Source organism: Pseudomonas sp. GL-RE-26 (assembly GCF_019956275.1).
GTDB lineage: Bacteria > Pseudomonadota > Gammaproteobacteria > Pseudomonadales > Pseudomonadaceae > Aquipseudomonas > Aquipseudomonas grandcourensis.
In genome coordinates, this window is record NZ_JAHBDI010000010.1 from 56,624 (window position 1) to 114,079 (window position 57,456).

General features: G+C 60.9%; 50 protein-coding genes and 1 pseudogene (1 of these 51 running past the window's edge). 24 read left to right on the top strand and 27 right to left on the bottom strand.

From position 1 onward, the window contains the following. The first annotated feature begins 346 nt into the window (after positions 1-346). Entirely contained in the window at positions 347-2,470 is a 2,124-nt protein-coding gene (locus KGB07_RS07175) for a TonB-dependent receptor (protein WP_223465043.1), read from the top strand. A gap of 40 nt (positions 2,471-2,510) precedes the next feature. Here KGB07_RS07175 and KGB07_RS07180 read toward each other — a convergent pair whose 3' ends face one another. The 6 genes from KGB07_RS07180 to KGB07_RS07205 form a co-directional block, all read right to left on the bottom strand. Next, positions 2,511-2,963: a thiol-disulfide oxidoreductase DCC family protein gene (locus KGB07_RS07180; RefSeq protein WP_223465118.1), complete on the bottom strand. Its 453-nt coding sequence runs from the start codon at positions 2,961-2,963 to the stop codon at positions 2,511-2,513. A 51-nt stretch (positions 2,964-3,014) separates the two neighbouring features. Continuing rightward, positions 3,015-3,221, bottom strand: coding sequence for a co-regulatory protein PtrA N-terminal domain-containing protein (locus KGB07_RS07185; protein WP_223465044.1), 207 nt, complete (start codon positions 3,219-3,221; stop codon positions 3,015-3,017). Between the two features lie 83 nt (positions 3,222-3,304). Further along, complete coding sequence (locus KGB07_RS07190; protein WP_223465045.1) at positions 3,305-3,958, bottom strand: hypothetical protein; 654 nt, start codon at positions 3,956-3,958, stop codon at positions 3,305-3,307. A 276-nt stretch (positions 3,959-4,234) separates the two neighbouring features. After that, positions 4,235-4,513 (bottom strand): DUF2790 domain-containing protein, encoded by a 279-nt coding sequence (locus tag KGB07_RS07195; protein WP_046038262.1) that lies wholly within the window; start codon positions 4,511-4,513, stop codon positions 4,235-4,237. Positions 4,514-4,771: 258 nt separating this feature from the next. Then, the gene (locus tag KGB07_RS07200) at positions 4,772-5,905 is read right to left on the bottom strand and encodes a response regulator (protein WP_046038261.1); all 1,134 of its coding nucleotides are present in this window, start codon (positions 5,903-5,905) and stop codon (positions 4,772-4,774) included. Positions 5,906-6,022: 117 nt separating this feature from the next. Further along, complete coding sequence (locus KGB07_RS07205) at positions 6,023-10,885, bottom strand: HAMP domain-containing protein (RefSeq protein WP_223465048.1); 4,863 nt, start codon at positions 10,883-10,885, stop codon at positions 6,023-6,025. 297 nt (positions 10,886-11,182) lie between these two features. Here KGB07_RS07205 and KGB07_RS07210 point away from each other — a divergent pair, with 297 nt between their 5' ends. Both KGB07_RS07210 and KGB07_RS07215 read left to right on the top strand, forming a co-directional pair. Next, positions 11,183-11,824, top strand: coding sequence for a response regulator transcription factor (locus tag KGB07_RS07210; protein WP_223465049.1), 642 nt, complete (start codon positions 11,183-11,185; stop codon positions 11,822-11,824). Between the two features lie 348 nt (positions 11,825-12,172). Beyond that, entirely contained in the window at positions 12,173-12,472 is a 300-nt protein-coding gene (locus KGB07_RS07215) for a hypothetical protein (protein WP_046038256.1), read from the top strand. Between the two features lie 281 nt (positions 12,473-12,753). Here the strand turns inward: KGB07_RS07215 and KGB07_RS07220 are convergent, their stop codons facing one another. Continuing rightward, the gene (locus tag KGB07_RS07220) at positions 12,754-13,407 is read right to left on the bottom strand and encodes a hypothetical protein (protein ID WP_046038255.1); all 654 of its coding nucleotides are present in this window, start codon (positions 13,405-13,407) and stop codon (positions 12,754-12,756) included. Between the two features lie 276 nt (positions 13,408-13,683). Further along, the gene (locus KGB07_RS07225) at positions 13,684-13,962 is read right to left on the bottom strand and encodes a DUF2790 domain-containing protein (RefSeq protein ID WP_008001371.1); all 279 of its coding nucleotides are present in this window, start codon (positions 13,960-13,962) and stop codon (positions 13,684-13,686) included. 816 nt (positions 13,963-14,778) lie between these two features. Here KGB07_RS07225 and KGB07_RS07230 point away from each other — a divergent pair. The 5 genes from KGB07_RS07230 to KGB07_RS07250 all read left to right on the top strand — a co-directional run bounded on the left by KGB07_RS07230 (position 14,779) and on the right by KGB07_RS07250 (position 20,812). Further along, entirely contained in the window at positions 14,779-16,029 is a 1,251-nt protein-coding gene (locus KGB07_RS07230) for an OprD family outer membrane porin (RefSeq protein WP_223465050.1), read from the top strand. 160 nt (positions 16,030-16,189) lie between these two features. Further along, positions 16,190-17,551 carry a spinster family MFS transporter gene (locus KGB07_RS07235; RefSeq protein ID WP_046038251.1) on the top strand — a complete coding sequence of 454 codons (1,362 nt, stop codon included), beginning with the start codon at positions 16,190-16,192 and terminating at the stop codon, positions 17,549-17,551. Between the two features lie 85 nt (positions 17,552-17,636). Continuing rightward, positions 17,637-18,611, top strand: a complete 975-nt coding sequence (locus KGB07_RS07240) for an AraC family transcriptional regulator (RefSeq protein WP_223465051.1) — start codon at positions 17,637-17,639, stop codon at positions 18,609-18,611. A gap of 96 nt (positions 18,612-18,707) precedes the next feature. Then, positions 18,708-19,814, top strand: coding sequence for an NAD/NADP-dependent octopine/nopaline dehydrogenase family protein (locus KGB07_RS07245; RefSeq protein ID WP_223465052.1), 1,107 nt, complete (start codon positions 18,708-18,710; stop codon positions 19,812-19,814). Beyond that, positions 19,814-20,812, top strand: coding sequence for a 3-hydroxybutyryl-CoA dehydrogenase (locus KGB07_RS07250; protein ID WP_046038247.1), 999 nt, complete (start codon positions 19,814-19,816; stop codon positions 20,810-20,812). The genes KGB07_RS07245 and KGB07_RS07250 overlap by 1 nt, the downstream gene beginning before the upstream one ends. Before the next feature lie 57 nt (positions 20,813-20,869). Here KGB07_RS07250 and KGB07_RS07255 read toward each other — a convergent pair whose 3' ends face one another. After that, positions 20,870-21,571: an EthD domain-containing protein gene (locus tag KGB07_RS07255; protein WP_046038246.1), complete on the bottom strand. Its 702-nt coding sequence runs from the start codon at positions 21,569-21,571 to the stop codon at positions 20,870-20,872. Positions 21,572-22,086: 515 nt separating this feature from the next. On the opposite strand from KGB07_RS07255, the gene crcB reads away from it, so the two are divergent. Together crcB and KGB07_RS07265 are read left to right on the top strand one after the other, a co-directional pair. Next, positions 22,087-22,467 carry a fluoride efflux transporter CrcB gene (crcB, locus tag KGB07_RS07260; protein ID WP_046038245.1) on the top strand — a complete coding sequence of 127 codons (381 nt, stop codon included), beginning with the start codon at positions 22,087-22,089 and terminating at the stop codon, positions 22,465-22,467. A gap of 14 nt (positions 22,468-22,481) precedes the next feature. Beyond that, complete coding sequence (locus tag KGB07_RS07265) at positions 22,482-22,823, top strand: DUF190 domain-containing protein (RefSeq protein ID WP_223465053.1); 342 nt, start codon at positions 22,482-22,484, stop codon at positions 22,821-22,823. A gap of 110 nt (positions 22,824-22,933) precedes the next feature. On the opposite strand, the pseudogene KGB07_RS29660 reads toward KGB07_RS07265, so the two are convergent. Next, positions 22,934-23,029: pseudogene (locus KGB07_RS29660) on the bottom strand (GNAT family N-acetyltransferase); the annotation flags it as partial. A 124-nt stretch (positions 23,030-23,153) separates the two neighbouring features. Between KGB07_RS29660 and KGB07_RS07270 the strand changes: the two are divergent. Continuing rightward, positions 23,154-23,519 (top strand): NIPSNAP family protein, encoded by a 366-nt coding sequence (locus KGB07_RS07270; protein WP_223465054.1) that lies wholly within the window; start codon positions 23,154-23,156, stop codon positions 23,517-23,519. 216 nt (positions 23,520-23,735) lie between these two features. Here KGB07_RS07270 and KGB07_RS07275 read toward each other — a convergent pair whose 3' ends face one another. From KGB07_RS07275 to KGB07_RS07290, 4 genes are all read right to left on the bottom strand, one after another. Next, positions 23,736-24,767 carry a flavin reductase gene (locus KGB07_RS07275; RefSeq protein WP_223465055.1) on the bottom strand — a complete coding sequence of 344 codons (1,032 nt, stop codon included), beginning with the start codon at positions 24,765-24,767 and terminating at the stop codon, positions 23,736-23,738. 292 nt (positions 24,768-25,059) lie between these two features. Further along, positions 25,060-26,094, bottom strand: a complete 1,035-nt coding sequence (dmpG, locus tag KGB07_RS07280) for a 4-hydroxy-2-oxovalerate aldolase (RefSeq protein ID WP_046038239.1) — start codon at positions 26,092-26,094, stop codon at positions 25,060-25,062. 22 nt (positions 26,095-26,116) lie between these two features. Next, entirely contained in the window at positions 26,117-27,004 is an 888-nt protein-coding gene (locus tag KGB07_RS07285; RefSeq protein ID WP_046038238.1) for an acetaldehyde dehydrogenase (acetylating), read from the bottom strand. 32 nt (positions 27,005-27,036) lie between these two features. Beyond that, the gene (locus tag KGB07_RS07290) at positions 27,037-27,864 is read right to left on the bottom strand and encodes a fumarylacetoacetate hydrolase family protein (protein ID WP_223465058.1); all 828 of its coding nucleotides are present in this window, start codon (positions 27,862-27,864) and stop codon (positions 27,037-27,039) included. 283 nt (positions 27,865-28,147) lie between these two features. Here KGB07_RS07290 and KGB07_RS07295 point away from each other — a divergent pair, with 283 nt between their 5' ends. Beyond that, positions 28,148-28,945 (top strand): DODA-type extradiol aromatic ring-opening family dioxygenase, encoded by a 798-nt coding sequence (locus KGB07_RS07295; RefSeq protein ID WP_046038236.1) that lies wholly within the window; start codon positions 28,148-28,150, stop codon positions 28,943-28,945. On the opposite strand, the gene KGB07_RS07300 is transcribed toward KGB07_RS07295, so the two are convergent. From KGB07_RS07300 to KGB07_RS07360, 13 genes are all read right to left on the bottom strand, one after another. Next, complete coding sequence (locus KGB07_RS07300) at positions 28,942-29,325, bottom strand: nuclear transport factor 2 family protein (RefSeq protein WP_223465059.1); 384 nt, start codon at positions 29,323-29,325, stop codon at positions 28,942-28,944. The genes KGB07_RS07295 and KGB07_RS07300 overlap by 4 nt on opposite strands. A 196-nt stretch (positions 29,326-29,521) precedes the next feature. After that, on the bottom strand, positions 29,522-30,730 hold the full coding sequence (locus tag KGB07_RS07305) for an MFS transporter (protein ID WP_223465060.1): 1,209 nt from the start codon (positions 30,728-30,730) through the stop codon (positions 29,522-29,524). A gap of 7 nt (positions 30,731-30,737) precedes the next feature. Beyond that, a complete protein-coding gene (locus tag KGB07_RS07310) occupies positions 30,738-31,547 on the bottom strand; it encodes an enoyl-CoA hydratase/isomerase family protein (RefSeq protein ID WP_223465062.1) in 810 nt (269 codons plus the stop codon). Positions 31,548-31,569: 22 nt separating this feature from the next. Continuing rightward, a complete protein-coding gene (locus tag KGB07_RS07315; RefSeq protein WP_223465064.1) occupies positions 31,570-32,337 on the bottom strand; it encodes an enoyl-CoA hydratase/isomerase family protein in 768 nt (255 codons plus the stop codon). Next, on the bottom strand, positions 32,334-33,506 hold the full coding sequence (locus KGB07_RS07320; protein ID WP_223465065.1) for an acetyl-CoA acetyltransferase: 1,173 nt from the start codon (positions 33,504-33,506) through the stop codon (positions 32,334-32,336). Before KGB07_RS07320 ends, KGB07_RS07315 begins: the two co-directional genes overlap by 4 nt. Then, on the bottom strand, positions 33,503-33,883 hold the full coding sequence (locus tag KGB07_RS07325) for a Zn-ribbon domain-containing OB-fold protein (RefSeq protein WP_046038227.1): 381 nt from the start codon (positions 33,881-33,883) through the stop codon (positions 33,503-33,505). Before KGB07_RS07325 ends, KGB07_RS07320 begins: the two co-directional genes overlap by 4 nt. After that, complete coding sequence (locus tag KGB07_RS07330; protein WP_046038225.1) at positions 33,876-34,343, bottom strand: MaoC/PaaZ C-terminal domain-containing protein; 468 nt, start codon at positions 34,341-34,343, stop codon at positions 33,876-33,878. The genes KGB07_RS07325 and KGB07_RS07330 overlap by 8 nt, the downstream gene beginning before the upstream one ends. Then, positions 34,340-34,819, bottom strand: a complete 480-nt coding sequence (locus KGB07_RS07335; protein ID WP_223465066.1) for a MaoC family dehydratase N-terminal domain-containing protein — start codon at positions 34,817-34,819, stop codon at positions 34,340-34,342. Before KGB07_RS07335 ends, KGB07_RS07330 begins: the two co-directional genes overlap by 4 nt. Before the next feature lie 13 nt (positions 34,820-34,832). Beyond that, the gene (locus tag KGB07_RS07340) at positions 34,833-36,950 is read right to left on the bottom strand and encodes an acetate--CoA ligase family protein (RefSeq protein WP_223465067.1); all 2,118 of its coding nucleotides are present in this window, start codon (positions 36,948-36,950) and stop codon (positions 34,833-34,835) included. 33 nt (positions 36,951-36,983) lie between these two features. Next, a complete protein-coding gene (locus KGB07_RS07345; RefSeq protein WP_223444049.1) occupies positions 36,984-37,742 on the bottom strand; it encodes an SDR family NAD(P)-dependent oxidoreductase in 759 nt (252 codons plus the stop codon). Positions 37,743-37,759: 17 nt separating this feature from the next. Beyond that, entirely contained in the window at positions 37,760-38,890 is a 1,131-nt protein-coding gene (locus KGB07_RS07350) for an acyl-CoA dehydrogenase family protein (protein WP_223465068.1), read from the bottom strand. Beyond that, positions 38,891-39,919: an acyl-CoA dehydrogenase family protein gene (locus KGB07_RS07355; protein ID WP_223465069.1), complete on the bottom strand. Its 1,029-nt coding sequence runs from the start codon at positions 39,917-39,919 to the stop codon at positions 38,891-38,893. It abuts the gene before it with no gap. A 118-nt stretch (positions 39,920-40,037) separates the two neighbouring features. Further along, complete coding sequence (locus KGB07_RS07360) at positions 40,038-41,783, bottom strand: FAD-dependent oxidoreductase (protein WP_223465070.1); 1,746 nt, start codon at positions 41,781-41,783, stop codon at positions 40,038-40,040. Between the two features lie 340 nt (positions 41,784-42,123). Here KGB07_RS07360 and KGB07_RS07365 point away from each other — a divergent pair, with 340 nt between their 5' ends. The 12 genes from KGB07_RS07365 to KGB07_RS07420 form a co-directional block, all read left to right on the top strand. Continuing rightward, a complete protein-coding gene (locus tag KGB07_RS07365; protein ID WP_223465071.1) occupies positions 42,124-43,767 on the top strand; it encodes a DUF1302 domain-containing protein in 1,644 nt (547 codons plus the stop codon). A 70-nt stretch (positions 43,768-43,837) separates the two neighbouring features. Next, positions 43,838-45,187, top strand: a complete 1,350-nt coding sequence (locus tag KGB07_RS07370) for a DUF1329 domain-containing protein (protein ID WP_046038214.1) — start codon at positions 43,838-43,840, stop codon at positions 45,185-45,187. 323 nt (positions 45,188-45,510) lie between these two features. After that, complete coding sequence (locus KGB07_RS07375) at positions 45,511-46,623, top strand: WD40/YVTN/BNR-like repeat-containing protein (RefSeq protein WP_223465072.1); 1,113 nt, start codon at positions 45,511-45,513, stop codon at positions 46,621-46,623. Positions 46,624-46,680: 57 nt separating this feature from the next. Next, positions 46,681-49,206 carry an efflux RND transporter permease subunit gene (locus KGB07_RS07380; protein WP_223465073.1) on the top strand — a complete coding sequence of 842 codons (2,526 nt, stop codon included), beginning with the start codon at positions 46,681-46,683 and terminating at the stop codon, positions 49,204-49,206. A gap of 71 nt (positions 49,207-49,277) precedes the next feature. Continuing rightward, positions 49,278-50,051: an SDR family NAD(P)-dependent oxidoreductase gene (locus tag KGB07_RS07385; RefSeq protein ID WP_223465075.1), complete on the top strand. Its 774-nt coding sequence runs from the start codon at positions 49,278-49,280 to the stop codon at positions 50,049-50,051. Between the two features lie 4 nt (positions 50,052-50,055). Further along, positions 50,056-51,300 carry an NADH:flavin oxidoreductase gene (locus tag KGB07_RS07390; RefSeq protein WP_185754741.1) on the top strand — a complete coding sequence of 415 codons (1,245 nt, stop codon included), beginning with the start codon at positions 50,056-50,058 and terminating at the stop codon, positions 51,298-51,300. Positions 51,301-51,469: 169 nt separating this feature from the next. Continuing rightward, entirely contained in the window at positions 51,470-52,612 is a 1,143-nt protein-coding gene (locus tag KGB07_RS07395) for a helix-turn-helix transcriptional regulator (protein WP_223465077.1), read from the top strand. A 330-nt stretch (positions 52,613-52,942) separates the two neighbouring features. After that, a complete protein-coding gene (locus KGB07_RS07400) occupies positions 52,943-53,794 on the top strand; it encodes an alpha/beta fold hydrolase (RefSeq protein WP_223465079.1) in 852 nt (283 codons plus the stop codon). Positions 53,795-53,865: 71 nt separating this feature from the next. Beyond that, complete coding sequence (locus KGB07_RS07405) at positions 53,866-54,897, top strand: ferredoxin--NADP reductase (RefSeq protein ID WP_317850407.1); 1,032 nt, start codon at positions 53,866-53,868, stop codon at positions 54,895-54,897. Positions 54,898-54,938: 41 nt separating this feature from the next. After that, positions 54,939-55,826 (top strand): VOC family protein, encoded by an 888-nt coding sequence (locus KGB07_RS07410; protein ID WP_223465081.1) that lies wholly within the window; start codon positions 54,939-54,941, stop codon positions 55,824-55,826. 113 nt (positions 55,827-55,939) lie between these two features. Beyond that, positions 55,940-57,142 (top strand): flavin-dependent monooxygenase, encoded by a 1,203-nt coding sequence (locus KGB07_RS07415; RefSeq protein ID WP_223465083.1) that lies wholly within the window; start codon positions 55,940-55,942, stop codon positions 57,140-57,142. Between the two features lie 124 nt (positions 57,143-57,266). Beyond that, positions 57,267-57,456, top strand: the start of a protein-coding gene (locus KGB07_RS07420) for a Rieske 2Fe-2S domain-containing protein (protein ID WP_223465085.1). Its footprint extends 1,001 nt past the window's final position; only the first 190 of its 1,191 coding nucleotides appear in the window; it begins with the start codon at positions 57,267-57,269; its stop codon lies beyond the right edge, outside the window.

Below are 57,456 nucleotides of genomic sequence, written 5' to 3' on the forward strand. Positions count from 1 at the left end.
GTGAATGGCCGATCACTGCCCGTCACCTTAAGTGATGCCTCTCATTTGCCATCACTGTGTCCACTGTCTGCCCCGATGACGTTTTCTGTCGAAGACGACTCTCCGGCAGATCGTCGATGGCACATTGCCGGCTGTGAGAGGCTGAGCTGTATCCGCCTAACCTGAGCGCCAGATATCGAACTGTAACGGCCCGAGGCTTGACGTCGGGACGGAGCGTTGATGTCGACCATCTATTGAATTGAGACGATCGTCCTGAGTGACGTCAATCATTTGTATCGGAATGATATGTATTTACTTACAAAAGATAATCGTTATTATTCGCGCCATAATTCACACAAGGGTGTCCATGGTGGCTCGATCGCGCATTTACCCAGCCTCTCTGTCGTTGCTGGGCGTTCTGGTTGTACCTGATTTACAGGCAGAAACGGGGTCTGCTCTGACTCTACCGGCAACCGCTGTGAACAGTGAGTACAACGAGCAGAGCTACATGTCGACCGAGAGCAGGAGCGCGCTGAAGATCGATGCTCCGCTACGGGATATCCCGCAAACCGTCAACGTGGTTCCCCAGAGCGTCATCAAGGATCAGGGGGCTCAGTCGATGGAAGACGTGCTGAAGAATGTCCCCGGTATCGGCCTGTCCAATGGGGACGGCCAGCGCGACCAGGTGACCATCCGTGGTTTCAGTGCCATTGGCGACATGTACATCGACGGCATTCGCGACGATGCGCTGTACTTCCGGGATCTGTCCAACGTCGAGCGGGTGGAAGTGATCAAGGGGCCGGCCGCAGTGCTCTATGGCCGAGGCTCTTCGGGGGGGCTGATCAACAGCATCAGCAAGACCCCCAACTTTGCACCCAGGCAGGAGGTCGGCGTCAGTGTCGACAGCGAGGGCAAAAAACGCACTCAGTTCGATGCCGGTTGGGCCGATCAGCAGCACGGCGATAAAGCCTTTCGTGTGACAGGTGCGCTGGAGAACAGCGACACCTTCCGGGACGACGGCTACATCGACCGCAAGGCCATCGCGCCTTCGGCCTACTTCAAGCTCTCGGATGATCTGGAACTGAACCTGGGCGCTAATTATCTGTATGACAAGCGCCTGATCGACTTCGGCATCCCGGCACGAGGCGACCGACCGGTCGATGTGGACCGTGACAAACGCTTTGGCGCCGCCGACCCGGATGATGACTACACCCGCAGCGAAGTGTTCTCGTTCACGGCAGGTGTCGACTACCGGATCAACGACGATTTCAGCCTGAGCAATACCAGTCGCTACTACCACTACGACCTGGATCGCAACAACACACTCGCTGACACCAGCCCGACACGTTTCGTCACCGCCCCCAATGGTGAACTGCTGGTAAAACTCAACCGCGGCAACGTGCAGCGCAAGGAAGACGGCTGGTTCAACCAGACCGAACTCAACCAGCGCGTCGTGCTTGCCGGGATGAACCATAACCTGCTCTATGGTGTGGAGCTGGGGCGCCAGGTGAAGGACCAGTCAAGTTTCAGCCAATCCAATGTGGCCAGGGTGCCGGTGTACCGCGATGCCCTGGTCGACGTGCCGTTCCAGGCCAACCGGCAAACCGCCAAGGGTACCAACACCCAGGACACCGCCGGCTTCTACATACAGGACCTGATCGAACTGGCGCCACAGTGGAAGGCACTAGTGGGAGTGCGTTACGACGTGTTCGACCAGGAGTACGCCGATGACCTGACGCATAGCGAGCTGTCGCGCACCGATACAACCTGGAGCCCGCGAGTCGGTCTGGTCTACCAGCCTGATCAAGTGCAGTCCTATTACGTCTCGGTGAGCCGTTCCTACCAACCTTCCGCCGAGATGTTCGCCCTGAGTACGACCAACCAGGATCTTGAACCAGAGGAGACCACCAACTTCGAGATCGGCGGCAAGTGGGACCTGCTCGACAATCGCCTGGCGTTGACGGCGGCGCTGTTCCGCCTGGAACGCACCAATATGAAAACCAGCGATCCGGCGAACCCGACCAAACTGGTGCTTGCCGGTGAGCAGCGCACCGATGGCCTTGAGCTGACCGCCAGCGGGCAGTTGAGTGACAAATGGCAGGTCTATGCCGGATACGCCTTTCTGGATGCCGAGATCACCAAGTCCAACAGCTTTACCAACGGTGTCGCCAACGAAGGCCAGGTACCCACCTTGACGCCGCGCCACAGCGCCAACCTGTGGTTGGTGCGTTCGCTGACGCAAACCTGGCGAGTGGGCATGGGGGCCAACTATGTCGATGATCGCTATACCGCGCTGGATAACAATGTGGTCATGCCGGCTTATACAACCGTGGACGCCGCGCTGCTGTACAACGAGCCGAAATGGGACATGGCCCTGCGTCTGCGCAACGTTTTCGACAAGGACTATTACGCTTCGGCGCATGGTTCGGTGGATCTGATCACGCCCGGTGCCCCACGGACGCTGGAGCTGAGCACCAACTATCGCTTCTGAGTACAGACCTGAAGAACAGGCGCCCGGCATAGTCGGGCGTTCATAGGAGCGCTTTCAAAAAGCGCTGTTCATGATCAGGATCCGGCAACAGGCAGGTGTCGTACTTCCCGAAGAGCCGATAACGATTAAGCGCAATGCGGTCGTATGCCCAATCTCGAAGTTTGCGAGGGAAGATGCGCAGCAGATTCACCGGGCGCCAGCGTGCGGGAAACTGGGCGATGACTTCGAAAAAAGCTTGCGAACGCTCCCAGTAGTGTCGGTCGCGGATCACCGCCATGGTGTGGAATTGATCCATGGGCAAACCTGCCCACGCGAGTAGAGCCTGCCCCTCGGGTGACTGAACCGCCGCCAGCCGCAGGCGCCGCTGGCGGTCATGGCGAATCAGGAACCTCACCCAGCCATTGCACAGCTTGCAGACACCGTCGAACAAGACCACCGTCTCTCCTGGTTTGAGCAGGGGCGCGGGTGAGGGGCGGATTTGCGAGGCTGGCATTCGAGGCTTGAGGCCGAACATTTCAGTTAGCCGAGGGGCGCGCTAAACAGATCAGCTTTTGGCGCGATCGGTCGCCTTGGCTTTGCTTTGAGCGACAGTGGCTTCAGCCTTCTGCTTCTGGGCTACCTGGTAGGTTTCCATCGAGACTTTGCGGGCCGCCTCCATGCGTGCGAGGGTCCGGTCACCGCCACCTGTGGCCATCGCCAGGGAAGAGGCGGTCAGAGTGGCGATTACGAAGAGGGCTTTCATGGATTTCATTTGGGTATCCTCAAGTGACATTTTGTAAACAGCTAACAGCGGGTTTGATTGGCTAAAGCTGAACGTCCTTGTTCATCCTGGACTCACCATCCAGCCAGGGCGGCGTTTCCTGTTGACCAGGTGCCTTGCTCCTTACGCGCTTCGGCGTCTCTGTTCTTTGCAAAGGCAGTGAGCAGTACCATCGCCGCGAATCCACCGACGATGAGTACCGGATAGGCTGCCAGCAACTCCACCAGCGAGTACTTCCAGGCCAGCGGACGACCAACCCCCAGCATGGCGGCATAGAACCACGACACGCCAGAGAGGGCGCCGGAGAACAGCGCCAGCATGCGCAGGTTGAAGGAAAGCTTGAGTAACGAACCGGCTTTTTTCAGCGCCGGCAATACAGCGCTATGCAACAGGAAGCCGTTAAAGGTCAACAGCACAACGATGCCGATTTTGGCTTGCAATTTTGGATTGAGGAAATACTCCATCCCCTTGCCGGCATAATCGATCCCGACAATGCCAATGCCCGTAATCCAAAGCGCTACCAGTGCAAGCGATACGGTTTTTTGAAGGCTTTCCATGTGCGCGTCATCTTGGTGACTTGACGCATCCCCCTTCAGGAGTTGCTTGACCATTGCAACGTCACTGGTCAAGACCAGCCCGATTGCCACACAGCAGGCGATAAGATGAAAATATACAACGCCCAAACGAACATATTCCACGGTGGACGAAGAGAACATACTAAGTTCCATGGTTACCTCTTGGATTCAGTGAATCAATAGTGCTCTCGGCACGGCTTAATTGGAGTTTGCCGTTGCTGGTTGCAATCAAGATTCAGCAATTATTATCAATTAATCTAGCGACAGTACGCCGCCAAGATAACGGTGAGTTTCTCGAATGAGCTTTTAGTCATTCGATAATGTCCATTTTCAGGTAACAAAAAACATCATCGGCACTGGGTGCATATGAGGTTTAACTTCCGCTTCTGGGGTGGGCAGACAAGGCCCGGAACTCTATCGGCGAGTGGATCAGACAATACTGGCGGGATTGGCCGAGCTTCCGCCCCATTCGAGGAAACGGATCTTGTGAACCTCGCCCTCGCTGTCCAGGTAGACCACAGTCACCGGTACTACGCCGGTCTTGTCGGATGTATCGGTGCGCTGCAGTACTTGTTTCACATCGATTTCCATTCCGTAGTGGTAATCGACGGCCGAGACATGCGCACCGGGCTCTTGCAGGCCGTTCTGGTCGAAGACGCTTGGTGCGAGACTGGAAATCACGGCACTTACTACTGTGGCCATGTTCATTAGGCTGTACCTCTGCTGAAGTTCGCTTGACGGGGACCTAATGTGACATGTCTTGGAAGTGAAGTTCACTTTACCGCGACGAACGTGCCCGTTTGAAAAGCCTGTAGTGGCTGCAAACTCCCGGCAATTCCCCGCGCTTGACGCCTTTTGACCATTCGTCCTTTAAACCCCGTATTTGTTGGCAAAAGTCCGTTTTTTTAGGGAGGTCATGACATGTCATGACGGATTTTCACGCAAGGTGAAGCAGTGCCATCCGGGTCAGTCGAGTGGCAGCGATATCATTAATTTCGTTCCTTTGTCCGGTGCGCTGTCGATCGTGAATTCCCCTCCCAGCATGCTGATGCGTTCCTTCATTCCCACCAGCCCGAACGAGTTCAATTTTTTGCGATCCGTCATGCCTACGCCGTTGTCTTTGATCTGCAGGTAAAGCCGGCGACTCTCCCTGGAAAGTTCGATATGCACCTGTGTCGCTTGCGCGTGCCGGGCAATATTCGACAGCGATTCCTGCACGATGCGGAATAGAGTCGTGGCGGATTTTTCATTCAGATCGCAACGGAAATTTTCGTCTTTCGCCGACATCGTGCAATCGATCGCGTTGCGCTGCCGGAACTCTTCAAGTTGCCACTCGATCGCTGCCTGCAATCCCAGATCGAGTACGGGTGGCCGGAGATCATTGATGATACTGCGGACACTGCGGATGGCTGTATCGAGTTGATTCAGAGCATCGCTGACCTTTTCGTTGAGCTTGGGGTGCAGGGTACTGGTGCGCGTCTGCAACATGGAGACATCGATTCGCAACGCCAGCAGACTCTGTCCCAGCTCGTCATGGATGTCGCGAGCGATCCGCTTTCGCTCTTCTTCCTTTATGTGCTCTTGATAGGAGGCCAGTTCACGCAACTGCAGCTTCGATTGCAGCAATTCTTCGGCCTGCATCGTCAGTTTGCGCTGCAAGTAGAACAGGTCGACAAAGACCCGGATCTTGGCGTGAAGAACCTCGGCCACAATCGGCGAGAAGATGTAATCCACTGCGCCGGACGTATAACCGCGGAAACGCTCGGAATCCGTGTCGGCCTCCGCTGTGACGAAGATAATGGGCGTGTGGGCCGACTTCGGGCGGCCGTGAATGAGTGCAGCGGTTTCAAAACCGTCCATCACCGGCATTTTTACGTCGAGCAGAATGACGGCGAAGTCGCGCTGCAATAGCAGGCGCAGCGCCTCGCGCCCGGACGTCGCCGTGGCAATATCGAGGCCCATGTCGGCAATCACCGCAGCGAGCGCCGTAAGCTTGGCGGGATTGTCATCCACCAGCAGCACGGATGCCGGCACGCCATCAGGCGGGAGCGGGTGCCGCACCTGGGCGCTCTCATTGAATACCGGAGGTTCCTGCTGCATGTTTATGCCACTTCTGTTTGCGCTAGCGCCTCTTGGCGTTACGGCAACACCGGTAACATCGAGCCGGCCTTGCGCACCTTGCCACCTTTGCTGTCGCGCAATGAGCGCGATACAGCGTCATCGATAGAGCCATTTGCGCATCAGTGACAGCAGTTGGTCGGTATCCACCGGCTTGCTGACATAATCCGAGGCTCCTGCCTCGATGCACTTTTCACGGTCACCCATCATCGCCTTGGCCGTCAGCGCAATCATGGGCAGGGTTTCAAATCTCTTGAATGTACGGATCTGGCGCATGGTTTCAAAGCCATCCATCTCGGGCATCATGATGTCCATCAGCACGATGTCGGTATCGGGCTGCTGCTGCAGCAGTTCTATGGCGGTTCGGCCGTTTTCGGCTGTGGCCACCAGCATTTTGTTGCACTCAAGCACGCTGGTCAGGGCAAAGATATTGCGCACGTCATCGTCGACCACCAGGGCCTTTTTACCCTCCAGACTATCCGAACCCTCATAGAGTTTTTCCAGCATTCTGCGCTGGGTCTGCGGCAGCCTGGCTACGACACGGTGTAGAAACAGCGCGGTTTCGTCGAGTATGCGCTCGGGGGACTCAACGGCCTTGATGACGCCCTTGCCGAGCAGTGTCCTGAAACGCTCGTGTTCCGGCTTGCTCAGTGTCTCTGCACCATAGGCGACGATCGGCAATTCACGCAGAGCATGGTCTTCCTGCAGTGCCTCGAGAAAGCTGATGCCGGATGCGTCGGGCAGGTTGAGATTGATTGCCATGCAGTCGTAGCGTTTCTTTGCCAGTTTCTTCAAGGCTTCCACGTCGCTGGCGGTCGTTTCGATCTTCACGTCGGTGTTGCCGAGCAGATCGAGGATGCGGGCGCGGCTCCCATCGTTGCCGTCGACGAGCAGCAGGCTTCTGGTCTTGCGCCGAGCGAATGCCACGATGCCGACCAGCGCATTTTGAATCTCCTCGGCTGTGACCGGCTTGAGCAGATAGTCGAAAGCACCATAGCGCAGCCCGCGTGTGTGGTCGTCAGCGGTCGAGATGATCTGGACCGGGATGTGACGCGTGGCGAAATTGCGCTTCAACTGTTCGAGCAGTGACCAGCCATCGATGTCCGTCAGGCCCGGGTCCAGGGTGATCGCGGCGGGTTTGAAGCGCTCGACCAGCTCCAGTGCATCCGCGCCACGGGTCGTGACGATAGCCCTGAACCCCTTCTGGTGCGCGGCCTCGAGCAGAATGCTGGCGAATCGGGCGTCGCCCTCGAGCATCAGCAGCACTTGGTCCCCGGGTTGGACAGACTCGCGGTCGTCCGGTATCTGAACAGACGGGCTCGACATGAGATCGCGCCTGACTTGCCCTGGCACTGCCTCTGTCGTTGATTCGTCTAGCGTCTGACGCTGGGTATCCTGTGTACGCAAGGGCACGTACAGCGCGAAAGTACTGCCCTTGCCGATCTCACCGGGGATCAGCCGCAGCTCACCGCCCAACCGGTGTGCGAGCTCGCGGCTGATCGACAGGCCTAGGCCGGTGCCGCCGTATTTTCGTGAGGTTCCGGTGTCTCCTTGCTGGAACGCTTCGAAGATGAGCTTCTGCTTGCCGGCAGATACGCCAATGCCGGTGTCGGTGACCACGAAGGCGACCACCGCATCGGCACGATTGAGTTCGCTGTTATCCACGCTCCACCCGGACACAGCGGGTTCGATGCTGATCTTGACGCTGCCTTGCTCAGTGAACTTGAAGGCGTTGGACAGCAGGTTCTTGACCACCTGCAGCAGGCGCTTTTCGTCGGTCCGGATGACGGGGGGCAGGGCAGGCGCCAGTTCAATCGTGAAGGTGAGGCCCCGGCTTTCGGCGACCGGCCGGAAGGTGCGTTCGATCTGGTCGTGCAGATCGGCGAACAGTGCTTCATTCAGATCCAGTGTGACCGTGCCCGACTCGATCTTGGACAGATAGAGAATCTCGTCGATCAGCTCCAGCAGGTCTTTGCCCGCGCTACGGATGGTCTTGGCATATTCGACCTGCCTGGGCGTGAGATTGTGTTCCGCGTTGTCGCTGAGCTGCCGGGCCAGGATCAGCAAGCTGTTCAATGGCGTTCTGAGCTCATGGGACATGCTGGAGAGGAATTCGGACTTGTACTTCGAGGTCAGCATCAGCTGCTCCGCCTTCTCCTCCAGCGACAGCTTGGTGATTTCGACTTCGCGGTTCTTGCGCTCGACTTCGGCTTTCTGCTCCGCCAGCAGTCCAGCCTTGTCCCCCAGTTCCTCGTTGGTCTGTCTCAATTCTTCTTGTTGCTTTTGCAACTCCTGCGCCAGGGATTGCGACTGCTTGAGCAGTTCTTCGGTACGCATATTGGCTTCGATTGTGTTGAGCACGATACCAATCGATTCAGCAAGCTGATCAAGGAAGGTTTGATGAATGATGCTGTAGCGCGTGAACGACGCCATTTCGACGACGGCCTTGACCTTGTTCTCGAACAGGATCGGCAACACGATGATATTCAGCGGGGCGGCCGCACCCAGTCCCGATGAAATCGCGACGTAATTGGCGGGTACATCGGTCAGCAGGATGCGCCGCTTCTCGTAGGCGCATTGCCCGACCAGGCCCTCGCCGAGCCGCCACTCATCGTTCACATTGATGTTGCCCTTGTACGCATAAGCGGACAGCAGTTTGAGTTTCGCAGGATCGGGCGGGTTCTCGTTCATCATGTAGAACACACCGTGCTGGGCGTTGATCAGCGGAGCCAGTTCAGACAGCACCATCTTGGAGACTGCCGCCAGATCGCGCTGGCCCTGCAGCAGACGGTTGAATTTCGCGAGATTGCTCTTGAGCCAGTCCTGCTCCGCGTTTTGCCGCGTGGTTTCCCGCAGGTTGCGGATCATCTCGTTGACGTTGTCCTTCAACTCCGCCACTTCACCCTTTGCTTCCACCTCCACGTAACGGGTCAGATCGCCCTTGGTCACGGCAGTCGCCACGTCGGCAATTGCGCGCACCTGATTGGTCAGGTTGGCCGCCAGACCGTTCACGTTGTCGGTCAGATCGCGCCAGGTGCCGGCCGCACCCGGCACGTTGGCCTGGCCCCCCAGCTTGCCCTCGACGCCCACTTCACGCGCCACCGAGGTCACCTGATCGGAGAACAGCGCCAGCGTATCGGTCATACCGTTGATGGTGTCGGCCAGTTCGGCGATCTCGCCCTTGGCTTCCAGTGTCAGTTTCTTCTTCATGTCGCCGTTGGCTACTGCGGTCACCACTTTGGCGATGCCTCGCACCTGGCTGGTCAGGTTGGCCGCCATGAAGTTCACGTTTTCGGTCAAATCCCTCCAGGTGCCGGACACGCCTTGTACCTGTGCCTGTCCCCCGAGCTTGCCTTCGGTGCCGACTTCGCGCGCCACCCGCGTCACTTCGGCGGCAAAGCTATTGAGCTGGTCCAACATGGTGTTGATGGTGTTTTTCAGCTCCATGATTTCGCCCTTGGCTTCCACGGTAATCTTGCGCCCCAGGTCGCCTTTGGCCACCGCCGTCGTCACGTCGGCGATGTTGCGCACCTGATTGGTCAGGTTGGCCGCCATGCTGTTGACCGAGTCGGTCAAGTCTTTCCAGGTTCCACCGACGCCCGTCACCCTGGCCTGGCCACCGAGCTTGCCGTCAGTCCCCACTTCGCGAGCCATGCGCGTCACTTCGTCGGCAAAGGTCGAGAGCTGGTCCACCATTGTGTTGATGGTTTCCTTGAGCTGGAGAATTTCACCTTTCGCTTCGGCTGTGATCTTGCGTGACAGGTCGCCGTTGGCCACTGCCGTCGTCACGTCGGCAATGTTGCGCACCTGGGTGGTCAGGTTGGCCGCCATGCCGTTGACCGAATTGGTCAAGTCCTTCCAGGTACCGGACACGCCGGTCACTTCGGCCTGTCCGCCCAGTTTGCCTTCGGTACCGACTTCCAGCGCGACGCGTGTCACCTCCGAGGCGAAGCTGGAGAGCTGGTCCACCATCGTGTTGATAGTGTTTTTCAGTTCCAGAATTTCGCCCTTGGCTTCAACGGTAATTTTCTTGCCGAGGTCGCCGCGCGCCACCGCCGTCGTCACCTGTGCGAGGTTGCGCACCTGGGTGGTCAGGTTGGCCGCCATGCCGTTGACCGATTCGGTCAGGTCGCGCCAGGTGCCTGATACGCCGCGCACTTCCGCCTGACCGCCCAACTTGCCTTCGGTACCGACTTCCAGCGCCACGCGGGTCACCTCCGCAGCGAAGCTCGAGAGCTGGCCGACCATCGTGTTGATGGTGTTTTTCAACTCGAGAATCTCACCCCGGACTTCGACGGTAATCGTCTTGCCCAGATCGCCTTTGGCCACCGCGGTCGTCACGTAAGCGATGTTGCGCATCTGGGTGGTCAGATTGGCGGCCATGTCGTTGACGGAGTCGGTCAGGTCTTTCCAGGTGCCGGACACCCCTTTGACATTGGCCTGCCCACCGAGAATCCCTTCAGTGCCGACTTCACGCGCCACACGGGTGACCTCGGAAGCGAAGGAGCCCAGTCGAGTCACCATGGTATTCACGATACTGGCGGATTTGAGGAACTGGCCCCGCAGTTTCAGGCCGTCGAGTACCGGTGGTACCTGCTGGCTCAGATTACCGTCGGCAACCGAGCCGATAACGCGAATCATCTCGTTCATCGGGCTGATGAGGTCGCTGGTGAGCGCATTGCTCGAGTTGACGATCTTTTGCCATGAGCCTTTCATCATCGGCAATTGGATACGCTCATCGACCTTGCCCTGCTTGCCGATCAGTCGCGCCACCCGTTCGAATTCGGTGGCGGTGTCGGCCGCCATGTCGATGATCTCGTTGAGCGTGTCGGCGATCTTGCCCGGCATGCCGGTCCAGTCTTCCGGCATCCGCGTGGTGAAGTCACCATTGCGCAACGCCTTCAGCGCTGTGAGCAACGTCTTCATGTCGAAAACTTCGATCGGTGTCGTCACTGTGGCCATGTCTATGTCCAGTCAAGATGGATGCCACGCGCAAGGCGTCATGCAGGAGCCGGCATTGCAGTATTGACCATGCTGAAAACCGAGCGTTGGCTTACGAAATATTAGCAAGGTTGGCGCAATGCCCCGGATTCTGGGGAAATTGACCGGGAACAGGCCGTTCCAACCGATTGCACCCGCTGTCCGGAGAAGTGAGCACTAACGCCTGAGGCAAAAGTGCAAGTGTGCTCTGTGCCTGCTAACGTCAAACGCTGCAGCAGATTCCATGGCTTGCTGGCCACTGGTGAATGGAAAATACAGATGGTTGACCACAAAATCAGAGTCTTGCTGGTGGATGATCACAGCATCGTGCGTAATGGCGTGCGACGCATGCTGGAGACTGCCGGCGAGATCGACGTTACGGGTGAAGCAGAGACGGCACAAGAGGCAATGCTCCTGGTCCGGGAGCAGGATTTCGACGTGGCGCTGGTAGATATTCAGCTGCCCGACAAGACCGGCCTCCAGCTCCTCAAGCTCATGCGTGCAGAGAAACCCAAGCTCGCCGTTCTGATGCTGAGCATGCATTCGGTCGAGGCCTATGCGTTACGCGCGATCAAGCTCGGCGCAGCGGGATACCTCACCAAGGATATTTCCGCAGCCACCCTGGTTACGGCAGTTCGCAAGGTGGCCTCAGGCGGCAAGCACGTCAGTCCTGAGCTGGCAGAAAAACTGGTCAACGCTATCGGCAGAGGCGACGGGGCACCCCACGAAGCGCTATCCGACCGGGAGCTTGAAGTACTGAAGCTCCTCGCTTCAGGCGAGAGGATTGTGCGCATCGCTCAGATATTGCACTTGAGCCCGAGTACCGTCACGACGTACCGGGCACGTATCCTGGAAAAAACCGGGATGGACAGCAACGCGAAACTCGCCCGCTATGCACTCGAAAACGGCCTGTTGACTTAGAACACCCAGCCATCGACGCAGCCGGGCCACTCAACCGTTCTCGGCATCCTCCACACTCTGCGGCACATGCCCAGCTTCGCCGGATCCAGCCCGCTTGTAGTGGAATCACTACAAGCGCTTGGCCGATTTCGCCACAAAGAAGTCCTGCTAACGTCGATAGCGGGGTCCGTTCCAATCAAGCATATTTATCCCTCGGCAAATTTTCATCCGCTCAATGGAGTTGTCTTCGTCAACGTCTTGTACAGCCATTTTCAAGAGTCAGAAAAGACTCCGGAATCGATATTCGCAAGTTGAGCAAGGAGTACACGCTGCATTCATGTTGAATCAATGTTCTAACTAGAGGACGTCATGATGATAGGTTATTGGTTATGTGCGTTGCTGTGGGGTGTGGTGCTGCTGGAGGAGATCCAACTCATGCCCCTTCAGGAATGGAAAGACGAGGGTCTGAAAAAAGTTCTGTTGTTGCGCCGGACCAGAACCCGGACCGGCTACTTTATTGCGTTGATCGCGGGCGCCATGTGCCTTTATAGCGAACTCCTGGTGGCGCCGGTCGATCAGAGCATTTTCAATCCGGAGCTGATACTTGCCCTGTGTGGTGTTCTTTGGGGTGCTTATCTTTCCGTAGTCTGTATTAAGGGCAAGCGATAGACGCCTATCATCCGAGGTTAGCGGACGAGTTCCAGGCGCGCGGCATTATTGATTGGGATAAGCGAAAGGATCTGAGGCGACGGAGCATAATGCTCGTGCTGTCGAGGCGGATTCAACACACTGGATTGGGTGTAGGCGGGATCTTGGTCAAACCGGCGCTGGCAGCACCTTGGGTGCTACCAGCGAGGCTAGAGGCTGCACACTTCTGTCAGCCGGGTTTGTGTGAACTGCTAACAGCGGGATTTACTGGCTAAAGCTGAACGTCCTTGTTCAACCTGGCTTCACCATCCAGCCAGGGCGGCGTTTCCTGCTGACCAGGTGCCTTGCTCCTTACGCGCTTCGGTGTCTCTGTCTTTTGCCCAGGCAGTGAGCAGTACCATCGCCCCAAAGCCGCCGACGATGAGAACCGGATAGGCTGCCAGCAACTCCACCAGCGAGTACTTCCAGGCCAGCGGACGACCAACACCCAGCATGGCGGCATAGAACCACGACACGCCAGAGAGGGCGCCGGAGAACAGCGCCAGCATGCGCAGGCTGAAGGAGAGTTTGAGTAACGAACCGGCTTTTTTCAGCGCCGGCAATACAGCGCTATGCAACAGGTAGCCGTTAAAGGTCAGCAGCACAACGATGCCAATCTTGGCTTGCAATTTTGGATTGAGGAAATACTCCATCCCCTTGCCGGCATAATCGATCCCGACAATGCCAATGCCCGTAATCCAAAGCGCTACAAGTGCAAGCGATACGGTTTTTTGAAGGCTTTCCATGTGCGCGTCATCTTGGTGACCTGACGCATCCCCCTTCAGGAGTTGCTTGACCATTGCAATATCACTGGTCAAAACCAGCCCGATTGCAACGCAGCAGGCGATAAGATGAAAATATACAACGCCCAAACGCACATATTCCACGGTGGACGAAGAGAACATACTAAGTTCCATGGTGACCTCTTGGCTTCAATAGTGAATCAACTTGGCTTTCGGCACGGCTTGATTGGGATTTACCGTTGCTGACTGCCATTTAGATCCAGCAATTGTTATCAGTTAATCTTGCGACATTATGCCGTCAAGATAATAGTGAGTTTCGCGAATGAACTATTAGTCATTCGATCATGTCCATTTTCAGGTAACAAAAAACATCATCCGCACTAAGTGCATATGAGGTTTAACTTCCGCTTCTGGGGGGCTGAGAGGCCCGGAACCCGATCGACTGGTTGATCAGGCAATGCTGGTTGGGTCGGCGGGGCTTCCACCCCATTCGAGGAAACGGATCTTGTGAACCTCGCCTTCGCTGTCTTCGTAGACCAGGGTCACCGGTACCACGCCGGTCTTGTCGGATGTATCGGTGCGCTGCAATACCCGCTTCACATCGATTTCCATACCGTAGTGGTATTCGACGGCTGAGACATGCGCGCCGGGTTCTTGCAGGCTGTTCTGGTCGAAGACACTGGGTGCGAGACTGGAAATCACTGCACTGACGATTGTGGCCATGCTCATAAGGCTGTACCTCCACTGACGTTTGCTTGACAAGGACCTAATGTGACACGTGGTGAAAGTGAAGTTCATTTCACCGCGACGAACGCGCCCGATTGAAAAGCCTGTAGTGGCTGCAAACTCCCGGCAATTCCCCGCGCTTGACGCCTCTCGACCATTCGTCCTTTAACCCCCGTATTTGTTGGTCAAAGTCCGTTTCTGAAGGAGGTCATGACATGTCATGACTGATTTTCACGCAGATGAATCATGCTTTCAGGCAGGGCACCAGGCTGTAGTTGGCTTGTACTTCGACGATACGCAGTTTGCACCGTGGCGGCAGCGCTCAGGCTGTCTGCATCAGGCTGCGCAATTGGAGAATCGCCTGCGCAATCGGGGAGGTTGGCGGGCAGTGCAATCGCTAGTTTAGGGCCCATCCAACAACAAGACCTCGCTGAAGGAAGGCTTATGCAATACAGGCTTGCCATCTCCCACTGTGTGCCCTGCGCTTTTGAGTCGACTAAGGGAAACCTTTAGCCGGGTTGAAGTTTTCCCCCCTACGGATGCTGTTCATCTCGATATCGGCGCGGCGCCTGCTGGCTTACCTTGGGTAGACAGGAGGCGTGTCGTCGTGGCGGACTGTTCCATTGAGCCCGCCTGGCGTTTTACCCCATAACAACAATAGGCCTGACAATGCTCGAACCCATCGTCCTTTATATCCCTGATGCAATCCGCCTTCCTGCGCAAGAAGGCTCGGTGTTCGGCTGCCGGCATTTTTAGTTTTTAGTTCAAATCTGCTCCTATAAATACAGTGCCCAGCACATACAGATGTGGAGAAGTTAGATGTTTCAGGTAAAACAATCTTGCCGTGGGCTCGGTATTGCCAGCGTGTTGGGAATTATCTGTTCGCCATTGGCAGCCTATGCCGATGTTGTTGATGACAGTCACTTGAAAGTGGATACGCGCAACTTCTACTTGCACCGCAACTACACCAATACCAATGCGCCGTTTTCGCAAGTGCATAGTTGGTCTCAGGGTTTCGATGCGCAGTTTACTTCCGGTTACACCGATACGGCCCTGGCGATCGGTCTTGATGTGGATGCGCAATACGCCGTGCGCCTGGATTCGTCGGGCAACGACGGGTCGCTGCCCTTCAGCATCCGCGACCAGCAGACGGCCGATGATTACAGTCGCGCTGGTGCAACCTTCAAGATGCGCTACAGCAAGACCGAGTTGAAGGTGGGTGACCTTCGCCCACAATTGCCGGTGGCATACGATGACACCAGTCGGCAACTGGATACGATCTATCAAGGGGCGGTGGTCGAGTCCAAGGAAGTCGATGGGTTGACGATGACCGGTGGCCGGTTCTGGTCTGCCGTGACACGGGAGTCTTCCAACCACGAGAAACTGTACAAGTTTGGCTCCACCGATAATCTCGACAGTGACGGCCTGGACTTCGGCGGCGCAACTTACGACATTACCAAGAACCTGCAAGCCAGTTATTTTTATGGCGTGTTGCACGATATTTATCAGCAACACTATTTCGGCCTGATGCATATGGCTGACTTGGGTAATGGCTACAAACTTAAAACCGACTTGCGCTACTTCAATAACAATGAAGATGGCAATGCCTTGAACGGTGAGATCGACAACCGTTCCTACGGTGGCTTGTTCACCTTGCTCAAAGGCGCCCACATGTTTGGCCTCAGTTACCAGCGCATGCTCGGTGACAGCGTGTTCCCGACGATGAACGGTTTTATCCCGCAACCTTACCTGGTGCACTGGTCGTCCCTGGGGTTTGTCCGCCCGGGTGAAAAGTCCTGGGGCGCGCGCTACAGCTATGACTTTGCCGGGATGGGCATGCCGGGGCTGAAGCTCTACACCCGCTACATCAAGGGTACCAACTGGAACCGTGGCAACAACCTGAGCGACAACCAGGAAAGCGAACGTTTTCTGGGGCTCAGCTACGTGGTACAGAGCGGGGCGCTACAAGGCCTGGGGCTGGACCTGCGCAACATCGATGTGAAACAGAAGTACGGCTACGACTACAACGAATTCCGTGTCGCCACGACCTACACCTGGAAGTTCTGGTAAGCCCGGTCCATTCAGAGTTCGACCCCATAACAATAAGAGGCCTGACCATGTTCGAACCCTTTGTCCTTTACATCTGCCCCGCAACTTCCCAGTCGGTGTGCTGTGCACCGTCACCCGGCGCGCTGCGCGCATGAGCGGATTCCAAGAGGAGCAAACACTAGTGAATATCCAGGTCGATAACGCGGTCCTGCAACGGCAGAAGAAGAAAACCTACATTTACGAGTGGTACGTGGTCGGCCTGTGCATGATCGCCTACATCTTTTCATTTGTGGATCGGCAGATCCTGGCGCTGATGATCGAACCGATCAAAGCCGACCTGCAGATCAGCGACACCCAGTTCAGCTTGCTGCACGGGCTGGCCTTTTCGTTGTTCTACGCGTTCATGGGCATGCCCATCGCCTATCTGGCGGACCGCTTCTCCCGGCCGAAGATCATCGCCGTCGGCGTCGTGTTCTGGAGCCTGGCGACTGCCGCCTGCGGCATGAGCAAGAACTTCCTGCACATGTTCCTCGCTCGCATTGGCGTCGGTGTCGGCGAAGCGGCCCTGTCGCCCTCGGCCTACTCGATGTTCAGCGACATGTTCCCCAAGGAAAAACTCGGCCGCGCAGTGGGCATCTACTCGATCGGCTCGTTCGTCGGTGGTGGCCTGGCCTTCCTGGTGGGCGGCTATGTGATCGCGATGCTCAAGGACATGAACACCATCGAGGTCGCCTTTCTCGGTGCGATGAAGGCCTGGCAGCTGGCGTTCTTCATAGTCGGCTTGCCCGGTCTCGTGGTCGGCCTGTTGATCTGGCTCACCGTGCGCGATCCGGCGCGCAAAGGCCTGCAGGTGGATGCGCAGGGGCGGGCGAAGAAGGTCGCGATGAGCGATGGCTTGCGTTTTCTTGGTCGCCACCGTGCCACCTTCACCTGTCACTATCTGGGCTTTTCGTTCTACGCCATGGCCCTGTTCTGCTTGATGAGCTGGAGCCCGGCGCTGTACATCCGCAAGTTCGGCCTGTCACCGATGGAGGCGGGCTACATGCTCGGCACCGTGCTGTTGGTGGCCAACACCGCCGGGGTACTGTTCGGTGGATGGCTCACCGATTATCTGGCCAAGAAAGGTCATCAGGACGCTGCCATGCGCACTGGCGTCATTGGTGCCCTCGGCATGGCGGTGCCGGCCGTGCTGTTCCCGCAAGTCGATCAACTGTGGCTGTCGGTGACCCTGTTGGTGCCAGCGATGTTCTTCGCCTCGTTCCCGATGCCAGCGTCCACGGCGGCGATGCAGATCCTCGCGCCGAACCAGGTGCGCGCACAGGTCTCGGCCGTGTTCCTGCTGATCAGCAATCTGCTGGGTCTGGGCCTGGGCACTACGCTGGTGGCGCTGCTGACCGACCGCTACTTCGGCTCGCCGGCGGCGGTGGGGTCGTCGATGTCGCTGGTGATCTGTGGCGCATCGGCGTTGACCGTACTTCTACTATGGCGTGGTTGCCGTCATTTCCGCGAAAGCTATGCCCGTGAGCACCCAACCCGGGCTTGATTGGTCATAGTCCACGATCGGCGCCCCGGCCTCGCTCCTGTTAAAGGGAGCGGGGCCGAGGTGCTCCAGGTCAGGAGAACCCTTGATGTTGAATGATGTACACCTGTTGGAACGGCACAGCCTGCTCAGCTCGGCCGATTACCGCGAGATCAAGGATAAGGTCAGCCAATACCTGTGCCCGCACAGCTTCAACGTGCTGCGTGACGAGCCCATTTACACTCGGCTCAACGGCGTATTCTTCGGCGATTCGGCGCTTCTCGACCTGCGCTATGGCGCGCCGGTGGAGATCACCATCGGCGACATTGCCGATCAGTACCTGTTTCGCATTACCTTGCAGGGGCATTGCGAGGTGGCCCATGGGCGGCGCAGCGCGGCGATGCAGTCGGGCTATCTGAGCGTTTCCTCGCCGTTCGCGCAAAGCCGCATCGTCACCGATGGCGAGTGCCGCAACCTGATCCTGCGCGTCGACCGTGATGCCTTGGAGACCCAACTGCAGCGCATGCTCGGCCGCAGCCTGCGGCAGTCGGTGATCTTTGATGTCAGCGTCGACCACCTGGGCGCCGGCGTCGTCAGCCTCTATCACACCCTGGATTACATTTGCCGGTTGTACGGCAGCGGCGTGGACGGTTCGCGCCTCGCCAGCGGCCTGTCCGAATACCTGATGCAACTGCTGCTCACACAGTTGCCGCACAACTACTCGGCGGATCTGTTGATCGATTCGCGCGCGCCGCTGCCGCACCACGTGAAGAAGGCCCGTGACTACATCGAGGACCACCTCGACGAACCGATCAGCCTGACGACCTTGAGCGAGCTGTGTGGCGTCTCGGTGCGCACCTTGCAGAACGGCTTCAACCAGTTCCTCCAGCAGGCGCCGGTCGAGTACATCCGCGACCGGCGCCTGGCGGTGATCCACGAGTCGCTCAAACAGGGCAGGGCCGGTGAAACCGTCACCGATATCCTGTTGCGTCATGGCATCAACAGTTTCGGGCATTTCTCCAGCGCCTATCGGCATCGCTATGGCTGTCTGCCGTCGGACACACTGCGGCGGCAGAAGCACTGAGACTCCTGCGCAATCCGTCATTCGGCTGCGCAATCGGATGAGTCTGTGGCGGTGCGGCTCGATAGGATCGAGTCTCTAACAAAAAGGAGTATCTGCATGAATATTACTGTGCTGGGTGGTGGTCACGGCTGTTACGCCGCTGCTGTCGAAATGGCTGAAAAGGGGCACCAGACCCGCCTGTGGCGTAGAGACTCCGCCGCGCTCAAGGAACTGCTGGCCATCGGCAGCCTGACCATCAAGGACTACAAGGGCACTCGCAAATTGTCCGTCGGAAAGCAGGGCGACAAGCTGTCGTTCACCGACGACCTGGCCGAAGCCCTGGGCGATGCGCAACTGGTGATCATCCCGCTGCCGTCGACCTCCCACGAAGACCTGGCCAAACACGTGGCGCCGCACCTGCACGACGGTCAGGTGGTGTTCCTGCCGCCGGGCACTTTCGGCAGCTTCGTGTTCGCCAAGGCCATGGCCGATGCGGGCAACCGGAGCAAGGTTGCCTTCGCTGAAACCGGCACGCTGCCGTACCTGGTACGCAAACACGGCGCCAGCGACCTGGTGATCAGCGGCTACGCCAGCCGCCTGCCGACCGGCGTATTCCCCAGCAATCTGTCCGAGCATGCTTTTGCGGTGCTGCGTGAAGCCTACCCGAGCGTCGAGCCGATTGAAGATGCCCTGAGTGGTGCGCTCATGAACGCCGGCCCCATCATCCACCCGCCGCTGATCATGATGAACGCAGGTCCCCTGGAGCATTTCGAGGCCTGGGACATTCACAACGAAGGCACCCAACCGTCGATTCGTCGCGTGACCAACCAACTGGATGCCGAGCGCATGGCCGTGCGCGAAGCACTGACCTACGGCGCGCCGCACTTCCCGCTGGCCGATCACTACAACACCACCGAAGGCGATGAGTGGATGTACGGTCGCGGTGCCCACGGCAAGCTGACCGACAGCGGTGATTGGCGCGAAGACATCGACCTGCAGAAACATCGCTACATGCTCGAAGATACCCGCCTGGGCCTGTCCTTCCTGGTGTCCGTCGGCCGCTGGGCCGGTGTGCCGACTCCGGTGGCGCAGGGCTTGCTGAGCATTGCCTCGGTCGTCGCGGGTCGTGATCTCTACGCCGAGGGCCGCACCCTGGAAAACCTCGGTCTGGCCACGCTGAACCGGGCGCAGATGACCGAACTGCTGACCAAGGGCTACAACTGATGAACGCCGCGCTGCCCCAAGTCAGCGTGGTCGGCGCTGGCCGGATGGGCGAGGGCATTGCCCTGGCGTTCATCCATGCGGGCCTGCCGGTGACCCTCATCGATATCAAGGATCGCGCCGAGGAAGAGCGGCACGGCTACTTCGAGCGTGTGCGCAACAACATCCGCAGCGAATTGCAGATGCTGGTAAGACTCGGCGTGCTCCAACTGGAACAGGCGGACATCGCATTGTCCCGGTTGACGCTGCAATCCAGATCAGAGGCCGTAGAAGCTTTGCGCCAGTGCGACCTGGTGTTCGAAGCGGTACCGGAAGTCATCGCGGTCAAGCAGCAGACCTTCGCCTGGGTCAGCGAGCATGTCCCGGCATCGACCATCATCGCGTCGACCACCTCGACGTTTCTGGTCACCGAGTTGAGCGAAATGGTCAGTGAGCCGCAGCGCTTTGTGAACGCGCACTGGCTCAATCCGGCGTACCTGATGCCGCTGGTGGAAGTCAGCCGCAGCGAAGCGACCTGCCCGCAGGTGGTCGAACGGTTGCTGCAACTGCTCAAGCGTATCGGCAAGGTGCCCGTGGTGTGCAATCCGGTGGCTGGCTACATCGTGCCGCGCATCCAGGCATTGGTGATGAACGAAGCCGCACGGATGGTGGAAGAGGGCGTGGCCAGCGCAGAAGATATCGACACGGCGGTACGCGTCGGGTTTGGTTTGCGCTTCTCGGTGCTGGGCCTGCTTGAGTTCATCGACTGGGGCGGCGGCGACATTTTGTACTACGCCTCGCGTTACCTGAGTGGAGCGCTGTCACCGCGCTTCGAGTCGCCACAGGTGATCGCCGACAACATGCAAAACGGCCGCAATGGCTTGCGCGATGGCCAGGGTTTCTACGACTACCGAGACATGGACGTGGACGCCTACAAGCAGCAGCGCCTCGGCGACTTTGTGCGCAAGCTGGAGTTGTCGGGATTGACGCCAGCGTTCGATGGCGCCTTGAAGCAGGTCTGAGCATCAGGGCCCGGAGGCTGGGCCCTGACACGCTTCACGCATGACGATTTCCCGCTCCTACAGACAGTACTGGCTGGTGGGCAGCACGTCGATCTTGTCGAAATCGATGAAGTGGCTGCAGCTGTCCATCATCGCCGCCAGGTTGCGCTGGAATTTTGCTTCGTCTCCCGCCGCATCGAAAAAGGCCATGGGATCGGTCATGGCCGCTGGCGGAAAACACTCTTCGACGATGGCATCGATCCGTGGGGCGCCGTGGGTCAGTGCCGACACCACCAGGTTTTGCACGTACTGGAAGTTGGCTTGCGTGTCCACGGCCACTGCCGTGTGATGGTTGCGCCAGATGTCCAGCCAGGCCTCTGGGGTCAGGCGTGGAGGGCGGGTCAGCAGGGCCAGTTGGGCAAACCCGTGGGTACGCTCACCGGGTGTTGCAGGGAAGCGAGTATTGGCGATGGCGACCGACTCGCAGACCAGGTAGGCGGCCATGCGCGCGGTTGCCGCGCTGATCAATTGGTCGAACGGGAGACGAGCCGGCCCGTTGGCACTGTCCAGCCACAGCGACAGGCTACCATCGGGCAATGGCCGGTTGTTTTCCTGGCGCAGGCCGGCGGCTGGCTGTACATCGGCATCGGCCAGGTTCAATTGCACACCACGGGCACCGAGTGCCTGCAATTGCCCGGCGACCTCACTGCGCAGGCGACGGGCGAAGGTATCAGGACTGACTTGAGTATCACGCCACAGCAGATAGATGACTTTTTCCACAGCTATCAAGCTCCTCGTTGCGGTTGATGGATGGCGCAGCGGTCGTGCTGCCTGGTGCATCCGGATGACCGAAAATCCTCGGCGTCATAGTCAATCAAGGGCAGCCCCGGGTAATACCTCAAACAGACTATTGACCCGCAATATGAGGGCAATGGCTGAGGCTTCAGGTTCGGGCTCGACGCCGGGCAGCCCTGGAGAACAGCAGCTAAGCTCTCTTGCGCTGGGGCGACAGTGGAAGTATTGCCTCGGGATGTCTATTTCCGGCAAGGGGGCCACCCGTCATGAGTGCCGAACAGCGTCATTACAGTCCGCCGACCCTGCTGGTGGTCGATGACACGCCTGATAGCCTGATGCTGATGATGCCTACGTGAACCTTGGACAGGGCGCGTAGGTGTGTCGCCCTGTCCTCCTACTTAGGACAGGATCGTGATTTCAATCTCTCCGTTCATCCCCCATCTGTTCATCCAGTTGTCAGAGATTTCTCGCCTGTTCATGCCGATAGGAGACGCGCAGCTATGCTGAAGTCATTGCTCGTTATCGCTATCGGCGCATCACTTGGGGCCTGGTTACGCTGGTTGCTGGGTATCAAACTCAATGCCCTGTTCCCAACTGTTCCGCCGGGCACCCTGATTGCCAACATGGTTGGGGGATACATCATCGGTTTAGCGATTGCCTTCCTGGCAGCAACGCCATCGCTGAGTCCCGAATGGCGACTACTGATCATTACCGGCTTCTGTGGGGGGCTGACAACCTTCTCTACGTTCTCAGCTGAAACTGTCACCTTGATTCAGGAGGGCAGATTGTTTTGGGCGATTGGTGCCATATCGCTCCACGTCGCTGGCTCACTGGTGATGACTGCCGCAGGGCTTCTCTCGTTTCAATTTGGCACACGCTAAAGAGGTGATCAGTCATGAAAGGGTTTCTGGTGATTTTCTTTACCCAACAGAACCGCCGTCATCATGGAAAAATGCTCGGTGACTGGCTTGTCGATCTGGCCAAAGAAATGGGGCTGCGTGGAGCCACTCTGGCAACCGCTATTGAAGGCTTCGGACATTCGGGAAAACTGCATTCCTCGCATTTTTTTGAGCTGGCTGATCAGCCAACCGAGATCCGTCTGGCAATTACTGAAGAAGAGTTCACTCGCTTGTTTGAGCGCCTTGAGGCCGAGGAAATTTCCTTGTTCTACATAAAAGCCCCAATTGAATTTGGAGCCGTTGGCATGCGGGCTGATCCAGACGATCGCGCAGGTTGAAATGTGAGCATATGGATTGCTGCAAGGAGATGCCTGCTCTTGGCCGATTTCTGCCTGCCACGACCGGCTGAAACCGACCCGTTGCGGTCGCTAATATGAAGGGAACCCCCCTACACGCGCATTCCCATCTCGAGTGCACGTGTCTCAAACCCCAACTCTGTGTACAGGTGCGTGGCTCGTGCATTGAACGTCCACACAGACAGCCTTCGATTGCCGACGCAGCGGGCGAGTGAGATTACGCAGCTGCTGCCGCACAACTGGACTCCCGCCAAATAACGTAAGCTGGGATGTACGGATGCTCACGTTGAAACTCCACATGGAAGACTTGGAATGACTCGAATTATTGAAATCCTGATGTACACCTTGAAGCCAGGATCGGGATTGGATTTTCATCGAATAATGCAGAATGTAAGTGTTCCGCTTCACCTGGAAGCTGGCATAGATGTCGTTTCTTATGGCGGCTCATTACATGATTGTGACAGCTATCACCTGATTCGCTCCTTTGAAAGCGAGAGCCATCGCCTAGCATCTCAAGATATTTTTTATGCAAGCGCTGCCTGGAAACAGGGCCCGCGAGCAGACATTATCAGTCGGATTGAAGTCAGTACAACGACAGTTATGGCGCTCACTCGAGACGTAATTGATGCCATCAGAGCTTCCGTAGATCTATCTAAAGCCGATGCTCAATCAGCGTAGCCATCGGCAAAAGTATCAGGACGGTAGCCTCTCGGCGGTCAGTGCTGGTGAAGCAGTGTTGCCGGCATCCGAGCTGAGCGATGCGCTCAAGCAGATTCGTGAATTGCAGCGGATGCTGGGCATTCAGTACCAGGTTCATACAAAGACTCAGTGTTGCGAGCTCCAGCGATGTGAACCGTGAGATCAAGGTTTCTTCGCAGAGCTAGCGGGACAGCCTTAGAACCAGCGATAGGGGATAAGCGGACTGTGGATCCTCACGAAGCGGCTCAGTAGGGTACGTAGCGCAATGGTCTCGGGGACTCCGAGCTGTCGCATCATCGTTTCCTCCACCTGCTGACTCTGGCTGATGATGCGAGCGACGACTTTCTTGCCTTCAGGTGTCAGGAAAATTTGCGCGTGGTCCTCATCGTCCGGTGCGGTGCGTTCGTCATCGATGCGTATCAGCCCTCTCGCTGCCAGGTCGTTTAACGATTCAGGGCCGACTTCCCGTCCGGTGTACGCGGCGAGGGAAATCAACTCGTGGTAGGTGCGTCCTTCCCGCGTACCCAGTGCACTGAGAACCAGGTACTCGATGTTGTTGAGTTTGAGCTCAGAGGCATGTTCCTGCGTCCTGGCGGAGAAGTGCAGGTATGCGCTGGCCAGCAAATAGCCAAGGGGGCTGGCTTCGCTGACGTTACGAGGGTCCTCGTCAGGAGGTGGCATGATGGTTTGCGCGGTGCTGGTGGCGATGGCGTAGTTGCCACTCTGGAATACCAGCGGAGGGGTATCGGACTTGTCGAACTTGAGTACTTCGCCCACCAGGATGATGTGGTCGCCGCCATCGTAGATATGGGCCGTGCGGCACTGCAGCCGAGTGGTGCAGCCGGCCAGCAGCGGCGCCGAGCCCAGGCCGCCCTCGTACTCGATTCCGTCGAACTTCTCCGGCCCGGAGACGCTACGGGCGAAACGCGCCGAGAGTTCGCCCTGGTCGTGGGCGAGGATATGCACAGCCCAGTGGCTGGCGTTTTCGAAGGTGGCGAGGCTCTGTGATTTGCGAGCCAGGCTCCAGAGCACCAGTGGAGGGTCCAGGGACACAGAGTTGAAACTATTGGCCGTTACGCCGACGGGGGCATCGTCCTGGTCGCGAGCTGTAATGATGGTGACACCCGTGGTGAACGTCCCCAGAGCGTGGCGAAACTCCCGGGGATCCAGTGTGGTACTGCCATGTTTCAGCTGGCCGGCTTGTGAGCGTTGTGCGTTGTCATTCATGCCCGTTTTCCTCTGGTACTGGGAGCCGTATCTGTGGCTTGAATTGTCTAACGTGCAGCACTTTCCAGCATGGTCAGAACGGACGATGTTTGTTGATATCGAGGTGATTTCAAAACTGCGTGAGGGCCAAGGAAAGCGGGCATGGACGAGATTTTTGTGGCTCAGGCTGGATGTCGATTGAAATGGACCTGATCTGCGCGATTTCGTGTGCGCTGGACATTGATTTCATGGGAAAAAAAGCCCCCGTAAGGGGGCAGGGGTAAACGATGTCTGATGTCGGGACCTGACAGCGTCAGTGGCTGATTGCGCGTTCACGCGCCATGTCCAGTGCCAGGTCCTCGATCATGTCCTCCTGGCCGCCGACAGTCTTGCGTCGGCCCAGTTCCAACAGGATCTCGTGGGAGGGCACGCCGTACTTCTTTGCGGCACGTTTGGCGAACAGCAGGAACGAGGAGTAGACGCCAGCGTACCCTAGCATCAGCGAGTCACGGTCGACCCGGACGATGTGCTCCATCATCGGGAACACCTTCTCTTCGGCGACATCAGCGAGCTTGAACACGTCCACGCCCGTAATGATGCCCAAGCGATCGCAGACCGCATTGAAGACTTCCAGCGGCGTGTTGCCGGCACCGGCACCTAGGCCAGCGGCGGAGCCGTCGATGCGATTGGCACCGGCTTCAATGGCTGCCAGCGAGTTGGCTATGCCCATGCCGAGGTTGTGGTGGCCGTGGAAGCCCAGTTCGGTTTCCGGTTTCAGCGCCTGGCGAACCGCGTCGATGCGTACGCGAACGTCTTCGGGCAGCATGTACCCGGCCGAGTCCGTGATGTAGAGACAGTTGGCGCCATAACTTTCCATCAATTTGGCCTGTTTCACCAAGCCGTCGGCGTCGAGCATGTGTGCCATCATCAGGAAACCGACCGTATCCATGTCCAACTTGCGGCCGTACTGGATGTGCTGCTCGGAAACGTCGGCCTCGGTGCAATGGGTTGCCACGCGAATGGTGTGTACGCCGCAGTCATGTGCCATCTGCAGGTGATCGACGGTGCCGATACCGGGCAGCAGCAGGGCCGATACCTTGGCCTGTTTCATTTGCGCGATGACCGCCCGCAGGTACTCCTCGTCGCTGTGTGCCGCAAAGCCGTAATTGACGGAGGCGCCGCCCAGGCCATCGCCGTGGGTGACTTCGATCAGTTGAACACCGGCTGCGTCCAGGCCGGTGGCCACATCCACCATCTCCTGCAGGGTGATCTGGTGGCGCTTTGGGTGCATGCCGTCGCGTAATGACATGTCGTGCAGTTTGATTTGCTTGCCGCGTAAAGAGGTCATGGCAATTTCCATTCGAGAGTGGTTAGGCGTTCAGCATGTCTTCGGCAAACATTTCCGCGGTACGGGCGGCGGCCGCGGTCATGATGTCCAGATTGCCGGCGTACTTGGGCAGGTAGTCGCCCAGGCCCTCCACCTCCATGAAAATCGACACGCGATTGCCATCGAATACCGGTCCGTTTTTCAACGTGTAGCCGGGCACATACTTCTGTACTTCCTTGATCATTGCGTGCACCGACTGGGTGATAGCCTCGCGATCCGGTTCGCTTTCGGTCAGGCAGTGAATGGTGTCGCGCATGATCAGCGCAGGTTCGGCCGGGTTGATCACGATGATCGCCTTGCCTTCCCTGGCTCCACCGACCTTGACCACCGCGCCGGCAGTGGTGCGGGTGAACTCGTCGATATTCTTGCGGGTGCCGGGGCCGACCGAACGCGACGACACCGTCGCCACGATCTCGCCATAGGCAACGGGCTGCACACGTGACACCGCGTGGACCATGGGAATGGTCGCTTGTCCCCCGCAGGTCACCATGTTGACGTTCAGCACCTGCTTGCCCAAGTGATCGGCCAGGTTTACCGGTGGCACGCAGTACGGGCCGATGGCCGCAGGCGTGAGGTCGATCATCAGCACGCCCAGTTCATTGAGCTTGCGCGAGTTCTCGGCATGTACGTAGGCGGAGGTCGCGTCAAAGGCGATCCGGATGTCGTCGGCCTTGACGTGGGGCAGGAGCCCATCGACGCCTTCGCAGGTGACGTTCAGGCCCATTTCCCGGGCGCGCTTCAAACCGTCGGATTCGGGGTCGATCCCGACCATCCAGACCGGCTCCAGCACTTTGCTGCGTTGCAGTTTGTAGAGCAGGTCGGTACCGATGTTGCCGGGTCCGATCAGGGCGCATCTGATTTTGCGTGTCATGGCCAGTTCTCTCGCATCTAGGGAGGGCAGAGTCAGTCGGTGAAGCGAATCGAGGCGCAACCGATACCCGTAATGGTCAGCTCGAAGTGGTCGCCAGCTTTTACGGGTACCAGGGGAACCAGCGATCCCGACAGGATGATTTCGCCAGCGAGCAGGGGCATGCCGAAGGTACCCAAGGTATTGGCCAGCCAGGCCACGGCCTCGGCTGGGTGCCCTTGCACGGCCGAGCCAAGCCCACTGGAGTGTGGCTCTCCGTTGCGCTTCATATCCAGGCGGACATTGGCGAGGTCGAGGCCGGCAGGGGAGACGCGCGGGCTACCCAGGACGAAGACACCGCAGGAGGCGTTGTCGGCAATGGTGTCCTGTATGGATATCTTCCAGTCGCAGATGCGCGAATCGACGATCTCAAAGCAGGCCATGACCGAGTCAGTGGCTTGCAGCACATCCCCCAGGGTGACGCCGGGGCCCATCAGGTCGTGCTTGAGGATGAAGGCGATTTCACCTTCTGCACGGGGCTGGATGAGGTTGGCCTGGCTAAGGCTGACGCAGGCATCGTTATCGAAATGCATGCGGTCGGTGAGGAAGCCGAAGTCCGGTTGGTGGACGCCGAGCATTTCCTGCACGGCTTTGCTCGTCACTCCGATTTTCTTGCCGATGACCTGCTCGCCGTCGGCTTTACGCTGTTCCAGAATGGCCAGTGAGATGTGGTACGCATCTTCGATATCCAGCGAATCGGTGGTGGTCAGCGGCTCGATCGTCTCGCCATTGCGTAGCGCCCTGTAGAGACGTTCGGCAAGTCGCTGGCGCAGTCGCGTTTTTTCCTGCGAGGCACTGGAGGTGTGTTCGATTACGGGGGGCATTGGACTGTCCTCTTGTCGGGCTTGTCCAAATCATGCCGGATGTGTCGGCGCGTGCCCTCACCCGCATGCAGTAGTTTCAGCACTCTTTCTGCATCACTGCATTACTACGGAGTCGTGGTAATCAATCTGGACGAGGCGTCCGGGGTTGAGAAGACCGCATACTGGCGACAAATTACAGGTGGCCAACCAACCCGTTACTGGCGTGCGTCCTGAGCCTGGCGCTCTCTCTGCCAGCAGCGTCATCAATCCTGTTCCTGTTCCTGTTCCTGAGGTTGCATCTTCAATGAGCCTTCCGAGTCTGTTCATTCCTCATGGGGCGGGTCCCTGCTTCTTCATGCGCTGGGACTTCGGCCCGGCCGAGATGTGGCATTCACTGGGGGCATGGCTGCAGGGCCTGGCGTCGAGCCTGCCGGAACGGCCGAAGGCCATCCTGGTCGTTTCCGCTCACTGGGAGGCAGAGCGCTTCACGCTGACGTCCAGTCCGGCCCCTGACCTGATCTACGACTACAGCGGATTCCCGGCGCACACCTATCGACTGCAATACCCGGTCGCCGGCGCACCCTGGCTGGCCAGGGATGTGTGCGAACGCTTGCGCGGCGCAGGGCTACCGGCAACGCTCGACGACACACGCGGACTGGATCACGGTGCGTTCATCCCGTTCAAACTGATCTATCCGCAGGCGGATATCCCGATGCTGCAGCTGTCACTGCGCAGCGATCTGGACCCGGCAGCGCACCAGACTGCCGGGGCGGCGCTGGCGGGTTTGCGAGAGGAGGGGGTGTTGATCGTGGGCAGCGGCATGTCTTTCCACAATATCCGTGCATCTGCAGAGGACCTGGCTGCGCGGGCGCAGGCATTCGATGACTGGTTGCTCGATACGCTGATGGGGACGCCGGAGGAACGCAGTCAACGCCTGTGCCATTGGGTCGAGGCACCGCAGGCGCGTTTCGCCCATCCGCGCGAGGAACACTTGCTTCCGTTGCTGGTGGCTTGCGCTGCAGCAGGTGACCAGCCCGCGCGGCGCGTTTACGCCGAGCGGCTGGGGGGCCTCGTCGCGGTCTCGGCTTATCGCTTTGGCTAGTCGTTGCGGCTGTCGGAGGGGGCCTTGATCTCGATGTCGCCTGGGCCGAAATAGGCGCGCATGGAGGTGATGAGCCCGGCTTCGTCGAAGGTCATCACATCGATGACCCGCACCCGCGCTTCGCCCTGGGGTAGCTTCACCACGGCATCGAAAGCCATTGCGCCAGCATCGCCGTGAGAGGCGCGGACCGGTGCGCAGAGCTGCAGGGTGGCACCGTTGGCCATGGCGCTGCGGTAGAACTCGACGATTTGCGTCTTGCCCTCGCGCGGCGACGAGCCGTACGGGTCTTCCACCGTTGCGTCGTCGTGGTAGAGGGCGGTGATGGCTTCCAGGTCATTGCGGTTGAAGGCGTCGATGTAGGCCTGAAGGGCGCTTTTCATTTGGATTTCCGTTGGCATGTCTACTCCTTGCTCAGGCGATTGCCTGCTGGTTTATGGCGGATGTGGTTTGCGTAAGCGGTTGGAACTCCACCCTGGTCAGATGCACCGAGGCTTCCCACAACCCGGCCGCCACCTCTTCGCAACTCACGGGAGAACTGCAGGTTGGCGCGGATCAAGGCCGATTGGCTGCGCTCGCTCATGGGGTGCTCCCCTGGTTCTTGTCGTGGGGGATGGCCAGTGTCGTCAAGGCGGCCAGTGCCAGCAGAGCGGCGGTGCAGCCGAGAGCGAGGGCGTAGGAGTGCCGCTCGGCGAGCACCCCTATGAGAATGGGGCCGATGACCATGCCGAGGTCGGCGGCCATCTGGTAGCCGGCTATCACCGTACCCCCACGGCCATCGGCGGCGTCACCGGCGACTGCGGCTGCGGCAGTGGTGCAGAACGCGGTTCCGAGCCCCATCAGTGCGAGCCCGCCCAGGTAGGTTGCCAGCGATTGCCCGCCCTGGATGAGCAGGAAACTGCTCAGTACCAGGGACATGCCCACCATCAGGCTTGGCTTGCGGCCCCAGGTGTCCACCCATCGGCCAGCCTTGGGCAGCAGCAGTGTCTGGGTCAGAGCACCGACAGTCAGACCGATGCCGATCCATTTCGCCGGCTGGTTGAGCACCGTCAGCAGGAACAGCGGCAGGACGGAAACCCTGACCCCGTAAACGGCAAAGCCGATCGCGAAATTGCTGGCGATCGCGGATCGGTAAGAGGCCAGGCGTAGCGCCTGGCCAAAGCTGACCGCCGCTTGTCCGGAGTCGCTCGCCGCGCTGTGACCGTGGCGCAGGTGGCGCAGCAGCAGTGCCGCGACCAGGGCCGCCGTTCCCGTTCCGGCTCCGTAGAGGAAGAACGGCAGGCGCACAGACATGTCCACGAACAGGCTGCCGATGGCGGGACCGGCGACCGTCCCGACGTAATAGGCACCCATGAACAGCCCCGCCGCCCGCCCCCGGTGGCTGGGGGCGGTGGTGCGCAGCATGAGGCTCATGGCCGATACGCTGTAGAGGATCGAGCCCATTCCGCACAGACCGCGCCATGCCAGCAACTGCTCGGCGGAAGCGGAAAAGCCGGCGGCAACGCTGCCCAGCGCCAGGAGCCCAAGACCGCCGCACAGCAACCGGTACTCGCCCCAGCGATTGACCAGTCTGCCGCCTGGCCAAGCCATCAGCAGGCGGGCGAAGGGGAAGGCCGCAATGATCATGCCGATCATGCTGCTGCCCACCCCTAGCGCCTGGCCGAACAGCGGAATGGCCGGTGACTGGATGCCGAAGCCCACGGCGGAGATAAAGCTGATTACGCACAGGCAGCGCACTTCCGTGGAAATGCCGCCGAGCCAGCCGGTGTCTCCAGCGCCTCTGGACATGCTGTGCTCAGCGCCCATGAAAGACCGGCTGGCGCTTTTGCGCAAAGGCGCTGGAGGCTTCCTTGTGATCTGCGCTGAGGAAGGTCGCCGCTTCCAGCTGCAGCCCCAAGTCGGTCACCAACTGGCTGCGCTGGCGCAGGATCTGGTTCAGCGCGCGCTTGGTGCCCTGCAGCGCGAGAGGAGGGAGGGCGGCCATGCGCTCCGCCATCTGCAGCGCCTGATCATGCAGCTCCGTGGCCGGCATGGCCCGTAAGGCCAGACCCAGCCGGGCAGCTTCGCTGCCACTGAGTCGCTCGCCGGTCATCAGGTAGTACTTGGCGGCGCCGAGGGGCATGCCCAGGGGCCAGGCCAGCGCGCCACCATCGCCTGCGACCAGGCCCATGGGCACATGGGTGTCGGCGATCTGGGCGTCGTCGGCGATAAGCACCACATCGCAGAGCAAGGCCAGTGTCGCCCCCAGCCCCATGGCGTAGCCCTGCACCGCGGCGATAATCGGCTGTGGCACATCGAGGAAGCGCTCGATCAGGTTCCCGGCGCCGCGGGTGACCAGGGCCATGGTTTCGCATGGGCTCTGCTCGATGGCCGGCGTCTCGGCAAACGCCTTGACGTCGCCACCGACACAGAAGGCCCGTCCTGCACCCTGCAGCACCACGGCCCGGACGCTGGTGTCGTGGCGCAGGTCGGCAAGGATGGCTTCGAGGCCTTCATGCATATCGGCTCCTACGGCGTTGAGGCGTTCGGGGCGATTGAGGGTCAGCACCAGGACATGGTCCCGGAGCTCGGCGAGGATACTGTTAAAACGTCCGTAATCGGTCATGGGGAAACTCCGTTTTTGTTGTCTATGGGATTGAGCGGCGCCCGAGCTTTTCCAGCATCGCCGCGCGGGCGCGCGCACGATCGGGATCAAGGACTGCAAGGTTCTGCAGCGTGACTTCGGCCTCCAGTTGCTCAGCCAGGCTGTTGCGTGCGGCCTGGGCCAGGAGGCGCTTGGTCAGCCCAACTGCGAGTCCGGGCTTGGTGGCCAGTTGCTCGGCCATCTCCAGCGCGTGTCCCAGAAGCCGTTCCGGGGCCAGCACCTCGCTCACCAGGCCCCACTCGCGGGCCTCTTCGGCGCCCAGCCGGCGATTGCTGGCCAGCCAGGAAAAGGCCCGGGCGTAACCCAGCAGCCGGGTGATGAACCAGCTGCCACCGGCATCCGGGACCAGCCCTATGTCGACGAATGCCGGTACGAACTTGGCGCCGCTGGACGCGATCCGGATATCGGCGGCGCAAGCCAGCGAGAGTCCGGCACCCGCTGCGGCGCCGTTGACGGCTGCGATGACAGGCTTGTCCAGCGCGGCCATTGCCAGGGTGTTCGCATTCAGTGCGTGGCGTAGCGTGCTATGGCCCAGTGCCCCGGAGGCGGGTGGCGCGTTGAGGTCGGCACCCGCACAGAAGCCGCGTCCGGAACCGGTCAGCACCACCGCGCGAATCTGTGAATCACCGGCCTCGTGCCAGGCATCGCTGAGCTCGCGGTGCAGCTCGGCATTGAACGCGTTCAACGCCTCAGGGCGGTTGAGTGTCACCAGCAGCACCGAGCCCTGGCGTTCGCGCAAGACAGTGCTCATAACGCTGCTCCCGTGCCGAGGATGGCGGTGACCTGGCTGGAGAACTGACCGCCGTTGCCGTGGGCCAGCGCCAGCTCCACGCCGGCCTGCTGCCGTGCTCCGGCCTCACCGCGCAACTGTCGCGTGGCTTCGATGAGGGCGAAGATGCCGTACATGCCCGGATGGCAGTAGGACAGGCCGCCGCCGTTGGTGTTGACCGGCAGTACGCCTCCCGGGGCGATGCGGCCATCGGCGACGAAGGCACCGCCTTCGCCCTTGGCGCAGAAGCCCAAGTCCTCCAGGAACATGATGGTGTTGATGGTGAAGGCGTCGTAGAGCTGTAGCACGCCGATGTCCGCCGGTCTGACCCCGGCCATGGCGTAGGCTCTGGCAGAGGACTCGACTGCACAGGTGGTGGTCAGATCAGGCATCTGGGAAATGCTGCGGTGCGAGTGCGCTTCGCCCGCGCCGAGCAGGTAGACCGGCGGCCTTGGCAGGTCACGTGCGCGATCGGCACGGGTAACCACCAAGGCACCGCCGCCATCGGTGACCAGGCAGCAATCGCGGATGCTGAGCGGGCTGCAGACCATTTTGCTGTCCAGCACGTCGGTAATACCGAGCGGCCCTTTGTCATGGCAGAAGGCGACGGGGTTGAGTTGCGCCCAGGCGCGCGCGGCGACGGCCACCGCGGCCAACTGCTCGCGGGTCGTGCCGTACTGATGCATGTGCCGGGCGGTGGCCAGGGCGTAGCCGGACACCGGGTGGCGCGGCTTGTAGGGGGCTTCGTAGCTCGGCATCTCCAGTGGCCCGCTCAGCGGCTGCCGACGTTGGGCATCCGCGCGCGGGGTACTGCCATAGACGATCAACGCCGTGTCGCAGAGCCCGGCCTTGAGGGCCGCCGCCGCGTGGAACAGGTAGGACAGGAACGAGCTGCCGCCGATATTGCCGCTATCGCTGTAACGGGGGCGGATACCCAGGTATTCACCCAGGTCCAGGTTCGACATGAAACGGCCGGCGACACAGCCGAACAGGCCATCGACGTCCCGGGTGCGCAGGCCCGCGTCATTCAACGCGTGAACCGCCGCCTGGGCGGCCAGTTCGATGGGGTAGCGCTGTGGCCCGACGTCACCCAGGTCTGATTCGGCGACCCCGACGATAGCGGCCGCGCCGCGCAGATCATGGTGAGTCATGGTCGTTCTCCTTCGTTGAGGTCGAACACCACGCGCGGCTCCTGGCCATCGAGGCGTTCCACCCGCGCCCGGACCCGGGCGCCGATGGGCGGTGCATCGCAACCGGCAACAGTGCTCATCATGCGGAAGCCTTCGTCGAGGTCCACCAGCACGAGGTTGTAGTTGTGTTCCTTGTCGTAGACCACGCTGGACGAATAGAGCGTGCCCAGCCCTTGGCTGTCGCGCAGGTCCAGTTCCACCGAGCCGCAATGAGGGCAGCAGGGGCGCAGGTAGAAGACCGCCTGATCGCAGTCGTGGCAGTGCTGATAAGCCAGGGCACCCCGTGCCAGGCCTTCGAGATAGCGCTGGTACGGCGCCGGTTCACGGACATCATTCATGCAGGCTTCCTCCGGGGGTGTCGTAGGTGGCGACGGCGATTGCCGTCAGGACGTCCTGGCGCTGACCGTTGGCTGCTTCGCGCTGCACCAGCAGTTCACAGTTCACCTGCATGCAGTCGGGGCCTTCGGGGTCGATGGCGGTAACCCGGCCGCTGAGGATCAGGGTGTCGCCTGGCCAGACCTGGGAGACGTAGCGCACCGAGTACCTGCGCAGCGCCGCCAGGCCCAGCCAGGAAGTCGCGTAGGCCGAGAGGATGCCAGCCGTCAGCAGGCCATGGCCGAATACGCTGCGGTAGCCGGCGCGGTGGGCAAAGGTCTCGTCGTGGTGGATGGGATTGAAGTCACCACCGGCGCCGGCGTAGCGAACGATGTCGGTTCGGGTGATCGGCCCGACACGGCGCACGGGGGCGGTGTCTCCGATCTGGAAACGAGGCGAAACGTCGTGATTTGTGCTGTTCATGTGGGCAGTACCTCGTGCTCGTCCATGGGCGGCGGTGGGGGCAGTTCGATGATGGTGCTGCGGGCGATCAGCGCCAGTTGATCGTGTTTGTCGTAGAAACCCGTCTCGCGCACGATCAGGGTCATCTCGCCCTTGGCGCCGCGCTTGCAGGTCACGTCGGCGATATGCGAGCGGACGGTGAACTCCTCGCCGGCCAGCACCGGTCGCAGGTATTCCCATTCATTGCCACCGGCCAGTACGCGCTTGAGGTCGAGGTTGAGCGGGTTGCCTTCCTGCGGGGGGTGCCAGTGCATGGAGACGGTGCTGAAGGTCGGCGGTGCCGGCAGGGCGCAGAAGCCCTGCCGACGCGCCGCCTCGGGGTCGAAGTAACAGGCATCGGTACAGAGGATCGCCTTGGCAAACTCGGCGATCTTGCCTTCCTCGACCTTGAAGCGGAACGAGGGGAACTGGTAACCGACCAGGGATTGATCTGCCATCGCGTTCACTCCTTCAGTGCGCCGGCCCGGATGACCCGGCCAGCACCACCAGAGCGTCGGCGGCGAAGACCTTGCCGTCGTCGACCCGGATCGGGTTGATGTCGATTTCGCTGACCTCCTCGAGCTCCAGGGCCAGGTTGCCGATGCCAATCATGATGGCGGCGATCTGCGTCTGTTCCTCGGCGCTGAGGCCACGCCGCCCCTGGACCAGGCGACCCTGGAGCAGTTTTCCGAGCGCGACGCGGGCGGTGTCGAGCCCGAACGGCGGGCGCAACAGCGTGGTTTCCGCCAGCTGCTCGATCAGCACGCCACCCAGGCCCACCGCCACCATGGGGCCGAACACCGGGTCGCGCTGCAAGCCGCAGGTCAGTTCCATGCGTGCGGGTACCATCTCCTGCACCAGCACGCCGTCGAGGACGGCATGGGGCGCCCGGCGTCGCACTTCGTCGAGCATATTTCTATAGGCTTCACGCACCGCGTCCGGCCCCTGCAGACCGAGGCGGATGGCGCCCACGTCGGACTTGTGCGGCAGCTGATAGGACATGACCTTGAGCACCACCTTGCCGCCGATGCGCGTCGCCGCCGCGATGGCGTCTTCCTCGCTGTGTACCCACTCTTCGCGGGTGATGGGGATGCCGTACTCGGCGAACAGGCGCTTACCCTGGGCCTCCATCAGCACCTGCTCTCCCTGGGGCAACTGCAGGTGCTGTCGCGCGCGCCGGGCACGTTCGGCATCGGGTTCCCGGGCGTGGTCCGCCGCGAGGGACGGTCGCGAGGAGAAACGCTGCAGGGCGGCGAGCGAGCGGGCGATCCTCTGCGGATCGGTGTAGGTCGGCACGCCAGCCTGCTTCAAGGGCTCCACAAGGTCGGTGGACAGCACAGCCATGGGTTTGTCGGTGCGCTGGTAGAGCGCGGCCAGTTCCCTGGCTGCCTCGGTGGCGCGAGCCCAGGTGACCGTGGTGAGCATGTCGACCGAAGGGCTCTGGGCGACCAGGTTCTGCAGTGCGAAAAGAGACTCCTGCTTCACCGCTGCGGTGGTGTCGATGGGGTTGGCCACGCTGCCGAAGAAGGGCGTATGCAGCACACTGAGCATCTGTGCCTGTTCCGCTTCGGGGAAGGTCGGGATATCCAGGCCGTTGAGACTGGCTTCGTCGGCCAGCAATACGCCGGTGCCGCCGGAGGCAGTCATGATCGCCAGGCGTTTGCCGGACGCCCGGCGACCGTCCTGGAAGATCATGCCCAGATCGAGCATCTCCTCCAGGCTGTGAGCCACGATCACGCCGTACTGACGGCAGACTGCATCGAATACATCGACGGCACCGACCACCGACGCGGTGTGGCTCATGGCGGCCTTGGCCGCAGCTTCGGAGCGCCCCGCCTTGAGGACCACCAGTGGCTTGTCGAGCGCCTGGGCGCGCCGGGCCGCTTCTATGAATACCTCCGGGTCACGCAGGGTCTCACTGAACGCCAGCAGCACACGAACTTCCGGCCGCTCCACGAGGTAGCGCAAAACGGCCGCGACGTTCACGTCCAGCTCGTTGCCGGTACTGACGAACCAGCCAAGGCGCAGGCCGGTGAGCAGTCCCTTGGTGGTCAGGTAGGAGCCAAAGCCACCGCTCTGGGAAACCAGCGCCACACCGCCACCCGGCGGCAAAGGTTCGTCCGGGGTCAGGGCGAAGTTGGCCATGACGCCCCCGGCGATGTTCAGGTAGCCGATGCAGTTCGGACCAATCACCCGCACGCCGCCAGCCTTGGCCAGCTCTGCGATGCGCTGCTGCAGGGCGGTCCCTTCGGCGCCGGCCTCGGCGAAGCCGGAAGAGAGCAGCGCGACGCCACCCACGCCCTTGGCCACGGCCTGTTCCATGATGCCTTCGACGGCCTGGCAGGCCACCGCGATGACCACCAGGTCCACGGTTCCCGGTACATCGTGCAGGCTGGCGTAGGCAGGGCTGCCCTGGACGCTGTCGTCCTTGGGATGGATCGGGTAGAGCGCGCCGCCGAAGGAGCGCTTGAGGTTGGCGAACAGCAGGCCGCCGATGCTGTAGAGGTTGTTGGAGGCGCCAACCATGGCGATGGAGCGAGGTGCCAGCAGGCGATCGAGATCGGGAGCTGCGGTGTCGATACGAGTCATTGTCGTTGTCCTGTTCCGTGGCGGTTCGCGCGCTTAGCGCACCATCATCGAGCCGCCATCCACCGACAGAACCTGACCGGTGACGTAGGAGGACTCTTCGCTGACGAGATAGAGGAAGGCCGGGGCTATTTCCTCAGGCTCCGCCGAGCGCCGCAGCGGGTGCTGTTTGAGCGCTGCCGCATGGGCTTCGGCGAATTTCGGGTCGTTCATGATGGTCTTGGTCATCTCGGTGGCCGCCGCCGGAGCGATGGCATTGACCAGGATGTTGTACTTGCCCAGCTCGCGGGCGGCGGTGCGCACCATGCCGAGCATCGCGGACTTGGCCGCGGCGTAGTTGATCTGGCCGATGGAGCCGTTCTGTGCAGTGGAGGAAGTGACGAAGACGATGCGCCCCCACTGGCGTTCGATCATGTCGTGGACCACCGCCTGCAGCCAGTAGAAGGAGCCGTGCATGTGCACATCGATCACCTGGTGCCACTCGGCGCCGGTCATCTTGTGCAGCATGGCCGGACGGGTGATGCCAGCGTTGTTCACCAGGATATCGATGGGGCCGAGCTCGGCCTTGATGATGGCGGCGGCGGCGTTGACGTCGACCTGGTTGGCAATGTCGCAGCGCACGAACAGGGCTTTGCCGCCCTCGGCATGGATCAGCGCGGCGGTTTCTTCACCGCCACTGACGTTGATGTCGACTATGGCCACGCTGGCGCCTTGCGCCGCATAGCAGCGGGCCACGGCGCGACCGATTCCTTGTGAAGCGCCGGTGATTACGGCGACGCGATTGTTCAAGCGCATGATGGGGCTCCTTGTGGTCAGCGCGGCATGTCGAGCATGCGGGCGAGGATGTTCTTCTGGATTTGCGAGGACCCGCCGTAGACGCTGACCGGGCGCGAGGTGAAGTACTCGGCCAGCCAGCGGGGGGCATTGCCGGTCAGGGCGTCGGCGCCAAGTACGTCGAGCGCGACATGCATGGTGTACTGGGCGGCCTTGGACCAGAGCAGCTTGCCCACTGAGCCTTCCGGCCCGGGATCGCGTCCGGCCAGGCGCAGCGACAGTTGCTGCGCCACGTTCAGGCTCAGCGCTTCGATGTCCACATGGGCGCGCGCCAGCTTATGGCGGGTGCTGGTATCGGCGAGCAGGCCGCGCTCGGCGGCGATCTGTTCGATCTCGCGCAGTTGGCGACGCAGTGCTGAAATGGAGCCGGTGTCCGAAGCGCCACGTTCGTAGGACACCGTCGTCATCGCGATGCGCCAGCCGTCGCCCGGCGCGCCGATGCGCTGGCTCGCGGGAATGCGCACATCATCGAAGAACACTTCGGCGGTTTCCGGTTCGCCGCTGTGCAATACGATCGGCTTGACGGTGATGCCGGGTGCATCGAGCGGGGTCAGCAGGCAGGAGATGCCCTTGTGCTTGGCCGCGTTGCTGTCGGTGCGTGCCAGCAGCAGGCACCAGTCGGCCTGCAGTGCACCGCTGGTCCACATTTTCTGGCCGTTGACGACGTAGTGGTCGCCGTCCTGCTCGGCGCGGGTGCGCAGCGAGGCCAGGTCGGAGCCGGCACCGGGTTCGCTGAAGCCCTGGCACCACTGCACCTCACCACTGAGCAGGGTGGGCAGAAAGTGTTGCTTCTGCTCTTCGGTACCGTAGGTGAAGATCGCCCGCCCAAGGTAGTTCACCATCGCCGGCAGGCGAGGGGAATCGGCGCGGCCCGCTTCGTCATTGAGAATGGCGTCGAAAGTTGCGGACAGCCCCTGGCCACCGTACTCCTTCGGCCAGTTCAGGCCGATGTAGCCGCTGGCGTAGAGTGCCTTGTGCCAGCTCTTGCTCAGCGCGCGCAGGCCTTGCGGGTCGGTGACTTCGCGCCAGTTGGCGGGAGTGTTGTGCTTGAACCATTCGCGCAGTTCGAGGCGGAATCCGGCCTCTTCGGGGGTATCTCGGTAGTCCATTCAGCGTGCTCCCAGTCGGGCGTCGGCGATTTGCTGCAATTGATGGGACTCGCCGCCGAATAGTCGGGCGTCGAGCAGGGCGCGGCGGGTGTAGACGTGGGCGATGTGCTCCCAGGTCTGGCCGATGCCGCCGTAGACCTGCATCACCGCTTCGGTCACCGGCAGTGCTACGGAAGAGGCGTAGGCCTTGGCGGTGCGTGCGGCCAGCAGTGCCTCGTCGGCGTCCAGTTGGTCCACCGCCCAGGCGGCGTAGCAGGTAATGCTGTGGGCGGCCTGGGCCTGGACGAGCATTTCCGCGCACAGGTGCTGGATGGCCTGGAAGCTGCCGATCAGTGCCCCGTACTGCACGCGCTCCTTGGTGTAGGCCACTGCACCGGCATGGGCGCCGTTGAGTGCGCCGACGATGTCCGCCGCCACGGTGGTCAGGGCCAGGGCGTACCAGCGTTTGAGGGCGTCGGCGTCTATCGGTTGGCCGAGCACCTGCGCTGCGCCATGCGCAGTGCGAAGGTGCAATACGGCGCGAGTCAGGTCGGCCGGGTCGTGGCCCGCAGCAAAACCCTGTTGCAGGCTGATACGCACGAGGCGGCCATCGGCCAGGCCCAGGGCATAGTCGGCGCCTTCGCAATCCCAGGCGATGCAGCCGACTTCGTCGGGGGCGGCCAGACGCTCCAGAGTGCGGTCCAGCAGCAGCGCATAGCGGGTTTCACCGGCGGCGAGTTCTTCGATCAGTTCGTACGGGGCGTCTGCCTGGGCGAGCAGCTCGCTGGCCAGTACGGCAGAGGCGAAGGGTTGGGGAACCAGGGTTTCGCCCAAGGCCTGGGCGGCGATCATGACTTCCACGCCGGAGGCGAGGGGCGTGCCGTTGTCACGCATGCGCAGGCCGAGCAGGCCCACTTCGGTGAGTTTCTGCCAGTCCCGTTGGGCGTCGCGGGTCTGGAGATCATGCGGGTTGGCGATGCCAATGGACTGCGCCAGGCGTTTGGCCGAGTTTTCAAACATCTGCTGTTCGTCGTTGAATAGCGCGAGCACGGGTGGGCTCCTTCTTTGAGTCGTGAATGGGTCGACTGCGAGGTATCTGGTACTTGTTGCCCATGCCGGACTCATTTTTCATGAGCCCCGGCCTGGGTGTCATGCCGCAAACGCAGTACTAGACGCGGGCCACGGACGGCGTGGCGGCTGCAAGCTGCGTGGAGCGGGCAATGTGGTTGGCCGCGCGGTAGCCGAATGTGAGCGCAGGGCCGAGTGTGCCGCCCGCGCCGGGGTAGGAGTCCGCCGTCACCGCGCCCGAGGCGTTGCCGATGGCGTAGAGGCCGGGGATCGGCTGACCTTCGACGTCCAGTACGTTGGCGTCGCGATCGACTTTCAGGCCACCCTTGGTGCCGAGGTCGCCGAGGTCGACGCGAATCGCGTAATAGGGCGCCCGGTCGAGCGCGCCCAAGCTCGGATTCGGCTGGTGCCGGGGGTCGCAGTAGAAGCGGTCGAAGCTGTGGTGACCGCGATTGAAATCGAGGTCGACGCCGGTTTTGGTGTAATCGTTGAAGACCGACACTGTATTTTCCAGGGTGGCGGGATCGATAGCGATCTTGAGGGCCAGTTCGCCAATGGAACCGGCGCGGTAGAGCACACTGTCCCACCACTCGGGAGGCAGGCTTGCGTCCGGCATGATCGAGCCGGGCATGATCCGGCCGAGGATGTTCTTCTTGCGATAGTTGGCATCGAAGATGAACCAGCAGGGTGTGTTTGCGCCGGTGCTGGCGCCGTCCTTGATCATCGCGTGGCCGAAGTCGTTATAGGACATGGCCTCGTTGGCGAAGCGCCTGCCCAGGCGATTGACGCAGAGGCTGTGGGCATAGCTGCGTTCGATGAAAAGCGCGCTGCGCATGTTCACGTTCGGCGTGTCCGCCGCCGGGATGCGTACGGTCGGCGCCCACCAGGCTTCGTGGAGGAACTCGGTGTCCGCGCCGATGTTCTGGCCGGCAATCAGCGCATCGCCGGTGTTGTTGTGCATGGGCGTCACGCTCCACTCCACCTGTGTCTGGACCGGCAGGTGGGCGGTGCGCAGCGGCTGGCTCTGTTCGAAACCGCCGGATGCGACGATCACCGCCTGGTTGGCAAGGATGCGGTACTCGTTGCAGTCCTGGCTGACGACCGCTCCCTGGACGACACCATTGTCGACAATGAAATGCTCCAGGCGGGTGTTGAGCAGCAGCTCAACCCCGCGTTCCTGCAGACCGATGCGCAGACCGGCGATGAGGGCGCTGCCCATGGTGACGCGTCGGTCACGGCGGGTCTTCAGGCGCCAGCCGATGTCCGACCAGTAGTTCCAGATCAGCGAGAAGATCTTGCGTTTCCAGCCCGTGGCGCGGGCGCCCAGCAATTGGCCGTCGTAGTAGTCCAGAGCGATGCGACCGAACAGTTTGGCGCCCATGTCGGCTTCACGCAGGGCGAAGAAGTCATCTCCCAGCACTCCGGCATCCACCGGCTCGACGAACATGGTGCGGCCGTTGTCCGAGGCGCCCGGCAGGTGCTGACAGTAATCGGCGTAGCCGGTGACGGCGTTGTACTTCACCCCGATCTGCTGACGCATGTACTCGACCATTTCCGGTGCCGAGTCGAGATAGGCACGAAGTTTCCCTTCCGGGACCCGGCCTTTGGTGCAGGCCCTGAAGTAGGTCAGCGCCTGTTCGTAGTTGTCCAGCCCCTGGATTCCTGAGTTGTTGGGGATCCAGATGCCGCCGCCGGACAACGCGGAGGTACCGCCGTAGCGATCACTCTTCTCAATGACGATGACCTTAAGTCCGAGGTCATGGGCACGGTTGGCGGCGAGCAGGGCGCCCGCCCCGGAACCGACCACCAGGACCGCGCAGTGCTTGTCCTCGATGAATGCATTCATGGCATGCGATCTCCGTTGTCACGCGCCAGCGGGGGCGCTTTCCTGTTCTGGGGAGCGAAGGCCGCCGCCGGTTTTCGGTGGCGCTGCTTCGATGCACATAGGTTGATCGCGATGCCTCTACGTAATCATCAACCGTATGCAGTAGATGAGCTCATTCGTTGAGCACGATGCAGACATGAGGGGAGAATTTATTTTATTGGCTACTGCAAACGGTTGATGTTGGCACTGGGTCGTTGTGTTGAAACTGGTTCCGAAGTCGCGGCCCGGGGAACCGGCCAGGGCTGTCATCAGGACAAGTTGAACAAAAAACAAAACCAGACTTGGACTTGCGGAGCACAACATGCACAAGACAGAGAAGGCTGCGACCCAGGGTGGTCGCAGGCTATTGGCGCCGATGCTGTTGCTCGGTGCAGTGGTCAGCCCCTTGGCCCATGCCATATCCATCGATACCGGCAATCCCGACCTGCAGATCAACTGGACCACGGACTTGCGTCTTGGGCTTGGGTGGCGCGCGGAGTCGATCGACTCGCATCTGGGCGACGATCCCAACAACCAACAGTCTGAGTACTCCACCCACAGCGGCGAGATGTGGAAGCGGCGCCTCGATGTGCTGACCGAGATGGACGTCATCTACAAGGACGATTATGGCGTTCGCGTCAGTGCCACGGGTTGGTACGACAACGCTTACGACGATCATGACCTGAAGGGCAACCCCGACCTGCAAGGAATCTCCGATAACGCCGACGGCAAGCTTTCGCGGCAGGCGCAGCGATACTACAACGGCCCGTCTGGCGAGATTCTCGACGCATTCGTGTTCGGTGCCTTCAATATGGGCAGCATCCCTGTGTCGGTGAAGGCAGGCCAGTACGCGCTGATTTGGGGTGTATCCCAGGTCAATGGCAGTGACGCGATTTCCTGGAGCCAGCAGCCCGCCAACTTCCAGAAGGGGGCGGAGATCCCCGGAGCTTCGCCGAAGGAGCTGGCTTTGCCGCTGCCGCAGCTGTCTTTCCAGAGCCAACTGAGTGACACGGTCTCCCTGTCCGGCTACTACCACCTGGATTGGAAGCCGAACCGGCAGAGCGAGGGCGGTACCTTCCTGGGCGGACCAGACTTTTTGTATAGCGACGATGGCCGGATTTTTGCGGCTGCCGTGCCCGGCTTCGGCAATATCTACATCAACCAGGGCAACATCATCGAACCTGATAACAAGCAGAAGGGCAACTTTGGCATGCAGTTGAGCCTGAGTCCGGACTGGTACGGCGGCACCGTCGGTCTGGTGTATCGCCACCTGGATGAGATGCAGCCGTGGCCGGTCAATTTCGCGGTTGACCCAAGTGAAATCACTGGCCTGCGCTTCCATCAGGTGTACAACCGTGGTGTCGACCTTTTCGGCGCCTTCACCAACTTCAGTTGGCAGGACATCAGCTGGGGGGCAGAGGTTTCCTATCGCCGTGGCACTGCGCTGGATAGCACCGGGGGGCCGCTGCCAAATGGCAGCCTCGACGGTGCGACCGGCAATACCTGGCATGCCCTGTTCAATACCCAGGCGTCGATGCCCGTGTTGCCGCTGTACGACACCGGGGTCGTGGTTGCGGAGCTCTCCTACACCTATCTGGACAAGGTGACGCACAATAAATCTGTCTTCAACGAGTGTGCCGACGACCTGGACGGCCCTGGCTGCGGCAGTCGCAACGCCAGCAGCTTCTCGTTGATCCTGCTGCCAACCTGGTTGCAGGTACTGCCCGGCGTCGACCTGACCGGCAACCTGACCTTGGCCGGCTATGGCCTGCATGGCAATTCACCGGTCCCGACAGGGTCTGCGGAGCGCGCGTATGCCTGGTCGACCGGCGTCACTGCCGACATCAACATGCGGTACAAGGTTGGCCTCCTCTATTCGGATGCCGGAGATGCCCAAGAGCGCCTCGGTGCGATGGGCAGTACGGACCGCGGTCGTATCACCCTGACTTTCCAAACCAGTCTGTAAGGTCCTTGCGCCCCGACGGGGCGGGAGGGGTTGCGCGTGCTCGTGGGGCGCGCCCAAAGAGGAGAAAAAGATGAAAATCAGTCAAATCGCCTTGTCACTTGCGTTGTCCCTGCCGCTGTCGATGTCCGCTCTGGCCACTGTTTCCACCGAAGAAGCCGCGCAGCTCGGTGGTGACAAACTGACCGGTATCGGTGCCGAGCGGGCGGGAAGTGCCGATGGCAGCATTCCAGTCTGGACGCCGAACTGGAAGGGGCCGGACATGCCCCAGGAGGGCGGGATCTACCCCGATCCCTTTCCCGGCGAAAAACCGCAGTACAGCATCAGTGCGGCCAACATGGCGCAGTATGCGGACAAGCTCAGCGAGGGCACCAAGGTGCTGCTCTCCCGCTGGCCGGACTTCAAGGTCGAGGTCTATAAGAGTCATCGGGTAGTCGACTTCCCCGATTGGCTGAAGGAAGACACCGCCAAAAACGCCACCCGCGTGCAGAACACGAGCGACGGCTCCGATCTGAACGGTGCCATGGGGGGGTATCCGTTCCCGATTCCCAAGAGCGGCGCCGAGGTGATCTGGAATCACAATCTGCGCTACTACGGACCGGCATATCGCTCCACGTTCTCGGGTTATCTGATCGACTCGTCGGGTAATCGCGTCATGACCCATGAGTTGGAGAACTATACGGAGTCGCCTTATCACGAGCACCCGGATGAGCCTGCCCAGTACTTTCAGCGCCGTCTGAGCACCTATATCGGTCCGCCGCGCAGCGTGGGTGAAAAGTCGCTCAACTATATGGTGACGAACTTCAAGAAGGATGGGCGCAACAAGAACTGGATCTACAACCAAGGGCAGCGTCGTGTGCGCCTGACTCCGGACTTCGGCTACGACATCCCGATGGCCATGGCCGGCGGGGCGTATTTTTTCGACGAGCTCGGGATGTGGGAGGGGCAGCTGGACCGCTTCGACTTCAAGCTGGTTGGCAAGAAAGAGATGCTGGTTCCGTACAACAACTACAAATTCATCATGCATAGCTCGCCCGAACAGGCCTATGGCAAGCAGTTTGCCAACCCTGATCTGGTTCGCTGGGAACCCCATCGTGTCTGGGTAGTAGAGGCGACGCTGAAGCCGGGAATGCGCCATGCACAGAGCAAGAAGGTGTTCTACGTGGATGAGGACAGTTGGTCGATCGTTCTTTACGAGGGCTACGACCAGGCCGGGAAGATGATGCGTTCAGCCCAGGGCCTCCTGACCTACGACTGGAATACCAAGTCTGTGCCTAACACGCCCATGATCATCTACGACCTGGGAAAGGGGCAGTACGGCAGCTCCATGCATCTGGCGGGTGGTACTGGTTACGTTCGTGTTCCGCGCTGGCCCAACAGCAAGATGACACCGGATTCCATGGCGGGCAGCGGCATTCGTTGAGTGCGCGGTGGCATCGATATCCGGTGCCACACCCCGTCACCTCCCTAGCGACACCGGCCGGTGTCGCTTTTTTATGTGCGCCGTCTGGCCGGGCTCATCGTATCTACCCGTACCGCGGGCCTACGCCTGGGCGGTCTTTCCATTTTCCATGCGCACGGATGACCAATACGCGTTTTTTTTCAATGCCTACTGCAGATGGGGCATGCCGGGCAGCAGGTTTTTCCCGAGACTGAAGTCATGCCTGACCGGGCTGTCGCCGGGTCAAAGGGCAAAGCAGCAAGCTGAACAATAACAACAGCAGACTTGATCTTGCGGAGAACAACATGTGTGCAATGAGGACTGCCTTTGCCAGTTCGGGTATCACCTCAACTGGCCTGAAGCTGGCGTCAGGGGCAATGCTGGCACTGGCACTATCCCTGTCCGCTCTCTCCGTTACCGCCAAGAGCTTCGTCGATCCCCTTGATCAGCCGGCCAGTACAGTGCTCCAGGCCGCGCAGAAGCCCCTGCGGGATATCGTCAATACCGGCAAGCGCCTGATCGCGGTCGGCGACAACGGGCTGATCATTTTTTCCGACGACCAGGCAGGCACTTGGCGCCAGGCGCAGGTCCCGGTCAGCGTCGACTTCAATGCGGTGCATTTCGCCGACGAGCAGCACGGCTGGGCGGTCGGCCACGGCGCAGTCATCCTCCACAGCAGCGACGGCGGCGAGACCTGGACAAAGCAGCTCGACGGGCGCCAGCTCGAGGCCCTGGTTGTCGATTACTTCAAGAACAAGTCGGGCCTGGAGCCTGCGCAAGCCGAAAGCTACCTGTCCGCAATCCTCTCCATGAGCCGGCCAGGACCCGGCCAGTTCTTCATGGGTGTGTGGTTCGACGAGTCTGGTAGCAACGGCTTTGCCGTCGGCCCCTTCGGTCTGATCGTCGGCAGCCACGATGGCGGCAAGACCTGGCAGCCCTGGAATACCCGGATCGACAACAACGACCTGCTGCACCTGACCGCCATTGGGGAGGTGGGCGGGCGACTGTTCATCACCGGCGAGCGTGGCCATGTCTGGAGCCTGGATCCCGGCACGGGGCGCTTCAGCGCTCTGCAGACAGGTTACGAGGGCACCCTGTTCGGTATCACCGGTGCTCAGGGGGCGCTGTTGGCCTATGGGCTGCGCGGCCATGTGTTCCGCAGTGCCGATGAGGGGCACACCTGGTCCCCGGTGAAGAGTGATTTAACTACCGGGGTGGTCGCCGGTGCTGCCCTGTCTGGTCGAGGAGTGGTGCTGGTCAGCCAGTCCGCGCAGGTGGCCATGAGCCGCGATCAAGGGGGCACTTTCACGCCACTCGACATCCAGCGCCCAAGCCTGTTTTCCGGGGTGGTGGGGGTGTCCGACCACCAGTTGGCACTGGTCGGCCTGAATGGCGTCACCACCATGAATCTCAAGTAGAGCCGGGCCGGAAGGGGAGCGCGTGCTCAATCGGGCCTGACTCAGAGGAAAGACAAAATGGCCAAATCCCAGGATAACAATGCGACACCGGTAATGCAGGATCGCGCTCAGTTCGATGTCCGCTCCGGAAATTTCATCGAGCGACTGATCTTCAACAATCGCCTGTTCTTCGTGTTGCTGTGTTTCATTCTCACGGTGCTGCTGGGCTACAGGGCCACCGACCTGCGCATCAACGCGAGCTTCGAGCGAATGATGCCGAGCTCCCATGAGTTCATCCGCAACTACCTGAACAACAAGATAGACCTCGCGGCATTGGGCAACTCCGTACGCGTCATGGTGGAAAACCCGCGCGGGACCATCTATGACCCCGCCTACCTGCAGGCACTCCAGGAGATCAACGACAAGATCAACCTGGCGCCCGGGGTTGACCGCGCCTGGATGCGTTCGCTGTGGATGCCGGCGGTGCGCTGGAACGAGGTCACCGAGGTTGGCATGGAAGGCGGCCCGGTCATGCCTAATGACTACGACGGTTCGCCTGAGCAGCTGCAGCAGCTACAGATGAACGTGATGCGAGGCAACCTGATCGGCGACCTGGTGTCCCTGGACATGCGCTCCTCGGTAATCCAGGTGCCATTGATAGACAAGGATCCGGTCACCGGTGCCGCGTTTGACTACCGGCAGTTCGCGACCTTCCTGGAGAAGGAGATTCGTGGGCAGTACGAGGTGCCCGGTGCCGATGGCCAGCCCAAGGTGCGCGTCCATATCATCGGCTTCGCCAAACTGGTGGGCGACCTGATCGACGGACTGACGCTGGTCATGGGCTTCTTTGCCGCCTCGGCCGTGATCGTGGCGCTGGTCATCTTTGGCTACACCCACTGCCTGCGCAGCACACTGCTGCTGCTGATGGCTTCGCTCAGCAGCGTGGCCTGGCTGCTCGGCCTGATGCAGCTGCTGGGTTACCAAATCGATCCTTACTCCATCCTGGTACCGTTCCTGATCTTCGCTATCGGCATGTCCCATGGCGCCCAGAAGATGAACGGAATCATGCAGGACATCGGCCGTGGCACCGACAAGTATGTGGCCGCCCGCTATACCTTCCGCCGCCTGTTCCTCGCCGGGCTGTCGGCACTGCTGGCCAACGTCTTCGGCTTCGCCGTCCTGATGGTGATCGACATCCCGGTGATCCGCGACCTGGCCATTACCACCAGCATCGGTGTCTGCGTGCTGATCTTCACGCAGCTGATCATGGTGCCAGTGATGCTCTCCTACCTGGGCGTCAGCCAGTCGGCGGCACGGCGCAGCGTACGCAACGAAGTCGAGGGCGAGCGGGCAGGCAGTGGCCGGTTCTTCGAAGCCATTGGCACGCGGCTGGTGAAATGCACCAGACCGGGACATGCCCATGTGCTGGTGCTGTTGTCGCTAATGGTGGGCATCGGCGCTTACCAGGTGCGGTCCGGGCTGCAGATCGGCGATCTGGATGCCGGGGCACCGGAGCTTCGTCCCGAGTCTGGTTACAACCGTGACGTGGCGTTCTTCAACCAGAGTTTTGGCCGCTCCACCGATCAGTTCGCCGTGATCGTCAAGACCGGACCGGGCGGCTGCTCCACCTTCGAGACCCTGACCGAGCTGGACCGCCTCGCCCAGATGTTGCGCGACGTACCCGGCGTGCAGACGGTCGCCAGCCTGGCCAGTTCCGTGCGCTTCATCAATGCCAGCTATGGCGAGGCGAACCCGAAGTGGATGAGCATCCCGCGCCAGGATGAAGTGGCGGCACAGGCCTCACAGATCGCGTCCGTGCAATCGCCGGAGCTGGCCAACTTCAGCTGTTCTGTATCGCCGGTCATCGCCTATCTGTCCGACCACCGCGCCGGGACGCTGCAGCGCGTGGTGGACGCCGTAAAAAACTTTGCAGAGAAACACAACAGCGACGACCGCCAGTTCCTGCTGGCGGCGGGTCCTGCAGGAATCGAAGCCGCGACCAATCAGGTCGTTGCCGACGCTAGCCTGAAGGTACTGCTGTTGCTCTACGCTTCAGTGGTGCTGCTCTGCCTGATCGCTTTCCGCAGCTGGCGCGCTGTGCTGGTGGCGCTGATTCCGCTGATCATCACATCGCTGCTGTGCGAAGCACTCATGGTGGTAATGGGGATCGGTGTGAAGATCGCGACCTTGCCGGTCATTGCCCTGGGGGTGGGCGCCGGCGTGGACTATGCCCTCTACCTGATCAGCGTACAGCTGACCCTGCAACGACGCGGTGCGAGTCTGGAAGAGGCCTATGCCGGCGCCCTGCGCTTTACTGGCAAGGTCGTCGCACTGGTCGGTTTGACACTGGCGACCGGTGTGCTGACCTGGGTGTTCTCGCCGATCAAGTTCCAGGCCGACATGGGCATCCTGCTGACGTTCATGTTTCTCTGGAACATGCTCGGGGTTCTCGTGCTGACTCCGGCGCTGTCGTACTTCCTGCTGCGTGGTGAGACCCGCCAGCCGGCGGTCGACAATGCTGCAGACCAGGCCGTAGCTGACGCGGAACGATCCGCACAGTCCCTCAAGGAAGCGGGGCGTCAGTCGGCCTTGACCGGCCGCTAGCAAGACGTTTCGCAACCGGTGGGCGACGTCGCTCCCCGGGCAAAGTCAACAATGACAACAAGGTACCTGTTATGACCCTTGCATCTCGCTTCCAGAACAAGAACATCATCGTTACCGGCGGGGCGTCCGGCATTGGCCGGGCGACCGTGATCCGCCTGGTGTCCGAAGGGGGCACGGTGCTTGCCGTTGACCTCGACGAGGCCGGCCTGCAGGAAACCCTGGCGCAGGCCAATGCGCTGGAGATGGGTGGCCGGGCGTTCGCGGCAAGGCTGTCGATCACCGACGAACAGGCGGTGCGCAGCACGGTGCAGAACTTCGCCCAGGAACACGGCAGTCTGGATGTGCTGGTCAACATGGCGGGGGTGCTGTGCTCCACGCATACCACCGACACCTCCTTCGAAGACTTCATGCGGGTCGTCCAGACCAACCTGGGCGGTACCTTCCTCTTCTGTCGTGAAGCCTTGCCCTTCCTTCTGGAAAGCAAGGGCAACATCGTCAACGCGGCCTCCACCTCGGCCTTCTTCGGCCATGCCTACATGGCCGCCTACTCGGCCAGCAAGGGTGGTGTGGCAGCGCTGACCCAGGCGCTCTCGCGCGAGTACATCAAGCGGGGTGTACGCGTTAACGCCGTGGCGCCGGGCGGGATTGCCACGCCGATGGTGGCGGCTCAGGCGCAGAGCTTCCCGCCGGGAGCCGATCTCTCCCTGTACATGCACCTGACTCGCCCGGATCGAAAACTGGGTGAGCCCCAGGAGGTGGCAGGTGCGATTGCCATGCTGGCGTCTGCCGACGGCGCTTTCGTCAATGGGGCGATCCTGCGAATCGATGGCGGCACCCATGGTTAATGGCATGGACAACGTGACCGGCAGGACCACGGAAATGCCGTCCCCGTTCTCGCCGTTCAAGCTGGGCCCGCTTACCTTGCGCAACCGTTTCATCAAGGCGGGCGCCAACGAGGGAATGACGCCCGATGGCATGCCTACCAAGGCCCTGGTCAAGCACCACCGGGACATCGCGGCAGGGGGCGTTGGTATGACCACCGTCGCCTATGGCGCGGTGTCGGCGCAGGGGCGAACCTTCCGCCATCAACTCCACATGACGAGAGGTGTGGTGCGCCATCTGCGGGTGCTGACCGATGCCGTCCACGCCGAGGGGGCCGCAACCTGCCTGCAGATCACTCATGGCGGCTCCTTTTCGATGTTGAAGCCGGCGCGCGGCTACCCCAGGACTGCATCTTCCGGATTCAATGCCTTTGGGTTTCTCCATGGCATCCTGTTCCAGAAGGCGATGGACGAGGCCGATATGCACCGGGTCGTCAATGAATTCGCCGAGTCGGCCATGCTGGCTCGGGAAGCCGGGTTCGACGCTGTCGAGATCCATATGGGCCACGGCTACCTGCTGAATCAGTTCCTGTCGCCCCTGAGCAATCGCCGCCGCGACCGGTATGGTGGCAGTGTTGAAGCGCGTAGCCGCTTTCCGGCCATGGTGCTGCGTCGGGTCAAGGACGCTGTCGGTGGGCGGATGGCCGTGACCTGCAAGCTCAACCAGACGGACGCGGCGCGCGGCGGTATCGATGCGGAGCAGGCGGCAGTCACGGCGAAAATCCTCGAGCGCGACGGTGCCGATATGCTGACGCTCAGTGGCGGCCACAACGTGTATAGCCCCTGGGCGCTGTTCGGCAGCCCCATGCCCATTGACGATATGCGGGCGCATGCGCGCGGGCTGTCCCGTATCGGGCCCTGGGTGCTGGGATTGCAACAGCCCAAAGACCTGTCTTTTCGTGAACTTTACTTCCTTGAGAGTGCCCGGCGGATCCGCAAGGCAGTCTCCATGCCGCTGGCGCTGGTGGGCGGGGTGAAGTCGCTATCCTCCGCCGAGCGAGTGATGGAGGAAGGCTTCGACGCCATCGCCCTTGCCAGGGCCCTCATTCACGATGCTGATTTCGTCAACAAGTTGGCCGACGGACGCCTGTTGCATTCAGGGTGCACAAGCTGCAACCGTTGCGTGATGGGCATCTATGATCCGAATGGCGTACGTTGCGTGATGAACGGGGCTAACGATCCGCTCCTCGCCAGAGCGCTCCCGGCAGATTGACCGCATGCTTTCGTTGACGTAAACACTAGTGACCTTAAAACAACAATAACCAGAGGTAATTGTGATGCATGCCAGGAAGACATCGCGCGCAGTCAACCCAAACAAACAGGGCACCCCCGACGCTTGGGAGGTTCTGCCGGCAATATTCCCCAGGCCGGGGATGCGCACATTGGAAGTGGACACCCAGGAGCTTCATGACATGGTCGGGCGGGTCGATCAGAACCGGATGACGCTCGCTATCTACCGCGGTCTGCTCGGCGATGACCCCTGGCGCGACACAGTGCGGCATCTCGCCGCCTACATGGAATCCTCCAGCGCAATCATCGTGATTCGACCTTCCACCAGTTCGGACCTGGGGTTCCTGGTATGCCAGCCGAAGAATCCGGAAGTCGAGGATGCCTATCGTGCCCATTTCTGGACCCTGGACCCCTTCCTCGAGCTGCCGATCGGCCGTGTCGTGACCATCGCTGATTATCTCGGGGTGGACAATTGGCTGGCATCGGACTTCTATCAGCGATTCATAGGGCAGGGTGGGCCTCTCTATGGCCTGGGCGCCAATATCGTTTCGGGTAATGGCACTGTCTGCCGCATCCGTATGTATCGTATGGCCAGTCAACCGGCCTTCACCGAGGACGACAAGATTCGCCTGAGCGACCTCCTCGAACACTTCAGCCAGGCGCTGAGCCTGGCCGCCCGTATCGAGCTGCAGGAGACCCAGAGCGAGCTTTATGAAGGTGCGCTCAATCGGTTGCATATCGGTGCGATCGTGCTCGACGAGAATCAAAAGGTGCTGCGCTGCAACCATGTTGCCCAGTCGCTGCTCAATGACAGCGATGGCCTGAAGCGGGCGGGAAATGGTGTGGAAGCCTATTACCGCAACGAGCGCAGCATGCTCCAGGAGCTCATCAACTCGGCGGGCCCGGCGGCGCAGGTGATGTCCATCTCCCGGGCCTCCGGCAAACGCAAGCTGGGGCTGGTGGTCAGGAGCATCCCCCTGCGCGAGGGGTCCGAAGGTAAATGCCGCCCGGCCTGGATGATCTTCGTCTGCGACCCGGATGCACAAACCACGGCGCCGCGTGAAATCATGCGCCAGGTGTTCGAGTTCACCCCCGCCGAAGCGAACCTGGCGATGGAGCTGGCCAACGGGCTGTCGCTGGACGAGGCGGCAGAGTTGCTGGGTATCCGGCGTAACACTGCGCGCACGCACCTGCGCGCGATCTTCGCCAAGGCCGGGGTGACTCGGCAGGCGGAGCTGGTCAGGCTGGTGCTCAATGGGGTGATCTGCCTTTCGACTCCCAGCCCGGCAGGCTAGCGGGTAGGGTGGCGGCGACACGGCGTCAACTTCGCCCCGCGCTCGCCTGCATACAACCACCTCGCAGTATCGGCAAGGACGCGGTGCGCGCGCTCACGCGCACCGCTGCCGTGACCAATCCCTTCATCTCGAAAATCCCGTCCCCGAAGTTATCGCCCAGCAGGGTAGGGCTTCCCTGTCCGGTTGGCAGCCGCCGTCGATGAACTGCACCTGGCACTGCTCAGTGGCTTTTCGCAGCGAACTAAATTTGAACGTCTACTGCATGCGGATCATGCGGAGCGCGCGGTTGCCGCAGCATAGTCAGGCCATAACAACATGTGGAGAACGGTTATGTCCTTGCAACCAGAAACTTCTCGATCGCCGATTCCGGTGGGCCATTTCATCGAGGTGGGTGATTCCTATCGCGTGCATTGTCACGAAGTTGGCCAGGTCTCGGCGGAGCGCCCGACGCTGGTCTTCCTGCACGGCAGTGGTCCAGGCGCGAGCGGTTACAGCAATTTCCACCTGAACTTCCCGTTCTTCGCCGAGCAGGGCTTTCACGTGCTGATCCCGGATCTCCTGGGTTACGGGCTTTCGGACAAACCGCAAGACATCCACTACACCTCCACCTTGCAAGTGGAGCTGCTGCACGAGCTGCTGAGCAAGAAGAACGTGACCCGTGCGGTGCTGATCGGCAATTCCATGGGGGGGGCCATCGCCTTCCAGTACGGCCTGACCTACCCGGAGCAGATCAGCAAGCTCGTGGTGATGGGCCCGGGCGGGGTCGAGGAGCCTGCATTATGGGCCGCCCAGATGAGCGGGCTGCGCTGCATGGCCTCCTTGATCCAGGGGCGCAAGACCGATCGCGAGTCCTTCCGTGAGCTGCTGCATCACATTGTTGCCTCGCCACAGACGATCACTGAGGAGGTAATCGATTCGCGCCTGCCGATCTGGCTCGAACAGCCCCTGGCGGTGTACGCCACGATCAAGGTCGAGGTGCTCACCGAGCGCCTGGCCGAGCTGAAGATGCCAGTGCTGTGCCTGTGGGGGCAGAAGGACAACTTCCTGCCGGTGCGCCATGCCCTGATCGTCGCGGAGCAGGTCGAGGATGTGCGGGTGGTGATCTCCGGCCGTTCCGGGCACTGGTTCATGCTCGAGGAGCCGGACTACTTCAACCGGGAAGTCCTGGATTTCCTCGGCTGAGTCAGGGGTGCTCGCCAGTCGGGGAGCACGTGATGGAGCTCGGCTCCGTTGCTAGCGCAAGAGTTGAAGTTATGTCGACGTCCCTTTATCTCCGACTCCAGGTGGCCGAGGTCATCGAGGAAACGCACGATAGCAAGTCGATCGTGTTTGCCTCTCCCGTGGAGCCACGGGCATTCGCTTACAAGCCGGGCCAGTTCTTGACGCTGCGCATCCCTGTCCAGGGGCAGAGCGTCGCACGATGCTATTCGCTGGCGAGTGCGCCGGCGGTGGACGCTGCACTGAAGGTCACCATCAAGCGTGTACGCGATGGTCTGGGTTCCAACTGGATTTGCGACAACCTGCGCACCGGTGATGTCTTGGAGGTATTGCCGCCAGCCGGGGTGTTCTGTCCGGCTTCTCTGGATGTCGATTTCCTGCTGTTCGCCGGCGGCAGCGGCATCACGCCGGTGATGTCGATTATCAAGTCCTGTCTGCACCAGGGCCGAGGTCGGGTTCAGCTGTTCTACGCCAACCGCGATGAGCGTTCGGTGATCTTCCGCGATGAGTTGCAGCAACTGGGGCGTGCTTACCCGCAACGCCTCACGGTCATGCACTGGCTGGAGTCAGTTCAGGGGTTGCCGACAGCGGCGCAACTGGCCGGCATCTGTCACGGGCGCCTGGATGCGCACGCCTTCGTCTGTGGCCCCGGCCCCTTCATGGATGCCGTGGAGCAGACGCTGCTTGACCTGAACGTGGAGCGCAGCCGGATTCATGTCGAGCGTTTTGTTTCGCTGAGCAGCGACCCCGGCATCTTGGCCGATGCCCCCGCGGCGGCGACTGACGGCCCGCGGGTTGAACTCATGGCGCAGCTCGACGGCGAGCATCACGTGCTGCCCTGGAGTCCGGATGTCGATCTGTTGGATGCCCTGCTCGGGGCGGGGGTCGGTGCGCCCTTCTCCTGTCGCGAGGGGCGCTGCAGTGCCTGCATGTGCCGGGTGGCGGAGGGCGAGGTGAGCATGCGTAGCAACGAGGTGCTGAGTGCCGTCGATCTGGCCGAGGGCTGGGTGCTGGCCTGCCAGGCTCGACCACTGAGCGACAAGGTCTCGGTCAGCTTCGACGGCTGACGTTTGGGTGAAAAACAAGAAACATCATTAGGGAGAGGCTCATGAGCATCAATCAATTCGCTTACGCGGTAGTCGAGTCCACTGATATCGAAAAGTGGCGCTTCTTTGGCAGCCAGATTATCGGCCTGGCCGAAGAGTCGGGCGAGGACGGCGCGCTGTATCTGAAGGCCGATGGTCGCCGCTATCGCATCCTGGTTGTGCCGGGGGCGAGAGACGGCCTTTATGCGGCGGGCTGGGAGACTGCCTCCGAGGAGCAGTATCTCGCGTCGAGAGAATCGCTCGTCAGCGCGGGTGTGGAGATCGTCGAGTCGACACCGTTGGATCGACATCTTCGTTGCGTCACCGGGATGTTTTCCTTCGTGGACCCGTCCGGGAACCGGCAAGAGGTGACCTGGGGACCGATCTCGGACTTCGCGCCCTTCGTTTCGCCGGTCGGCGTCGAGCGTTTCGTCACCGGTCCCATGGGTATGGGGCACGTGGTGCTGCCGTCGATGAAGTTCGAAGAAACGAAGCAGTTCTGGACCGACGTCTGCGGATTCCAGCTGTCCGACATGCTGCATGTCCAGCTCTCGCCCGAGTACCGGGCGCGCATCCACTTCCTGCACTGCAACCCCCGCCAGCACAGCCTGGCATTGGCCGAGATGCCCCAGCCCAGTGGTTGCGTGCACATCATGATGGAGGTGCCTGGGCTCGATGATGTGGGTCGCGCGCTGGACCGCATCGCCCGGCACAAGGTCCCGCTGGCGGCCACGCTTGGACGCCACGTCAACGACGATATGGTTTCGTTTTACGTCTGGACACCGGGCGGCTTCGCCCTGGAGTTCGGCTGCGGCGGCATGGTTGTGGACTGGGAGAACGATCACACGGTTTTCGAAACAACCCGTGGCAGCCATTGGGGGCACCAGTGGGCCGCTCCGCCGGCCTCGTGATTTAGCGCCATCTACTCCTGATGCAGGGCGCGCCGGGGCCTTTTGTTGTGGAACATGGGCCTGTGGCCACCCTTGCGCCAAAGCGGGATTCACTACTTGGGAAGTCGAGAACAATGCAAACAGTCGAGATGAAACAGCCTGCCGCGAACATTCCCGGCAGCGAAGAGCTGATCGCCCGAGCCCGGGCCCTGGTTCCGGTGTTGCGCGAGCGAGCGGCGCTGGGCGACGAGAACCGCCGTCTGCCGCAGGAGACCATTGCCGACCTGCAGGCCGCAGGGCTGTTCCGCGTGCTGCAGCCCAAGCGCTATGGCGGCTACGAGATGAGTCCCAAGGTGTTCTATGACATCGTCATGATCCTGGCCGAAGGCGACATGTCGGTGGGCTGGGTCTACTCGGTGGTCGCCGTACATGCGTGGCAGATGGCGCTGTTCGATGACCGTGCGGCGCAGGAAGTATGGGGCGAGGACAGCAATGTCCGGATCTCTTCTTCCTATATGCCCACGGGTCGTGCCAAGCCTGTCGAGGGCGGCTTCCTGTTCAGCGGGCGCTGGGGCTATTCCAGTGGTTGCGACCACTGCGACTGGGTGTTCCTCGGTGGCCTGGTGGAAACTGCCGAGGGGCAACCTATTGATGCGCGCACCTGGCTGATTCCACGCAAGGACTACGAAATCGTCGATACCTGGCATACCGCGGGCCTGAAGGGGACCGGTAGCAAGGATATCGTCATCAAGGCTGCCTTTGTGCCTGAGTACCGCACGCACAAGATGATCGACGGCTTTACCTGCAACAGCCCCGGCAACCAGATGAATACCGCGGCGCTGTATCGCATGCCATTCGGCCAGGTATTCAGCCGGGCGGTGTCCACGGCCTCGATCGGGGCGTTGCGCGGCATGGTCGACAGCTTCGTGGAGACCGCCAAGACCCGTGTCAACGTCGTGGGTGCCAAAACCAGCGACGACTCGGTAGCGCAGCTGGCGATCGCTGAAGCGATCAACACCATCGACGAGCTGACTCTGGTGCTCAAGCGCAACTTCGAGGCGCTCGAAGGTTATGCCGAGCGGGGCGAGGTTCCGCCGATCGAGGAGCGGGTGAAGTATCGCTTCCAGGCCAGCTACCCACCAGAGCGCGTCGCGGAGCTGGCTTCGCGCCTGTTCAAGGCAGCCGGCGGTGCGGCGGTCTACACCCGAAACCCGTATGGGCGCTTTCTGGCCGACATCAATGTCTGTCGCCAGCATGCCGCCAATCAGTTCCAGATGTTCGGCACGAACTGGGCCAAGGTGCAGTTGGGCCAGCAGAGCCTGGATTTTTTCCTGTAACGCCCCGGGGTCGGGGACATACCCCCGACCCACTGGTATTCCCGGGATAGACAGAGGGTGGACACGGGTCTCGCGACAACCACTGTCTTTAGCCTGCAAACAATAAAAACGACTGGAGTTCTTTATGAGCAACCTGGCCAACGAGAAACCGCACATCATCGTGAGCGACCAGTGCGAACGTTTTGCCCGCGGTTGGCACTGCCTGGGGCTGAGTGAACAGTTCCGTGATGGCAAACCGCATACCTTCGAGGCATTCGGCCTCAAGCTGGTAGTGTTCGAAGGCGAACACAACAAGAAGCTCAATGTCATCAACG

Excerpts from the sequence above, each read along its gene's own strand:
- KGB07_RS07175 (WP_223465043.1), top strand. The coding sequence starts at position 347 with ATGGTGGCTCGATCGCGCATTTACCCAGCCTCTCTGTCGTTGCTGGGC.
- KGB07_RS07180 (WP_223465118.1), bottom strand. The coding sequence starts at position 2,963 with ATGCCAGCCTCGCAAATCCGCCCCTCACCCGCGCCCCTGCTCAAACCA.
- KGB07_RS07185 (WP_223465044.1), bottom strand. The coding sequence starts at position 3,221 with ATGAAATCCATGAAAGCCCTCTTCGTAATCGCCACTCTGACCGCCTCT.
- KGB07_RS07190 (WP_223465045.1), bottom strand. The coding sequence starts at position 3,958 with ATGGAACTTAGTATGTTCTCTTCGTCCACCGTGGAATATGTTCGTTTG.
- KGB07_RS07195 (WP_046038262.1), bottom strand. The coding sequence starts at position 4,513 with ATGAACATGGCCACAGTAGTAAGTGCCGTGATTTCCAGTCTCGCACCA.
- KGB07_RS07200 (WP_046038261.1), bottom strand. The coding sequence starts at position 5,905 with ATGCAGCAGGAACCTCCGGTATTCAATGAGAGCGCCCAGGTGCGGCAC.
- KGB07_RS07205 (WP_223465048.1), bottom strand. The coding sequence starts at position 10,885 with ATGGCCACAGTGACGACACCGATCGAAGTTTTCGACATGAAGACGTTG.
- KGB07_RS07210 (WP_223465049.1), top strand. The coding sequence starts at position 11,183 with ATGGTTGACCACAAAATCAGAGTCTTGCTGGTGGATGATCACAGCATC.
- KGB07_RS07215 (WP_046038256.1), top strand. The coding sequence starts at position 12,173 with ATGATGATAGGTTATTGGTTATGTGCGTTGCTGTGGGGTGTGGTGCTG.
- KGB07_RS07220 (WP_046038255.1), bottom strand. The coding sequence starts at position 13,407 with ATGGAACTTAGTATGTTCTCTTCGTCCACCGTGGAATATGTGCGTTTG.
- KGB07_RS07225 (WP_008001371.1), bottom strand. The coding sequence starts at position 13,962 with ATGAGCATGGCCACAATCGTCAGTGCAGTGATTTCCAGTCTCGCACCC.
- KGB07_RS07230 (WP_223465050.1), top strand. The coding sequence starts at position 14,779 with ATGTTTCAGGTAAAACAATCTTGCCGTGGGCTCGGTATTGCCAGCGTG.
- KGB07_RS07240 (WP_223465051.1), top strand. The coding sequence starts at position 17,637 with ATGTTGAATGATGTACACCTGTTGGAACGGCACAGCCTGCTCAGCTCG.
- KGB07_RS07245 (WP_223465052.1), top strand. The coding sequence starts at position 18,708 with ATGAATATTACTGTGCTGGGTGGTGGTCACGGCTGTTACGCCGCTGCT.
- KGB07_RS07250 (WP_046038247.1), top strand. The coding sequence starts at position 19,814 with ATGAACGCCGCGCTGCCCCAAGTCAGCGTGGTCGGCGCTGGCCGGATG.
- crcB (WP_046038245.1), top strand. The coding sequence starts at position 22,087 with ATGCTGAAGTCATTGCTCGTTATCGCTATCGGCGCATCACTTGGGGCC.
- KGB07_RS07265 (WP_223465053.1), top strand. The coding sequence starts at position 22,482 with ATGAAAGGGTTTCTGGTGATTTTCTTTACCCAACAGAACCGCCGTCAT.
- KGB07_RS07270 (WP_223465054.1), top strand. The coding sequence starts at position 23,154 with ATGACTCGAATTATTGAAATCCTGATGTACACCTTGAAGCCAGGATCG.
- KGB07_RS07275 (WP_223465055.1), bottom strand. The coding sequence starts at position 24,767 with ATGAATGACAACGCACAACGCTCACAAGCCGGCCAGCTGAAACATGGC.
- dmpG (WP_046038239.1), bottom strand. The coding sequence starts at position 26,094 with ATGACCTCTTTACGCGGCAAGCAAATCAAACTGCACGACATGTCATTA.
- KGB07_RS07285 (WP_046038238.1), bottom strand. The coding sequence starts at position 27,004 with ATGACACGCAAAATCAGATGCGCCCTGATCGGACCCGGCAACATCGGT.
- KGB07_RS07290 (WP_223465058.1), bottom strand. The coding sequence starts at position 27,864 with ATGCCCCCCGTAATCGAACACACCTCCAGTGCCTCGCAGGAAAAAACG.
- KGB07_RS07295 (WP_046038236.1), top strand. The coding sequence starts at position 28,148 with ATGAGCCTTCCGAGTCTGTTCATTCCTCATGGGGCGGGTCCCTGCTTC.
- KGB07_RS07300 (WP_223465059.1), bottom strand. The coding sequence starts at position 29,325 with ATGAAAAGCGCCCTTCAGGCCTACATCGACGCCTTCAACCGCAATGAC.
- KGB07_RS07305 (WP_223465060.1), bottom strand. The coding sequence starts at position 30,730 with ATGTCCAGAGGCGCTGGAGACACCGGCTGGCTCGGCGGCATTTCCACG.
- KGB07_RS07310 (WP_223465062.1), bottom strand. The coding sequence starts at position 31,547 with ATGACCGATTACGGACGTTTTAACAGTATCCTCGCCGAGCTCCGGGAC.
- KGB07_RS07315 (WP_223465064.1), bottom strand. The coding sequence starts at position 32,337 with ATGAGCACTGTCTTGCGCGAACGCCAGGGCTCGGTGCTGCTGGTGACA.
- KGB07_RS07320 (WP_223465065.1), bottom strand. The coding sequence starts at position 33,506 with ATGACTCACCATGATCTGCGCGGCGCGGCCGCTATCGTCGGGGTCGCC.
- KGB07_RS07325 (WP_046038227.1), bottom strand. The coding sequence starts at position 33,883 with ATGAATGATGTCCGTGAACCGGCGCCGTACCAGCGCTATCTCGAAGGC.
- KGB07_RS07330 (WP_046038225.1), bottom strand. The coding sequence starts at position 34,343 with ATGAACAGCACAAATCACGACGTTTCGCCTCGTTTCCAGATCGGAGAC.
- KGB07_RS07335 (WP_223465066.1), bottom strand. The coding sequence starts at position 34,819 with ATGGCAGATCAATCCCTGGTCGGTTACCAGTTCCCCTCGTTCCGCTTC.
- KGB07_RS07340 (WP_223465067.1), bottom strand. The coding sequence starts at position 36,950 with ATGACTCGTATCGACACCGCAGCTCCCGATCTCGATCGCCTGCTGGCA.
- KGB07_RS07345 (WP_223444049.1), bottom strand. The coding sequence starts at position 37,742 with ATGCGCTTGAACAATCGCGTCGCCGTAATCACCGGCGCTTCACAAGGA.
- KGB07_RS07350 (WP_223465068.1), bottom strand. The coding sequence starts at position 38,890 with ATGGACTACCGAGATACCCCCGAAGAGGCCGGATTCCGCCTCGAACTG.
- KGB07_RS07360 (WP_223465070.1), bottom strand. The coding sequence starts at position 41,783 with ATGAATGCATTCATCGAGGACAAGCACTGCGCGGTCCTGGTGGTCGGT.
- KGB07_RS07365 (WP_223465071.1), top strand. The coding sequence starts at position 42,124 with ATGCACAAGACAGAGAAGGCTGCGACCCAGGGTGGTCGCAGGCTATTG.
- KGB07_RS07370 (WP_046038214.1), top strand. The coding sequence starts at position 43,838 with ATGAAAATCAGTCAAATCGCCTTGTCACTTGCGTTGTCCCTGCCGCTG.
- KGB07_RS07375 (WP_223465072.1), top strand. The coding sequence starts at position 45,511 with ATGTGTGCAATGAGGACTGCCTTTGCCAGTTCGGGTATCACCTCAACT.
- KGB07_RS07380 (WP_223465073.1), top strand. The coding sequence starts at position 46,681 with ATGGCCAAATCCCAGGATAACAATGCGACACCGGTAATGCAGGATCGC.
- KGB07_RS07385 (WP_223465075.1), top strand. The coding sequence starts at position 49,278 with ATGACCCTTGCATCTCGCTTCCAGAACAAGAACATCATCGTTACCGGC.
- KGB07_RS07390 (WP_185754741.1), top strand. The coding sequence starts at position 50,056 with ATGGACAACGTGACCGGCAGGACCACGGAAATGCCGTCCCCGTTCTCG.
- KGB07_RS07400 (WP_223465079.1), top strand. The coding sequence starts at position 52,943 with ATGTCCTTGCAACCAGAAACTTCTCGATCGCCGATTCCGGTGGGCCAT.
- KGB07_RS07405 (WP_317850407.1), top strand. The coding sequence starts at position 53,866 with ATGTCGACGTCCCTTTATCTCCGACTCCAGGTGGCCGAGGTCATCGAG.
- KGB07_RS07410 (WP_223465081.1), top strand. The coding sequence starts at position 54,939 with ATGAGCATCAATCAATTCGCTTACGCGGTAGTCGAGTCCACTGATATC.
- KGB07_RS07415 (WP_223465083.1), top strand. The coding sequence starts at position 55,940 with ATGCAAACAGTCGAGATGAAACAGCCTGCCGCGAACATTCCCGGCAGC.